The sequence below is a fragment of the Trichococcus alkaliphilus genome (assembly GCF_003008695.1).
Classification (GTDB): Bacteria; Bacillota; Bacilli; order Lactobacillales; family Aerococcaceae; genus Trichococcus; species Trichococcus alkaliphilus.
In genome coordinates this window covers 1-57,671 of record NZ_PXZT01000008.1, presented here as the reverse complement: position 1 = coordinate 57,671, position 57,671 = coordinate 1, and the positions used below count along the sequence as shown (strand labels likewise).

Annotated in this window: 50 protein-coding genes; 9 read left to right on the top strand and 41 right to left on the bottom strand. The window is 47.5% G+C overall.

What is annotated here, in order from left to right:
- Positions 1 to 237: 237 nt before the first annotated feature.
- From C7R73_RS13885 to C7R73_RS08070, 10 genes are all read right to left on the bottom strand, one after another.
- Complete coding sequence (locus tag C7R73_RS13885; RefSeq protein WP_255356057.1) at positions 238 to 369, bottom strand: hypothetical protein; 132 nt, start codon at positions 367 to 369, stop codon at positions 238 to 240.
- 492 nt (positions 370 to 861) lie between these two features.
- Positions 862 to 1,611: an oxygen-insensitive NADPH nitroreductase gene (gene nfsA, locus C7R73_RS08115; protein ID WP_106450024.1), complete on the bottom strand. Its 750-nt coding sequence runs from the start codon at positions 1,609 to 1,611 to the stop codon at positions 862 to 864.
- Between the two features lie 160 nt (positions 1,612 to 1,771).
- Positions 1,772 to 2,053: a DUF1232 domain-containing protein gene (locus tag C7R73_RS08110; RefSeq protein ID WP_106450023.1), complete on the bottom strand. Its 282-nt coding sequence runs from the start codon at positions 2,051 to 2,053 to the stop codon at positions 1,772 to 1,774.
- Between the two features lie 150 nt (positions 2,054 to 2,203).
- Positions 2,204 to 3,184, bottom strand: coding sequence for an aldo/keto reductase (locus C7R73_RS08105; protein ID WP_106450022.1), 981 nt, complete (start codon positions 3,182 to 3,184; stop codon positions 2,204 to 2,206).
- 41 nt (positions 3,185 to 3,225) lie between these two features.
- On the bottom strand, positions 3,226 to 3,795 hold the full coding sequence (locus C7R73_RS08100; protein ID WP_106450021.1) for a histidine phosphatase family protein: 570 nt from the start codon (positions 3,793 to 3,795) through the stop codon (positions 3,226 to 3,228).
- Positions 3,796 to 3,813: 18 nt separating this feature from the next.
- Positions 3,814 to 4,617 carry an MBL fold metallo-hydrolase gene (locus C7R73_RS08095; protein ID WP_106450020.1) on the bottom strand — a complete coding sequence of 268 codons (804 nt, stop codon included), beginning with the start codon at positions 4,615 to 4,617 and terminating at the stop codon, positions 3,814 to 3,816.
- A gap of 168 nt (positions 4,618 to 4,785) precedes the next feature.
- A complete protein-coding gene (locus C7R73_RS08090; RefSeq protein ID WP_161525903.1) occupies positions 4,786 to 5,982 on the bottom strand; it encodes an MFS transporter in 1,197 nt (398 codons plus the stop codon).
- A 112-nt stretch (positions 5,983 to 6,094) separates the two neighbouring features.
- The gene (locus tag C7R73_RS08085; RefSeq protein WP_106450018.1) at positions 6,095 to 6,976 is read right to left on the bottom strand and encodes a LysR family transcriptional regulator; all 882 of its coding nucleotides are present in this window, start codon (positions 6,974 to 6,976) and stop codon (positions 6,095 to 6,097) included.
- A 369-nt stretch (positions 6,977 to 7,345) separates the two neighbouring features.
- On the bottom strand, positions 7,346 to 8,521 hold the full coding sequence (locus C7R73_RS08075) for a MalY/PatB family protein (protein WP_106450016.1): 1,176 nt from the start codon (positions 8,519 to 8,521) through the stop codon (positions 7,346 to 7,348).
- Positions 8,505 to 9,368: a DUF3737 family protein gene (locus C7R73_RS08070; protein ID WP_106450082.1), complete on the bottom strand. Its 864-nt coding sequence runs from the start codon at positions 9,366 to 9,368 to the stop codon at positions 8,505 to 8,507. Before C7R73_RS08070 ends, C7R73_RS08075 begins: the two co-directional genes overlap by 17 nt.
- A 297-nt stretch (positions 9,369 to 9,665) precedes the next feature.
- On the opposite strand from C7R73_RS08070, the gene C7R73_RS08065 reads away from it, so the two are divergent.
- The 3 genes from C7R73_RS08065 to C7R73_RS08055 are packed head-to-tail and all read left to right on the top strand — an operon-like array spanning position 9,666 to position 12,403.
- Entirely contained in the window at positions 9,666 to 10,577 is a 912-nt protein-coding gene (locus tag C7R73_RS08065) for an ABC transporter ATP-binding protein (RefSeq protein ID WP_106450015.1), read from the top strand.
- A gap of 12 nt (positions 10,578 to 10,589) precedes the next feature.
- On the top strand, positions 10,590 to 11,591 hold the full coding sequence (locus C7R73_RS08060) for an ABC transporter permease (protein WP_106450014.1): 1,002 nt from the start codon (positions 10,590 to 10,592) through the stop codon (positions 11,589 to 11,591).
- A gap of 23 nt (positions 11,592 to 11,614) precedes the next feature.
- Positions 11,615 to 12,403 carry a GDSL-type esterase/lipase family protein gene (locus C7R73_RS08055; protein WP_106450013.1) on the top strand — a complete coding sequence of 263 codons (789 nt, stop codon included), beginning with the start codon at positions 11,615 to 11,617 and terminating at the stop codon, positions 12,401 to 12,403.
- A gap of 54 nt (positions 12,404 to 12,457) precedes the next feature.
- Here C7R73_RS08055 and C7R73_RS08050 read toward each other — a convergent pair whose 3' ends face one another.
- Positions 12,458 to 13,333 carry a DUF1295 domain-containing protein gene (locus C7R73_RS08050; protein WP_106450012.1) on the bottom strand — a complete coding sequence of 292 codons (876 nt, stop codon included), beginning with the start codon at positions 13,331 to 13,333 and terminating at the stop codon, positions 12,458 to 12,460.
- A 302-nt stretch (positions 13,334 to 13,635) separates the two neighbouring features.
- On the opposite strand from C7R73_RS08050, the gene C7R73_RS08045 reads away from it, so the two are divergent.
- Both C7R73_RS08045 and C7R73_RS08040 read left to right on the top strand, forming a co-directional pair.
- Positions 13,636 to 13,953, top strand: coding sequence for a carboxymuconolactone decarboxylase family protein (locus C7R73_RS08045; RefSeq protein ID WP_106450011.1), 318 nt, complete (start codon positions 13,636 to 13,638; stop codon positions 13,951 to 13,953).
- 19 nt (positions 13,954 to 13,972) lie between these two features.
- The gene (locus tag C7R73_RS08040; RefSeq protein ID WP_106450010.1) at positions 13,973 to 14,386 is read left to right on the top strand and encodes a cupin domain-containing protein; all 414 of its coding nucleotides are present in this window, start codon (positions 13,973 to 13,975) and stop codon (positions 14,384 to 14,386) included.
- A gap of 301 nt (positions 14,387 to 14,687) precedes the next feature.
- Here C7R73_RS08040 and C7R73_RS08035 read toward each other — a convergent pair whose 3' ends face one another.
- The 19 genes from C7R73_RS08035 to C7R73_RS07945 all read right to left on the bottom strand — a co-directional run bounded on the left by C7R73_RS08035 (position 14,688) and on the right by C7R73_RS07945 (position 38,898).
- Positions 14,688 to 15,719 carry a hypothetical protein gene (locus tag C7R73_RS08035; RefSeq protein ID WP_205076492.1) on the bottom strand — a complete coding sequence of 344 codons (1,032 nt, stop codon included), beginning with the start codon at positions 15,717 to 15,719 and terminating at the stop codon, positions 14,688 to 14,690.
- 48 nt (positions 15,720 to 15,767) lie between these two features.
- Entirely contained in the window at positions 15,768 to 17,780 is a 2,013-nt protein-coding gene (tkt, locus tag C7R73_RS08030) for a transketolase (RefSeq protein WP_106450008.1), read from the bottom strand.
- Between the two features lie 64 nt (positions 17,781 to 17,844).
- The gene (locus C7R73_RS08025; RefSeq protein ID WP_106450007.1) at positions 17,845 to 18,687 is read right to left on the bottom strand and encodes an L-ribulose-5-phosphate 3-epimerase; all 843 of its coding nucleotides are present in this window, start codon (positions 18,685 to 18,687) and stop codon (positions 17,845 to 17,847) included.
- Entirely contained in the window at positions 18,662 to 19,390 is a 729-nt protein-coding gene (locus C7R73_RS08020; RefSeq protein WP_106450006.1) for an L-ribulose-5-phosphate 4-epimerase, read from the bottom strand. The genes C7R73_RS08025 and C7R73_RS08020 overlap by 26 nt, the downstream gene beginning before the upstream one ends.
- A gap of 11 nt (positions 19,391 to 19,401) precedes the next feature.
- Positions 19,402 to 19,689: a PTS sugar transporter subunit IIB gene (locus tag C7R73_RS08015; protein WP_205076491.1), complete on the bottom strand. Its 288-nt coding sequence runs from the start codon at positions 19,687 to 19,689 to the stop codon at positions 19,402 to 19,404.
- 42 nt (positions 19,690 to 19,731) lie between these two features.
- Complete coding sequence (locus tag C7R73_RS08010) at positions 19,732 to 21,219, bottom strand: PTS ascorbate transporter subunit IIC (protein ID WP_239992604.1); 1,488 nt, start codon at positions 21,217 to 21,219, stop codon at positions 19,732 to 19,734.
- Entirely contained in the window at positions 21,200 to 21,667 is a 468-nt protein-coding gene (locus tag C7R73_RS08005) for a PTS sugar transporter subunit IIA (protein WP_106450005.1), read from the bottom strand. Before C7R73_RS08005 ends, C7R73_RS08010 begins: the two co-directional genes overlap by 20 nt.
- Positions 21,668 to 21,694: 27 nt before the next feature.
- Entirely contained in the window at positions 21,695 to 22,759 is a 1,065-nt protein-coding gene (ulaG, locus tag C7R73_RS08000) for an L-ascorbate 6-phosphate lactonase (RefSeq protein WP_106450004.1), read from the bottom strand.
- Between the two features lie 319 nt (positions 22,760 to 23,078).
- Positions 23,079 to 23,891, bottom strand: coding sequence for a DeoR/GlpR family DNA-binding transcription regulator (locus tag C7R73_RS07995; RefSeq protein WP_106450003.1), 813 nt, complete (start codon positions 23,889 to 23,891; stop codon positions 23,079 to 23,081).
- Positions 23,892 to 23,974: 83 nt separating this feature from the next.
- Entirely contained in the window at positions 23,975 to 24,715 is a 741-nt protein-coding gene (locus C7R73_RS07990; protein ID WP_106450002.1) for a hypothetical protein, read from the bottom strand.
- A gap of 103 nt (positions 24,716 to 24,818) precedes the next feature.
- Positions 24,819 to 25,574, bottom strand: a complete 756-nt coding sequence (locus C7R73_RS07985; RefSeq protein WP_106450001.1) for an amidohydrolase family protein — start codon at positions 25,572 to 25,574, stop codon at positions 24,819 to 24,821.
- Between the two features lie 169 nt (positions 25,575 to 25,743).
- Positions 25,744 to 26,748: a 2-hydroxyacid dehydrogenase gene (locus tag C7R73_RS07980; protein ID WP_106450000.1), complete on the bottom strand. Its 1,005-nt coding sequence runs from the start codon at positions 26,746 to 26,748 to the stop codon at positions 25,744 to 25,746.
- 319 nt (positions 26,749 to 27,067) lie between these two features.
- A complete protein-coding gene (locus tag C7R73_RS07975; RefSeq protein WP_106449999.1) occupies positions 27,068 to 29,932 on the bottom strand; it encodes an alpha-L-rhamnosidase in 2,865 nt (954 codons plus the stop codon).
- A gap of 55 nt (positions 29,933 to 29,987) precedes the next feature.
- Positions 29,988 to 31,364 (bottom strand): MFS transporter, encoded by a 1,377-nt coding sequence (locus tag C7R73_RS07970; RefSeq protein ID WP_106449998.1) that lies wholly within the window; start codon positions 31,362 to 31,364, stop codon positions 29,988 to 29,990.
- 96 nt (positions 31,365 to 31,460) lie between these two features.
- Positions 31,461 to 32,465, bottom strand: a complete 1,005-nt coding sequence (locus C7R73_RS07965) for an AraC family transcriptional regulator (RefSeq protein WP_161525902.1) — start codon at positions 32,463 to 32,465, stop codon at positions 31,461 to 31,463.
- Positions 32,466 to 32,548: 83 nt separating this feature from the next.
- Positions 32,549 to 34,228 carry a glycoside hydrolase family 3 protein gene (locus C7R73_RS07960; protein ID WP_106449996.1) on the bottom strand — a complete coding sequence of 560 codons (1,680 nt, stop codon included), beginning with the start codon at positions 34,226 to 34,228 and terminating at the stop codon, positions 32,549 to 32,551.
- Positions 34,225 to 34,908, bottom strand: a complete 684-nt coding sequence (gene pgmB, locus C7R73_RS07955) for a beta-phosphoglucomutase (RefSeq protein ID WP_106449995.1) — start codon at positions 34,906 to 34,908, stop codon at positions 34,225 to 34,227. Before pgmB ends, C7R73_RS07960 begins: the two co-directional genes overlap by 4 nt.
- A 161-nt stretch (positions 34,909 to 35,069) precedes the next feature.
- Positions 35,070 to 36,098, bottom strand: coding sequence for an AraC family transcriptional regulator (locus tag C7R73_RS07950; protein ID WP_106449994.1), 1,029 nt, complete (start codon positions 36,096 to 36,098; stop codon positions 35,070 to 35,072).
- A gap of 52 nt (positions 36,099 to 36,150) precedes the next feature.
- Positions 36,151 to 38,898 (bottom strand): alpha-L-rhamnosidase, encoded by a 2,748-nt coding sequence (locus tag C7R73_RS07945; RefSeq protein ID WP_106449993.1) that lies wholly within the window; start codon positions 38,896 to 38,898, stop codon positions 36,151 to 36,153.
- 211 nt (positions 38,899 to 39,109) lie between these two features.
- Between C7R73_RS07945 and C7R73_RS07940 the strand changes: the two genes are divergently transcribed.
- Positions 39,110 to 39,586: an RpiB/LacA/LacB family sugar-phosphate isomerase gene (locus C7R73_RS07940; RefSeq protein ID WP_106449992.1), complete on the top strand. Its 477-nt coding sequence runs from the start codon at positions 39,110 to 39,112 to the stop codon at positions 39,584 to 39,586.
- A gap of 130 nt (positions 39,587 to 39,716) precedes the next feature.
- Here C7R73_RS07940 and C7R73_RS07935 read toward each other — a convergent pair whose 3' ends face one another.
- From C7R73_RS07935 to C7R73_RS07920, 4 genes are all read right to left on the bottom strand, one after another.
- Positions 39,717 to 40,163 carry a heme-binding protein gene (locus C7R73_RS07935; RefSeq protein ID WP_106449991.1) on the bottom strand — a complete coding sequence of 149 codons (447 nt, stop codon included), beginning with the start codon at positions 40,161 to 40,163 and terminating at the stop codon, positions 39,717 to 39,719.
- A 71-nt stretch (positions 40,164 to 40,234) separates the two neighbouring features.
- On the bottom strand, positions 40,235 to 41,212 hold the full coding sequence (locus C7R73_RS07930; RefSeq protein WP_106449990.1) for a Gfo/Idh/MocA family protein: 978 nt from the start codon (positions 41,210 to 41,212) through the stop codon (positions 40,235 to 40,237).
- Between the two features lie 55 nt (positions 41,213 to 41,267).
- Positions 41,268 to 42,590, bottom strand: coding sequence for a PTS sugar transporter subunit IIC (locus C7R73_RS07925; RefSeq protein WP_106449989.1), 1,323 nt, complete (start codon positions 42,588 to 42,590; stop codon positions 41,268 to 41,270).
- Between the two features lie 19 nt (positions 42,591 to 42,609).
- Positions 42,610 to 43,626: a Gfo/Idh/MocA family oxidoreductase gene (locus tag C7R73_RS07920; protein WP_106449988.1), complete on the bottom strand. Its 1,017-nt coding sequence runs from the start codon at positions 43,624 to 43,626 to the stop codon at positions 42,610 to 42,612.
- A 274-nt stretch (positions 43,627 to 43,900) separates the two neighbouring features.
- Here C7R73_RS07920 and C7R73_RS07915 point away from each other — a divergent pair, with 274 nt between their 5' ends.
- A complete protein-coding gene (locus C7R73_RS07915; RefSeq protein ID WP_086628884.1) occupies positions 43,901 to 44,758 on the top strand; it encodes a MurR/RpiR family transcriptional regulator in 858 nt (285 codons plus the stop codon).
- Positions 44,759 to 45,072: 314 nt separating this feature from the next.
- A complete protein-coding gene (locus C7R73_RS07910) occupies positions 45,073 to 46,356 on the top strand; it encodes a DEAD/DEAH box helicase (RefSeq protein WP_106449987.1) in 1,284 nt (427 codons plus the stop codon).
- A gap of 267 nt (positions 46,357 to 46,623) precedes the next feature.
- On the opposite strand, the gene metF is transcribed toward C7R73_RS07910, so the two are convergent.
- The 7 genes from metF to rhaB form a co-directional block, all read right to left on the bottom strand.
- Complete coding sequence (gene metF, locus C7R73_RS07905; RefSeq protein WP_106449986.1) at positions 46,624 to 47,484, bottom strand: methylenetetrahydrofolate reductase [NAD(P)H]; 861 nt, start codon at positions 47,482 to 47,484, stop codon at positions 46,624 to 46,626.
- Between the two features lie 16 nt (positions 47,485 to 47,500).
- A complete protein-coding gene (gene metE / locus C7R73_RS07900; protein ID WP_106449985.1) occupies positions 47,501 to 49,777 on the bottom strand; it encodes a 5-methyltetrahydropteroyltriglutamate--homocysteine S-methyltransferase in 2,277 nt (758 codons plus the stop codon).
- Between the two features lie 539 nt (positions 49,778 to 50,316).
- Positions 50,317 to 51,474: an iron-containing alcohol dehydrogenase gene (locus tag C7R73_RS07895; protein ID WP_106449984.1), complete on the bottom strand. Its 1,158-nt coding sequence runs from the start codon at positions 51,472 to 51,474 to the stop codon at positions 50,317 to 50,319.
- 158 nt (positions 51,475 to 51,632) lie between these two features.
- Positions 51,633 to 52,733: an IS200/IS605 family element RNA-guided endonuclease TnpB gene (gene tnpB, locus C7R73_RS07890; protein ID WP_106449983.1), complete on the bottom strand. Its 1,101-nt coding sequence runs from the start codon at positions 52,731 to 52,733 to the stop codon at positions 51,633 to 51,635.
- A gap of 117 nt (positions 52,734 to 52,850) precedes the next feature.
- Positions 52,851 to 53,672 carry a rhamnulose-1-phosphate aldolase gene (gene rhaD / locus C7R73_RS07885; RefSeq protein ID WP_239992603.1) on the bottom strand — a complete coding sequence of 274 codons (822 nt, stop codon included), beginning with the start codon at positions 53,670 to 53,672 and terminating at the stop codon, positions 52,851 to 52,853.
- Between the two features lie 10 nt (positions 53,673 to 53,682).
- On the bottom strand, positions 53,683 to 54,939 hold the full coding sequence (locus tag C7R73_RS07880) for an L-rhamnose isomerase (protein ID WP_106449981.1): 1,257 nt from the start codon (positions 54,937 to 54,939) through the stop codon (positions 53,683 to 53,685).
- Positions 54,940 to 54,943: 4 nt separating this feature from the next.
- Positions 54,944 to 56,392: a rhamnulokinase gene (gene rhaB / locus C7R73_RS07875; protein ID WP_106449980.1), complete on the bottom strand. Its 1,449-nt coding sequence runs from the start codon at positions 56,390 to 56,392 to the stop codon at positions 54,944 to 54,946.
- A gap of 117 nt (positions 56,393 to 56,509) precedes the next feature.
- Here rhaB and C7R73_RS07870 point away from each other — a divergent pair, with 117 nt between their 5' ends.
- A complete protein-coding gene (locus C7R73_RS07870; RefSeq protein WP_106449979.1) occupies positions 56,510 to 57,481 on the top strand; it encodes a helix-turn-helix domain-containing protein in 972 nt (323 codons plus the stop codon).
- Positions 57,482 to 57,671: the final 190 nt, after the last annotated feature.

The window sequence follows — 57,671 nt, the reverse complement described above, 5'->3', positions numbered from 1 at the left end:
ATATTTTTCACTGCGCCTCTAGTAAGGCATCTTCCAATGATGATACCATGAAACCGATAGGAATAACTGGAAATTATTGTCCGAACCGCACGCAATATTAGGATACAGAAACCCGAATCCTTCAGGAAACGGAAACATGAAAAAAAAAGCCCGGAAGCCGCTGACTCATCAATTGTGAGTTAGGGATCCCGAACTTTTTGATTTGCAGCTCTCCGATCATGGAGAGCCGCTTAGACCTTATTTGCCGCTTGTCTGCGCTTGTTTTTTCTTCAAACGCTCTTGTTTGCGCATGTCGATCTCTTTGTAATACGCTTCCCATGATATTTCAATAGTCACGTTCTGCGAATTCGTATAGACGATGTTCTTCATATATTTCTTGCTCCTTCTTTAGCGTAACCATATGCGTACGCTACTATCTTTCAACCCCCTCATATATCCTTTTTTTCTGTATTCAGAGAAATCAAAAAGGCACTCAATTGAGTACCTTTCCGTCTCTACTTATTATCATAAGAAAGAAAAAGGTATTCCTGTACAGGAATCGCGGCTTTTTCACTATCAAATCTAAATCTTGGAAATTCATGTTGCGGGCACCACAGTGTGGCGCTACATATAAATTTAACTTCGCTTATTTTTGGTTCCGTTTGCCTGCAGCATCCGCTGCAGAATAGAGAAAAGCCATGGTTCCATACATATCAGTTGCATATGTTCTTGGACGTTGAAAGGTAACTATAACACGAATATCCGTTCGATGCAAGAGAAAAGATTAATTCATGATAAGCTAAGGTGAAATGTTATTTGAAAAACTAAATTCCAGTTGAGTGTTTCAAAATACGGAATTCACTTCTGCAAAGCTCAAAACAGTCAATGTTTGTTCATCCCTTGCTTTTTGACGAAATCATGCATGTACATGCGTTGCGGATGGGAGAGCATCTCTGCCATCTGTCCGGTCCACGTATCGCAGCGTTCGCCTTCAGTCCGCGACCGATAGTACTCTTGGATTTCTTCGTTGTACTTCTCCAGTTGTTCCTTATAGACTGCCTTATTCTGTTGATACTCATTTTCATGATAAATATGCTCGAAAGGCAAGCGCGGCTTCTGATCGTTGACGCTGGCTGGGTACCCAACAGCCAGTCCGAAGAGCGGGATCACTTTATCGGGAATCTTCAGGAGTTCGCTGACTTTTTCAAGGTCATTCCGCAAGCCTCCGACGTAACAGATCCCGAGACCCATCGCTTCAGCGGCCAGAGCGGCATTTTGGGCCGCAAGGGATGCATCAACCACACTGACCATGAATTTTTCAGTGCTCTCGAGCGAGGCTGCAACATCCTTCCCTTCCATTTTTCCGATCACATCGTGGCGATGCAAGTCGGCGCAAAATACGAAGAAATGGCCGTTCTCGGCAACAAAATGTTGGTTGCGTGCGATTTTCGCCAATTCGCGTTTTTTGTCAGGATCTGTTACTCCGATGATGGAATAAGCCTGCACAAAACTCGATGTGGAAGCCGCCTGGGCGCTGCGGACAATCGTTTCTATCTGTTCAGGGCTCAATGCCCTGTCTTCAAAATCCCTTACCGTGCGATGCGCCATGATGCGCTCGATTGTTTCATTCATTTATTGTTTTCCTCGCCTTCAGAATAGCTTATATTGAATCCATATGATTATTCTAAAGGAATGCAGAAGCCACGTCCAACCGGGTGCTCAAGGTACAAAACGCGAAAAAGCCCCGCTCCTTTGCCATTTAGGCGAGGAACGGGGCCAGAAAATCCATGAATTATATTTTTTTGGCTTCTTTGATTGGGCGTTCTTTTTCTTCAATCGCTCCGTCGCTCAATAATTTTTCAGCGACCAAAAACAGGATCGGCAACAGCACATCATCCGCATAACCGGCCATCGGGATAAAATCCGGGATAATGTCGATTGGACTGATGATATAAAGAATGATCCCCAACACCAGCCATTTTTTCTTGCCGTCGACTTTGGAATCGAACAGGGAAAGTATAAGTGACTTGACTTTACTAAAAGGTGTCAGACTGATTTTCTTTTTTACTTTCATTTTGCATTTTCCTTTGCTGATTGATTTGGACAACCATTCTATAGACACACATAGCTCTATGCCTCGTCCGGTTATCGTGAACAAAGTATACTGCTTATTTAAAGTATATGAATCAGTCTCAAGGATGATTTTTCCGCATGCCGAAATGCCTCAGTTATGCCCGACAATCAAATGCGGGACATACGGTTCTTCCAGAAAGGCGACTTCGGCATCGGTCAGCTTGAGAGATACGGCTTCCACCGGTTTTTCCAGATGTTCTAGTTTGGTCGCTCCGATGATCGGCGCTACGACCGGTTCCTTCTGCAGGAGCCAAGCCAAGGCGATTTCGACGCGGGAAACACCTCTGTCGGCGGCTACTTGCGCCAACCGTTCGACGATGATCCGGTCCTTATCGGCAGTGGCATCATACTTCGAACGCGCCACATTGTCCGTTTCCATCCGCTTGGACGTCTCCGACCAGTCGCGTGTCAATCGGCCTGATGCCATCGGACTGTACGGGGTCACAGCGATTTTTTCTTCCCTGCAAAGCGGCAGCATTTCCCGCTCCTCTTCACGGTAAAGCAGGTTCAGATGGTCCTGCATCGACACGAAGCGCGTCCAGCCGTTCTTTTCCGCTACGTGCAGCGCTTTTTGGAATTGCCATGCATACATCGCGGAAGCTCCGATGTAACGAGCCTTCCCGGATTTCACCACATCATGCAGGGCTTCCATCGTTTCCTCGATCGGTGTATTGTAGTCCCAACGGTGGATGATGTAGAGATCCACATAATCCATATCCAGGCGCTTCAGGCTGTTGTCGATTTCGCTCAGGATGGACTTGCGGGACAGCCCGGAACCGTTCGGGCCCTCATGCATCTGGCCGTGTACCTTCGTCGCGATGACCACCTCGTCACGCTTCGCAAAGTCTTTGATGGCACGTCCGAGGATTTCTTCGCTTTTTCCTAGCGAGTAGACATTCGCTGTATCAAAGAAATTGATGCCCAACTCCAAAGCGCGTTTGATGATTGGTCTGCTTTCTTCTTCATTCAACGCCCATTTGTGCAGCCATGTATCCGGATCCCCGAAGCTCATGCAGCCCAAACAGATTCGTGATACGTCCATCCCTGTGTTGCCGAATTTTACATACTCCATCTTTTTTCCTCCGTTCCTCTTAAACGTACAGTCTTATTGCGCTATAAAACCGGCCGGATTACTTCCTCCAATTGGAATACCTTCTCTTTGTATCCGTAAACGAAGATGCTCCCGTTCGGGAATCCCTTCGCCAACTCCTCCGCCGGGTCTTGCCAAAGCTTCAGAAAGTTGTAGCAGGCGCCACTGTGCGAAACTGCCAAAACGTTCGTATGATCATCCTGCTCCATCACTTCGGTCAGTGTCTGTGCCATCCGTTCCGCCACATCATTCGTATTTTCCCCGCCGAACGGCACAAAGAATGACACGATTTCCTGTGGTTCCTTCGGTTTGAGCATCTCCCGCTCCCCTTCGAAGAAGCCGTAATTGACCTCCTTCAAGCCTTTCAGACGGGCATAGGGCATGTCGGTAATCAGTTCCAACGTATCGCTCGCCCTTTCCGATGTCGAACTGTATGCATGATCGAAGCTGATGCCTTCCGATTCGAAATAATCCCGCACAGCCTGAGCCTGTTTGATGCCCCGTTGCGTCAAAGGTGAGTCGCTCCATCCCTGAATCTTTCCTTGAATATTGAACAAGGTTTCCCCGTGACGGACCAAATATAATCGTTTCATCCGCAAATCTCCCATCATTTAGGATTTTTTCAGGCTGAATGGCTGCCCTGGAGCATAAGCATGGATCCTTTCCGGATTAACCACCCGGTCGTACAAGGATTGCGGATCGGCGTTGAAAACGTTCAGATCAGGTGCATCCACCGTGCCCCAATGGCATAGGATCAGATGCGCTTCAGGATAAGTGTTCGCCATTTGGATCGCCCCTTCCAATCCGATATGCCACTCGTTGTCGGAAAAGTCAAAGAGGATCGCATCCGGCTGCGGCATCTCCAGGTGCTCCTTCATCAAACGGGAATCGCCCGGTGCCCAGATGATCCCATCCGGCGTCTCAATCCAAAAGCCGCAGTAATCCTCCAACCGGAATACCCGGTAATTGTATTTTGCTTTTTCATTCTGCCAAGCATGGTCCGCCGGCGTCAGCGTTATTTTTGCAGGGCCAACTTCGAACGTGTCCCCGATATCATGCCCGTTTGCCGGAAACCCTTCCGCCTGCATCAGTTCTGCCACATAATGCGGCCCGTGGAATGCCTTGGAGACATGCTCCATCGCGTGCAGTGATGGCACGCTGTAATGGTCATTGTCGCAGTGCGTAATCAGCACAGCATCCAGATGCGGGATATTTTCAGGCGCAATCGGCATGTCGATCAAAAGCGGCATATCGAAGTCCTTCAGCATCGGATCCATCATGATGCAGGTGCCGCGGGTGTTCACGAACATCCCGCCGCTGCCCAGCCAGCGGACTTCCGTGTGGTCGATCGGTTGAAAAGCTTCTTCTCCAAAAAATACGGTAGGTGGTGGAACGGCTTGTTTGTGTGTTGCCATTTTCTTTTCCTCCTTAAAATTGTCTAGCTTTTTCATGCAGTCTCAGTTTTTTTTTTCGCAAAATGAATACGTTCACATCTCCAAAATAACACAATTCGCTAAGCAGGACCAGCAAGGACCATGTTTCAGCGCTTCATTGAGATCAATGTTGCGCCGAAACTTAGCTGCTCACACTTCCTCCGCACTCGTTTCAGCATGCTTCGCCAGAAAATGATAGCCGCCACCGAGGATACCGCCGCCCAGCAGCAGTGCCCCTTCCAGGAAAAAAATCCCCCGTTCTGAAGCCAGCCGGAACAGGCGCTCCACCAGAACGATACCGTAAGGGGAAAAGGCTGCGCCGATATTGAATCCGACCAGCAGCAACGACGTGGCGGCATTCGCGTTCCCCGACGCCGAGCTGTTGACTTTGTTGAAGAGATAAGGGATGAAAGTACGGAAGGAGAAGCCGCAGAATGCAGCAGCCAAACCGGTCAGCCAGACAGTGTCCGAGAGCCCGATCGTCACAAGAGCCATTCCCATCCCGAACAAGGCAAGCGGCAAAGTATATTTCCCGACAGCCCCAAAAACTTTTCCGAACAAAAAACCGGCCGTCATTGCACCGATGCCAATCAGGGAAAGGATATAGCTTCCGTTCGTAGCATCGCCGTAACCGTTCGCCAGCATGAGCGGCGTGACCCGGACCGTGATTGTCATATAGAACATCACCGCCACAACGAGCAGGGTCAGGTAGGCGAAAACCGCCTTGTCCATCGCCTTGCTGCGTGTACTCAAAGGATCCGTTTGCTGTGGCTGACTGGAAACGTCAGCCGGTTCAGCCGGGATATCCGGAACCAAGGCCGCGAACAGAAGCATCGCCGGCAGAGCCGCTAAGTAGACCCAAAAGGAAGTTTGCCAGTCGATCTTCAGCAGCTGCCCCACAAGGAAGGAAATGGTCATCCCGCCGATGCCTTCGAAGGCGCTCTGCAGCCCGATCATCGTCGCCCTCTCGGCCCCCTCATAAGAATGCCGGATAAAACTGACCAGGAGCGAATTGAAAAGTCCGATCCCGAATCCGAAGAGTGCCCTGGAAAGAAAAATGATCCAGAAATGATGCACAAATACCGGAACCAAGCCTGAAACCAGAACCGTGGCCAGCCCGACAAGAACCGTCCTCTTATAGCCGACTTTCCTTGCGATGGCGTGGCTGAGCAGAACCGAAACGATCAAGAACAGGGAAGGCATCGTTGTCAAAGATTCCACCAACGGCAACGGGATTTCCGGAAAATCCCGGGCGATGGCGGGTACATTCACCGCGATGGCTCCACCGGAAACAACAACAAATGAGCTGGACAACAGCGCAAGCTTCTTGAGTGTCCTCATATCCATACTGATGATCTTCCTTTCTGAATATCCATGCCTATAATGCATACATCATTTTTCTTAATACCAGTTTAAAACGCAACCGTAGAAAAAGATAATAGTTTTTTCGCATGATTGATCATGCTCTGAAGGCATTCTTAAGAAGCTCGATGAATTTAGCCACTGCCGGCGGGAAAATCTGATTCTTTTTCCAGGCGATGACCACGCCTGTCTCCAAGGCAGGCGCCAAGGTCCGGAAGCAAAGCTCGGTTTCCTCACTGACCGGGACAAGTTTTTCCAGACATAACGCAAACCCGACACCCGCTTCCACCAGGATGGCCGCATTGTAGATCAGATTGTAGCGCCCGATGATATGCAAGGCCCCGTAGGCGTCGCCGAACCAATTGTCCAGTTCGTTCTGGACCAATGCTCTCCCCGGAATCAGGATCGGATAAGCCAACAGATCCTCAGGTGCAATGGAGCGCTTCTGCGCCAGCGGACTGTCCTTCCGCATGATGACACCCCAGCGTTCTTTCTGGGGAATCCGGATGAAATCATATTTATCGACATCAACCGGCTCCGTCAGCAGGCAGATGTCCAACAGCCCTTTATTGACCCGATCCTTGATGTCATCGGCATCGGCACTGTACAATTTGTACGTCACTTGCGGATATTCCGTGCTGAAAGCTTTGATGAAATCAGCCAAAACGCGCATGGACTGCGTTTCTCCACCACCGATGGCGATTTCGCCGTTCATGAGCGTTTTCTGCTCCTTCAGCTCCAGTTCGGTCCTGCTGGTCAGATCGAGGATTTCCTCCGCCCGTCTTTTCAGCAGCAATCCTTCGCTGGTCAACGTGATTTTCTTTTTGCCGCGCCGGAACAAAGAAACGCCTAATTCCTCTTCCAACTGCATCAGTTGGCGCGACAAGGTCGGCTGGGTGATGTGCAACTTTTCAGCGGCACTAGTGATGTTCTCTTCATAAACCACTGTCAAAAAATAATTCAGAACGCGCAACTCCATAGTCAATACTCTCCTATCCCTTGATTCGGCTTTAATCCTGCCGAGTCGTCTTCCGATTACAGAGCCGTTTTTTCAGCACAGCGGGGCTGCAATCGCTTCGGTTCAAGTATCTCACATCAAGCTCCGGCCGTAAAACCGAAACAGGACAAGGACGCACCCTGCATGGCGCCGCAGCTTGCGTCCCTTCCTCCGATGAGCGATCCGCTAGCCGGAGGACACCGGCAACACTTGACCTCAACTCCGATAAAGAAATTCTCGCAGGAGAACACACCCCAGAATGTGGGCCGAACTCCGGCGAAGCCTGTGTTCACCGGAGAAAAGCAGTGTGCTGACGATTGCGGGTTCAGGTGTCTATAGGAACAGTTGTCCTCAACGGCATCTGTCCTTTTGGTACAACGCTACTCCTTCAACAAACCGTTGGATGCCGTCACCCAAGAGTGCTTTCGGGCAGGCGTAATTCCAGCGAACAAAACGCGAACCGTTGCCGCCGAAGATATCCCCTGCGGAAAGATACAGTCCGGTTTTCTCCCTGATGAACGCGCACAACTCCTTCGTGTCCTCCGTTATCTCTGAGCAATCGATCCAGGCCAGATAGGTTGCCTCAGCCTCGATCACATGGACTTCGGGAACAAGTTCCTTCAAAGAACCGACCAAAAATTGTCTGTTCTGTTCCAAATATTCCCGCAGTTCTTCCAGCCATTCCTCCCCTTCGCCGAAAGCCGCTTCAGCCGCTTGGATTGCGAAGGTATTGGGCTCCGCCACTTCATCCGTGTTGATCCCTCTGTCCACCAGTTTTCTGATTTCAGGATTCGGGATGACGATCGCCGCAGTCTGCAGCCCGGCAAGATTGAATGCTTTTGTCGGCGCAATGCACGTGATTGTCCGGTCAGCAATTTCCTCGGAAACGGAGGCAAAGGGGATGTACGCGTGGTCGATATGCATCAGATCGCAATGGATTTCGTCGCTTACGACCAGCACATCATGCTTGATGCACAGTTCGGCGATCCGTTCCAGCGTCGGCCGATCCCAGACTTTTCCGATCGGATTGTGCGGATTGCAGAAAATGAACAGCGAAGTCGTACTGCGGGATAGTTTTTCTTCCAGAACCACGAAATCGATGGCATAGCTTCCGTCTTCATAGCGCAATTCGCTCGCCAAGACTTTCCGACCGTTGTTCAGTATGGAATTGTAAAAGATGTTGTAGACCGGCGAAAGAACGACAATGTCATCGCCTATTTCCGTCATTTTCCGAATGATCGAAGAGATGGCCGGGACGACGCCTATGCAATAGAGAATCCATTCTTTTTCCATCGTAAATTGATGCCGCCTCTGCCACCAACGGATGATGCTCTCCCGAAAACTGTCCGGAACGGTATTATAGCCGAAAACGCCTTGCCGCAGACGCTTTTCGATGGCGTCGATGACAGCAGGCGCCGTCCCGAAGTCCATGTCCGCCACCCACATCGGCAGCTCGTCCGCTTTGACGTCCCACTTATAAGAGTTGGTGTTCCGTCTGTCGATGATTTGATCAAAATCGAATGGCATATTCCCGGCCCTCCGCAAGCTGGTATTTGGTGTTCTCGGACGCGATTTCCGGATCATCCAGAATCAGTTCGCCGATTCCCGTAGCAGCTATCATACCGCTGATCGGATTCTTGACACTGTCGATGCGGCTGTTCGCTTGAACGTCGACCGTCGAATATTCGAACGCCAGATCCGTGTTGATGATCGTGCAATTCTCCATCTTCACGTTTTCCATATAGCACATGCCTTGGTTGCTCTCGATGATGCAGTCGATGAAGGTGATGTTTTTCGAATTCCAACCCAGATATTCGCCGATGATCGTCGAATCCCTTACGACCACATTCTCGCAGTTCCAGAAAGCATCTTTTGAAAGCAATTTGGCATGCGAAATCTCGATATTCTTGGCACCGTCAAAGGCGTAGTTGCCCGACAACGTAAAGTGCTCGATTTGGATGTTTTCGCTGTTCATCGCAAAATAGTCGCCTGCTGCGTTTACGTGTTTCAGCGTGATATCGTTGCAGTTCCACAACGTCTCTTGGGCATTTGGCAGTTCCACACGTTCCAGTGTGATATCGGTGGCTCTCCTGAATGTCTTGGGCGCTTGGATCATGCTGTTGGTGATGGTGATGCCCTGCGTATACCAAATCCCGGAACGCGCAGTTTCCACTAAAGTGATGTTGTTTGCCTGGATGTTCCGCGCATACCACAATGGATATTTCCAGCGGAAGATCGTGTTATCGAGTCCGATGTTGCTGCTTTCCTTCAACGGAGACTCTCCGTCCGCAAAAACTGAATGGCTGATCTGCAGGTCTTTTCCTTTGAATAGAGCCCGTTCCCCGGTGAATAGCTGTTGATTAAGATGTTCCATCATTCATTACCCCTCTCTGATACATACAGAGCGTACACCTTAACCTTGACGTTAAGTCAAGCGACAAAATCAATTTGAGTCAACCGATAGCTTGCAGAGGGGTATTTTTCCTCATATATTGTATACTTTATTCAGTAACAATCTACGCAATCAGCTTAGCGCCAGTAAAATCCGACAATACTTATCACTCAATCTTTTTGATTCACTGCTAGCTTGTGCTATTAGGAAAGATATAATAATCCATTCTTTTGGTAATTTCTTATGAGAAGTAAAACAATCTTTGAAAAGAGGTCTACTATGGATACATCGGTGCTGAAAGTTTCAAATGTAACCAAACGAATCAAGAAAAAGCTCATTATAAAAGATGTCAGTTTTGATATTAAAAAGGGAGAAATATTAGGTTTTCTAGGACCTAATGGATCTGGAAAAACAACAACTTTAAGGATGATCGTAGGCTTATCAAAGCCTACTTCCGGAGATATAAAAATCTGTGGGTATTCCATAAAAAAAGACTATGTAAAAGCTATGTCTAATGTAGGGTGCATCATTGAAGGTCCTGATCTTTATGATTATATGAGCGGGTATAGGAATCTTGAAATATTAGGTAGTATGTCAAAGGGTGTCACTAAAAAAGATATCGATGAAGCTGTAGAATTAGTCGGTATGGGAAATCGTATTCATGATAAAGTTGATGTTTATTCAATGGGGATGAAACAAAGAATCGGTTTAGCGCAAGCACTGATCCACAAACCAAAACTATTGATTTTAGATGAACCTACAAACGGACTGGATCCTCAAGGCATACATGAGTTTAGAGAAATCATAAAAACATTAGCTAAAGAAAAAGGCATTTCTGTGTTGATTTCTTCGCATATAATTAGTGAGGTTCAATTGATGTGCGACCGAGTCAGTATTATAGATAACGGAAGTATTATTAGAAATGCATCAATTGATGAGGTTTTAGCTACTGGTGAAGTTGTTTGGACAGTAAATGATCCCAAAAAGGCTCAATCCGTCCTTAAAAATAAGTTCACCCTCGATTCAACAATTGATGCAAAAAATGTAACCGCATTAGCTGACGTGGGAAGGCTCTCAGAAATAAATAAAGCTTTCATTTATTCGGGAATAGAGATCAAATATGTTGAAAATAAAAAGAGAACGTTAGAAGATTTATTTTTAACCCTTACAGATAAACATAAAATCGGATAAAGGTGGGATAGCATGATTTCGTTAACACAAAATGAGATAATAAAAATTTTATTAAAGAAAAAAATGCTCCTGATCGTTATGTTACTTTTAATTTTTGTGAGTTTGCTTTCATATGGACAAAAATATTCTTATGATAATAATATACAAAAATTTGAAGCGGAATCTGGCGGTGTAGCATACGATTGGAAAGGCCTTGCTACTCAACGGCTTGATGATCTTGAAGAACGGAGCAATAATGAATTCATACCAGAAGAAGTCAGAGCATCCATCGATAGAGAAATTCAGCAATTGAATTATTTTATTAAGAACGATATCAATCCTATAACGCCAACAGCTTCCAAATTTAATGTTCAATTTGTAGAACAAGGGATTACACTATTTATACCGCTTCTCATTGTAATTTTAGCTGCAGATTTAGTTTCAAATGAATTCTCTAAAAAAACGATTAAAATTTTACTCACGAGAGCAGTACCTAGATGGAAAATATTATTCAGTAAGTATTTGGCGCTCATACTTATGACTACAATTTTAGTGTTTATCATTGCTGTCTTATCTACTTTAGTATCCTATTTGTTTTTTCAACAATGGGGATTTAGTGAACCTATAGTAACTGGTTTTCGTTTGGTTGAGGGTAAATTAAATTCAGATTCAACGATATTGATTTCTCGGTTTCAATACACTTTATTGATATATTCGCTGTTGTGGTTCGTGTCTATCATAATAGCCTCGATAACCCTGATGATTTCAGTACTAGTTGATAATAGTTCGTCAGCTATAGGTATATTGATGGCATCTCTGATTGGCGGGCAATTTTTACAGTTTTTCTTATCTGAATGGAAATTAGTCAAATATTTTTTTGTGACCAATTTAGATCTTACTCGCTATTTAACTGGATCCTATCAGCCTATTGAAGGAATGAGTTTAAACTTTTCTATTCTTACATTAAGTGCTTGGGCTGTATTATCATTGATAATAAGTTTTGTAGTATTTAATCGTAAAGATGTCCTCGTTTAAATGGACTATTAAGGAGAATAACTATGTATAAAAAAGTAATATGGCCGCTATTATTATTTATTTCAATAGCTTTATCGATTGTATTTATATCAGGTTTTATTGCCTCTATAGTTTTAAGTAAGAGTGAAGAAAGCGTTCCTACAGAACAACAGCTAGAAAGCTCAACCAATAAACCAGAAGAAGGAGAGAGTATGTCAGCAGCATCTTCTGACATACTCATTCTTGGCGACTCAATAGGATTTGGAATAGGGGATGAAGAAAATTTAGGTATAGGAAAAAGATACCTCAATTTAATTGATGAAAAGGATGGAAACGAAAAAACCAGCATAAATATTTCAGTACCAAGCTATGAAAGTAATGAACTCGTAACGTTGATTAAAAGTGCAGAAAATAAAGCTAGTATTTCAAAGGCAAATTTGATTATTATTTCAATTGGAGGAAATGATTTAAATCGTTTAGACTATGAAGACAGGGTCTCTTTAACGCTTGCATTTGAAGAAGCGCTCAAAAACTACAAAGAAAATCTAGAACTTATCATAAAAGAAATCAGAGATATAAATCCAGATGTACAGTTAGCGTTGATCGGTTTATACGATCCATACAGCAAAGAGGATCCAGAAAAAACCAGATTTCTTTTAGACTGGAACTATGAAACGAGCCTAATTGTCGATTCAGATGTTAAATTTGCCTATGTACCGACTTATGATTTGTTTAAATACCATTTAACCGACTATCTCTCTCCAGATGAATTTCATCCAAATGGTTCAGGGTATCAAATGATAGCAGAAGAATTGGATCGGATATTAAACTAGAGAAAGAGAAAAATGGTTCCATCATCAGCTTTCTGATAAACGGAACCATTTTTCTTATTTTTTTATGAAAGGAAAAAGCATTGGAACTCTTTTGGTGTATTCTTCCCATCCATCGTATTTCTCCATATTTTTCTCCAGTAATGGAGTTGATACTTTGATTAATACGGTACTCATTAAAATAGGCGAGATGACTAATAACATATAATAATAAGGGTTGATGGAATCAGTGAAGAACAACGTAATACCACTAGCATATAATCCAATCCAAATCAGGATTTCACCAAAATAGTTTGGATGACGTGTGACTGACCATAATCCTGATTGCAGAAGTGAATGTGTTTTTTTATTGATGTGTCGTCTTAGTTGTTCATCACCAACTACTTCAAAGAACAGTCCTACCAGCGCAATGAATAATGCAGCATAAACGGAATAGCGGTGAGCTGAATCAAAACTAAATTCGTTGTATTTGATTACCACATAGCTTGCAGATCCAACAATAAAGTTAATGATACCCTGAACTACAAACACTCTAAAAAAGGCGGTGATGACTACTTTATCACCCCACTCTTCACGCCACTGTGCGTATCTGAAATCTTCGGGTTTTCCATAATTTCTTTTTAATAAACGGAGTGACAACCTAAGGCCCCACACACTAATGAATCCAACGATAGCATACGATAGAACTGTGGGATTTTCAGTCACAAGCAGTGTAAGCCAACTCCCCACAACAAACCCCATCCCCCAACCAATATCGACAATTGAATTGTTTTTGATTACTGTTGCGATAATAAAAATGATCGTAAAGTAAGCAAAGGTAAAAATTAACGGGACAAGCAGTCCGTCCAAACCTGTATTCGTGAATCCTTGTGTCGCTATTGCTAATGTTGCTATAAATAATAGCGTATAAATTACAATTCTTTTCTTATCCATAGGCCACCTCTTTCAAATTTCTATACATCCTGCCGTACCAAAAAAAAGTAATAGAATTCAGCTAGCTCTATCACTAAGATAGAATACTCTCATTGTACACTAATATATAACAAGCAATCGAATAGAAGCTCTTAAATCAAGCCCGAATTTTCTACCCTTTTCAGAGAATGCTCAAATTGAACAGGCCATGTGCTTCCCCGATTCTCTAAATGTAGAACAGCAAAAAAATGTTGCGTTCGCCCTTGACTTAAAGTGCACTCTAGGGAGTATGCTGAATTTAACATTCGTAAGGAGATGATTTTATGGCAAAAGTTACAGCAGGAAGAGATTTATTAGGCGATTTTGCGCCAAAATTTGCTGAATTGAATGACGATGTCCTGTTTGGGCAAGTCTGGTCGCGGGATAAGGAATTCGCGCCGCGCGATCGTTCCATCGTCACAGTCACAGCGTTGATCACAGGCGGAAACTTTGAACAGCTTCCGTTCCATTTAAGCAAAGCCAAGGAAAACAGCGTGACAAAAGATGAGATTGTGGAAATCATAACCCAGCTCGCGTTCTATGTCGGCTGGCCAAAAGCTTGGTCCGCTTTCAACATCGCCAAAGAAATATACAAAGATTAATTTATAGGAGGAATAATTTATGTCAAAAAACGAAGAAGTAAAAAAAGGCGTCATTTTCCCAATCGGTGATAAAAATACAGCTTACGCGCAGTACTTTGTCGGTCAAAGCTATTTTAATTCACTGGTTGCGGACCCAGAAGTGGCTGTTGGCGTCGGCAATGTGACCTTTGAACCGGGTTGCCGCAACAATTGGCATATCCATCACGACGGCTACCAAATCCTGTTGGTCACAGGCGGAGAGGGTTGGTATCAGGAAGACGGCAAGCCTGCCCAAGCATTGAAACCCGGGGATGTCATCGTTACCCATGACGGCGTGAAACATTGGCACGGTGCCGCCAAGGATAGTTGGTTCGAGCACATCGCCATCACCGCCGGAAAGCCCGAATGGCTGGAACCCGTTGCTGATGAGTTGTATGAGAGACTGCACCAATAATTGCACAAAAAAGAATGTCCGGCCTTGAAAATGGGGCCGAACATTCTTTTTTGGATTTTATTGTATTAGTGAAAAAAATTAGCGGTGGCCGTTAGTCGGAGGAAATCTAGATTGCCGGACATCAAGCTCCGGAGAGGCGGCTGCCCACGGGAGGACACTATTCAGAACCGGCCTCAGCTCCTGCGAAGCGGACCTCGCCGGAGATCACAACCAATAATGTTGGCCGAACTTCGGCGAAGCCTCCGTTCACCGGAGGAGAACACTACAGTCAGATGTCCGCCAGACGAAAATTCCCGTCGCATCAATCTTCCACTATATAAATCGCGGCTTCGTTGCCTGTATGGTTGGCGGCTACGATGATGTCCCGATCCGCCTCGTTCACAACCATGATATTGGATGGGCCGCAGCCCTTGTCGACGATTTCGGTTTTAAACTCCCCGTCCACATATTGAATGTAGAACAGGTCGCAGTTTTCGCGGCGGATGCCTCCGACAAAACTAGGAACGCCCCTTAGTGTCGTGCCCACCAATGTATGGGCGAAATCGATTTTATGCGGATATTCATAGACCGCTTCGTATCCGGATGCCGTCTTTTTGTAGATTTTGATGCTGTCGCCATGGAAAGGCTCGATCGTGATCATTTCTTTTTCCCCGTCCGAGTCGATATCAAATAATGCAACTTCGCCGATCGGAGTGTCCAAAATCTGCTCGATTTCCCATTCTTTATCAGCAAAAGGCGTCACTTTGATGATCCCTTGATTACTTGTAAAGTAGCCGACCGGTTTGTCGCCTTCATAGTCCTTGTAGTAACCATGGTTGCGGAAATAGCCTTTCCCTAAAACCTTCAGCTCGACGCCTTCGGTAGGGTCTTCCGGCAGGACACCATAATAGATGCTGCCTGATCTCGACCAATCGTCTTTGAAATCCTTGTCATCCGCTATCGTGGCGCCGACAAAGTAGTTCACGCCATCCACATCATAGATGTCGAAACGGTGCAGATAAGGCAGGTAAAGCACATCCTTGATTTCCCAGCCGGTCTCGGGATCATACTTGCCCCAGACGACTTTTGCTTTGCTTGGGCTGACCTTCAGGTAAAAATCGACGATGGCCAGAAATTCATTGCTTTTGTTCGGGATAGGGATGATGGACATGCAGCCACCGCCCTTTTCCCAAACGGTTTCTTTTTTTTCGAAATCCTTGCCTGAGTACATGTAGCAAGGGTAGCCTTCCTCTTCGCTCGCGATCAACGCGCACGTTTCGCCGCCAATCGTGATGTAACTGGCGCAATAACTGCGATACATATCATCCAATTTCTTCTTGGTTATTTTCATCATTTTTGCTCCCTTCATCATTAGCCTCGCTCAAGTGCGTCTATAATCAGCTTAATTTACGAACTTCGCTTGATAGGCCGCAACCACTTTTTCGGTCGTAAAGCCAAACTCAGCCATCACCGTGTTCCCGTTGCCGCTTGCGCCGTAAGTATCGATGCCGTAAGCCAGTCCGTCAAGACCGACATAGCGTTCCCAACCGAAGGTCGTGCCCGTTTCGATGGACATGCGGTTGCGGACTGCGCCAGGCAAGACAGTCTCTTTGTAGGCTGCATCCTGCGCTTCGAACAGATCGAAACTCGGCATGGAGACAACAGAGACGTCCACTCCGGCTTCACGCAATTGTTGCTGCGCTTCCACAGCCAAGTTCACTTCCGAACCGGTTGCGATCAGGATGCCGGCAGGCGTTTCGCCTTGTTGTGGAGAAAGCACGTAAGCACCCTTCTTCACGCCTTCGCGGGCCATTTCTTTTGTGCCTTCCAAAACAGGCAAGTTTTGGCGCGTCAGCACCAACATCGTTGGTTTGTCCGCTGAAGACACTGCGATTTCCCATGCTGCACTGACTTCGTTGCCGTCGGCCGGACGCAGAACCGTCAAGTTCGGCATGCCGCGGTAGCTGGACAAGTGTTCCACTGGCTCATGCGTCGGGCCGTCTTCGCCGACCGCGATTGAGTCATGCGTCATCACGTAAGTGCCTGGCAAGTGCGAAATGGCAGCCAAACGCATCGCTGGGCGCAAGTAGTCAGTGAAGACGAAGAATGTTCCTACATACGTTCTGGTTCCGCCATGCAGAATGATTCCGTTCATGATGGCGGCCATCGCGAATTCACGCACACCGTACCAGATGTTGCGTCCGGCATAGTTGCCCGGCTCAAAATCGGATGCTTCTTTGATCATTGTGTTGTTTGAGGACGATAAGTCCGCAGAACCACCCCAGAAGAAAGGTACGGCTTCACTCAATGCTTGAATCGCTTCAGCACTGGTTACACGGCTTGCTTTGGCTGCGCTGCCCACTTCATAAGTCGGCAATTTGCCTTGCCAGCCTTCAGGCAATTTGCCTGCCATCGCCGTTTCGAATGTGTGAGCCAATTCCGGATAAGCTGCTTTATAGTCATCGAACATCGCTGTCCAAGCCGCTTCAGCCTGCTGGCCTTCTGCAACCGTTGTTTCGTCGAAACGGGCTGCCACTTCAGTAGGCACACAGAAAGCTTCTTCCGAACAGCCATAAGCCGCTTTCGCGAAAGCAACGCCTTCCGCTCCCAGGGGAGCACCATGCACTTTGTGCGTTCCTGCGTCAGGAGCTCCAAAGCCAATGATGGTTTTGATTTCGATCAAAGTTGGTTTTTCGGTTTCAGCTTTCGCTTCTTCGATGGCTTTGGAGATGGCTTCCAGATCATTGCCGTCCTTCACCAAGATATGTTGCCAACCGTACGCTTCGAAACGGGCAGCCACATCTTCAGTGAATGATTTCGATGTCGGGCCGTCAAGGGAAATGTCGTTGGAGTCATACAAACCGATCAGTTTGCCCAATTTCAAGTGGCCAGCCAAGCTGGCTGCTTCGTGGGAGATGCCTTCCATCAGATCGCCGTCGCCGTTCAGGAAGTACGTATAGTGATCCACAACCGGGAAATTCTCTTTGTTGTAAGTAGCAGCCAAATGCGCTTCAGCCATCGCGAAACCGACTGCATTCGCGATCCCTTGGCCCAAAGGACCAGTCGTTGCTTCCACGCCGTCTGTGTCATGCACTTCCGGGTGTCCAGGTGTTTTGCTGCCGAATTGGCGGAAGTTCTTCACGTCATCCATGCTTATAGCGAAGCCAGCTAAATGCAATAAGCTGTACAACAAGGAGGACCCGTGTCCAGCAGATAGGACGAAACGGTCACGGTCTACCCATTTGCTGTTTTTTGGATTGACTTTTAAATGCTTTGTCCATAAAGCATAGGCCATTGGCGCTGCTCCCATCGGTAATCCGGGATGCCCTGAATTGGCTTTCTGTACTGCCTCAATGCTAAGTGTGCGTACGGTATTTACCGCCAACTCGTCGATTTGATCAAATGTATTTTGCATATTTCCATATATCCTCTCTTCCTAAAAAATGGTTGAAGGTCATTTGACCTTCAACCAAACTCAATTAATGGCCAACTTTTTGAAATTTCCCTCTTAAGAAGGTGTGGGCGAACTGGATGTCTTCCAGCCAATTTTCTTGACCGGTATACCAGAATTCGGCAACAAAGCGGCGGACGCCTTCTTTCCACATCGTTTTGATCGTTTCTTCGAAAGATACATGTCCCGTACCGAAGGGGATTTCACGGAAATGACCCGGGATTGTTTCCTTCAGATGTGCTGCAACCATATGTCCCCTGCCCGTTTGGATATCTTCACAGACGGAGTTCGTGCAGGACAAGGAAGCATTCTTCAAGTTCCCTGTGTCCGGGTAGACTTGCAGATACGGCGATTGGATGATGTCCACATATTCCATCGCCTTCTCAACGGTGTTCATGAACGGCGTTTCCATCGTCTCGAACCCCAACAGAATGCCTTTTTTGCTCGCCATATCGACGGCTTTCTGCAGATTTTCGATGAAGTATTCCTTGGTCTGCTGATCACCGTCTTCATAATAGACATCGTAGCCTGCCAATTGGATGATGCGTATTCCCAAATCATCCGCCAGATCGATGGCTTTTTCCATGATCTCCAAGCTTTTTTCACGGATGAGCGGGTCATGCGAACCTAGCGGATATTTCCGATGGCCGCTGAGACACATGGAGCGGATCGGCAGTCCGACTTCATACATGGCATCCAGAAGTTCTTTCCGCTCTTGTTTGCTCCATTCGATCCGTGCCAGTTTTTCGTCGGTTTCATCGACACTCATTTCCAAAAAATCATAGCCGGCATTTTTCGCAACCGACAGCTTTTCCTTCCAGCTCAGATTGCCCGGCATCGATTTTTCATAGATTCCTAACGTGTAAGTCATGTTGCTCCTCCTTGACCTGTCCGTAGTAGGCTCCCGGACCGTGTTTTCGAAGAAAATGTTTGTCCAACAGTTCTTGCTGCATACTTTCGATCCCTGGATTCATAACACGGTTGCGCCAAGACATCATGGCAACTTCTTCCATGACGACCATATTGTGGACCGCCTCAAAGGCATCCTTCCCCCAAGCGAAAGGGCCATGGCTGTGGACCAGCACGCCCGGAACTTGATTCTCATCGATGGCTGCAAATGTTTCTACTATCACCTTGCCTGTTTCCAGTTCGTAGGATCCCGCGATTTCTTCACTCGTCATCCGGCGGGTGCAAGGGATCGTTCCGTAGAAGTAATCCCCTTGCGTAGTTCCGTAGGCCGGAATCGCTGCTCCCCCTTGCGCCAAGGTGGTTGCCCAAGGAGAGTGCGTATGAACCACGCCACCGATATCCTTGAAGTTTCTGTAGAGTTCAAGATGCGTATCCAAATCCGAAGAGGGTTTCAGGCTGCCTTCCACTACAGTTCCGTCCATATCGACGATAACGATGTCTTCAAAAGTCATATCAGCATATTCAACCCCGGATGGTTTGATTGCTATGATTTGTTTTTCACGGTCTATTTCGGAAACATTGCCCCAGGTAAATTTCACCAGCCCGTATTCAGGCAACTGCAGGTTAGCTTCCAGCACTCTTTTTTTCAATTCAGTATATGTCATGGGAGCACCGCCTATTCGCCCAAGACGATTTCGCGGACTTTTTCTTCAATCTCTTTTTCGGATAAGAGATTTTTCAACCCGATGATTTTCGTTTTGCTTTGATCCACATTTTTGAATACGTCCAAGAGTGAGTTCGAGCAAACAACCACATCGTAGCTCGGTGCCAAAGTTTTTGCTTCGGAAACCGCACAATGGTGGATTTCCAAAGGGATGTTCAATTTTTTGAAGACATTCGTAATTTTCATTTTGATGATTTGGCTTGAACCCATTCCACTTCCACATGCAGCTAGTACTTTCATAATCAATTCCTCCTATTATATATCCTGATCTTGGTTTTTCATTTAAGCTATTTCTGCGCTGAATTCAGTTTGGTTTTCAGCTTCGATTTCTTCTTTGTATTGCTCATAATCTTCTGCGATCATGAAGTAGTGTTTTTTGTTTTTGCGGTATTGCAATTGCGGTATCAACAGCATCCCGATGACAAGTGCAGCGACACCGGCATATCCGCCGTATTTCATGATGACTCCGTATCCTAACCATAAAGTATCCCAGTCGAAGTTACCATGCCAGCCGCCGAATTGGGAAAGCTGGAAGATGTAGGCAGCCAAACCGCCACCGATTACTTGAATGACACCAGAAATGAATGGGATGATCATTGCGGCTTTCATGCCGCCTTTGTGGTTTGCGTATACAGCAAAGGTTGCATTGTCAAAGAATACAGGTACGAATCCGGTGATGACCAACACAGGGCTCTTGAATACCACCAAGCCGATGATCGCCAAGAATTGTCCCAAAGCTCCGAACAGGAAGCCGAATGTGACGGCGTTTCCTGGACCGAATCCATAAGTTGCCGCACAGTCGATTGCCGGCATGGAACCAGGCAACAGTTTGTTGGAGATCCCTTGGAAGGATTCCGTCAATTCTGATACGAACATGCGGACACCCAATTGTAAAATTTGCAGATAGACTGCGAAGTACAACGATTTTTCAAGGATGTAGAATATGTAGTTACGTTCGCCTGTATAAGTAGCATCGATGGTCATCATCAGATCTTTCCCGAGGATACCCATGATGATGCCGAAGAACAGGAACATCAGAATGCTTGTAGAAACGACGCTTTCTTTGAAGATGGAAAGGAACCCTGGCAGCGTGACGTCTTCTAATTTTTTGCTGTTTTTGCTGAATTTCCCTGCAAATTTATCGGTCAACCAGACACCGAACATTTGCTGATGACCGATGGCAAAGCCGCCGCCTTCAGTCAAATCTTGCGTTGCTTCTACAGTCAGATTAGAGAAGACTGACCAATACGTTCCCAACAAAAGGCCCAACATGATGATTACGCCCGCATCCTGCAATTCAGGAAAAGCGAACAAGACAAGCCATAAAGCAGTGGAGGACTGTTGCACCATGATATGGCCGGTGATGAACACGGTCCGGACTTTGGTATATTTACGGAAAATGACTAAAACAATATTCACCATGAAAGCGATAAGTAACACGATAACCATGAGGCTGAAGGAACGTCCGGCTCCTTCAATCGCTTGTTGCGCAGCCGTTTGTCCAAAATAAGGATCGATTACGACTGCCGATAAGTTGAAACGTTCTTTTAAACCTGCCAGGATCGGACGGAAATTTCCGACTAAACCGCCAGCCGCTACATTTAAGACTAAATATCCGACGGTTGCCTTGATGAATCCGGCAAGAGCGTCATATACGGGTCTGCCCAACAACAAATAGCCGACGAATACGATAATACCAAGGAAAAAAGCAGGTTGCGTTAAGATATTAACTTGAAAGAATGTCCATACACTAATTAGTAGTTCCAAGATATTCACCCTCGATTTCCATAATTTTTTCTAAATCAGCGACAGAGTTAGCTTGAATAAAGGCATCCACAACACTTTCATCAGACAGCAACGTCACAAGGGTGGATAGGTTCGCCAGATGTTTCTCATTGTCCGTCGATGCCAGGACGAAGAAGATGCTTGCCTCGTACTCGGCTGCCGGCCCGAAGTTCACAGGCACTTTCGTACGCATGAAGCAGATAGCGGTTTCATTTACGCCCTTACCTTCTTGTGCATGCGGGATGCAGATATCCGGCGCGATGACGATGTAAGGTCCGAATTCGTTGACGTTTTCGATGATGTACTCGGGATAAGCGCTCTCGATGGCGCCTTCTTCGATAAGAGGTTGACAAGCAGCACGGATGCTGTCTTGCCAACTATCGAATCCCTCGTGGAAAGAATACCTTTGATTTTTGATGACTTCATCTAACATATGATCTCTCCTCTTAGGTGCTTGTTCTTATAGGAATGAAGTGAAAGGCAAATCATTTTCGACGCTGAACACATCGTCAAATCCGCGGTTGAAATTGAACTCCATTTTGTCTTTGTCATTCGGATAGACGAATTTGCCGCCGACTTGCCAGATGTATGGCTTGAATCCGTATTGAAGACGGTCTTTTTTGAATTTCCACAGTTCAATCAGTTCTTTAGGATCCGCCTGGAAGTTCGACCAGATGTCATAGTGGACCGGGATAACTACTTTCGCGTTCAAAGATTCTGCCATTCTCAGCATGTCCACTGAAGTGACCTTGTCGGTGATTCCGCGTGGGTTTTCGCCGAATGCCCCTAAGCAGACATCCACTTGGTGATCGTTTCCGTGTTTTGCGAAATAGTTGCAGTAATGGGAATCGCCTGCGTGATACAAGTTTCCGCCTGAAGTTTTGAACAAGTAGTTCACTGCGATCAAATCCATGTCCTGCGGCATCTTCCCTCTTAAAATTTCTCCTTCAGAAGCCGTAACCAAAGCTGTGCGGTCGAATGCTTCCAGCGCGACAATCTCGATGTCTTTGATTTTGACGCTGTCTCCCGGTTTCACGACTACGCATTTCTCTTCAGGAACTCCCCAGCCGATCCAAGTATCCACAACCGCTTGCGGTCCTACGAATTTAACCGCGTCGCTCGAGTTTTTCAGAACAGCCGCTGCTGTGTTGATGTCCAAGTGATCGGAATGGATATGCGTAACGACCAATGCATCCACGTTCTTCACTGCGAAAGGATCAATGACAAAAGGCTGTGCTCTGAGGTTAGGCTGCATATTTTGAACGCCGCTCATGCGCTGCATTTGGTGGCCGTCCTTCATCTTGCCGCTGCCGTGGGATTGTTTGCCTGTGCCGCACCACAAATCACAAAGGATATTTGTCGATTCATGTGATTTCAACCAAATGCCTGTACAGCCTAGCCACCACATTGCGAATGTATTTTCTGCAACCACTGTGTCTTCGATTTCTTCATTAAGCCAAGTGCCCCATTCAGGAAAGGTACTCAATACCCAAGATTCTTTTGTAATCTCATTAACATTAGCCATTCGTCATTCTCCTTCTGCGTAATCGTTATGATCACTTTTTCTTATTTTATGTACACCGATCTTAAAACGTTCATACAATGAACATTTCTTTCGATGAAGTAATCATACAATAAAACGCTTTCAGTCGCAATAGGTCCTAAACAAACAATCTTTAGCTTATTTTTATGATCGTTTCATAGGTTATGAACGATTCGTACATCAGGATTCTTCTTTATGATCGCTTCCATAAAGGCGTGTATGCCGATTCCAATAAAAAAGCGACAAAACACTGACGAGGATCCCCGTCGTATTTTGTCGCTGTATTTGTATTCTATTATATTCACTCTTCGATGCTGATTTCGTTCTCACCGTTGACGTTGACTTCGGTAACATACAGTACCTTGACGCCCTTAGCTTCGATCTTCTGGATCTCCTCTTTATCCGCAGAGCGGTCAGTGACCAGATGTGTGATGAGGCTGATGCTGGCGGTGGAAAAATTTTGTTCCCGTCCCACTTTGCTGCCTTCCGCCACTACGATGCGCGGCCCGTTCGTCCGCTCCAAAATCAATCTGTTGACTGCCGTTTCCGGCAAGGCATAGGTCGTGATCCCTTTTTCGTTGATGCCACCCACACCCAGAAAACAGATATTTGCCGTCACCTTTGAGAAGGTGTACAAGGCGAAATCCCCAACGAGTGATTTTTTCTTTTCGTATATTTCTCCGCCCGACAGCACGATTTCCGCTTTCGAGGACGGATTTCTGAAGATTGCCCGGCCGTTGTTCGTTATGATGGTGACATTCCGGTCCGACAGATAGTTGAGCAAGAGGAATGCGGTCGATCCCGAATTGATGAAGATCATATCATGATCATGGACCAAGGTGGCAGCCAACTTAGCGATTTCCTGTTTTTTTGAACGATGTGGCTTGACTGCCGGGTACTCTTCTTTTTGAAAAGATCCCTCCAGCAAACGTGCGCCTCCATAAAAGCGTTCGATCAGATGCTGATCGTCAAAACTCTGCAGATCACGTCTGACGGTGATTTCCGAGACATCCAGTTCCTTCGCCAAATCTTCCACTAACACTACTTTCTTTTCTTGAAGAGCCTTCAAGATGTGCTGCCTTCTCTTGTATACGATCCCTTGACTTGACTTCATACTTTCACCCCAATCCTTTTCTTACATTGTACTCGAAACAATCGGAAAATCAAAATAAAAATCACCAAACGGACATAAAACGCTCATTTTTCACCTTGAAACTGCATCATCCGGTATTCATGGTTGATACTGAAGTTGTTGATCATCATGTTGATTGTGAACATCCCCATGATAATCTGGTCAACGATAACGGGAATATCCTTCAGGTGGAGCTGTGTGTTGTAAAGGACAACGAGCAGCAGCATGAACAGGAAGGTGGCGGTTATGATCATGATGAAGTAGCGTTCGAACAGGGCATCCAGTTTCCTCCTGAAAAGTCTGCTGAGGATAAACGAAAATACCGCTGTAATAGCTACCGCAAGATACAAATTTCGGGGTAGCGTTGACAAGATAGTCTCGTCAGTATACAGAGCCGGAATCGTTCTTATCACAAACATCGTTGCGATAAGGGAAGAGCCGTAATAGATCGTTTTCCCCAGACTGATGACCTGCTCCGGCAGTTGATAAAGGATGAATATGAAAACAAGGCTCAGGAACATTTGCATGATCGCGATCGAGAAGATGATGCTGGCTATCACCATATGAAAGCTCACCATCCGTATTCGGTCTTGATCAAGCGCCTCCGCTTCCATCCCGCTGATGTTCGAAAACAAAAAGGCTGTGAGCACCAGCCCAAAAAATCCGACAAAAAGGATGCTGATGACCTCGGATGCGTCCCTTTTCTCGTCCTCAAGAAGCAAGAAAATGCCGCTGAACACAAACCCGGCAAGTATCCCGGCAAAATTCGCATAGTTGCCGCTCATTGTGGCCCAATCGACTTGCATATCGCATCCCCCATCCGTTCAGAAAAAGCATTCCAGCGCGTCAGCAACGAATTTCTCTACAGTTCCATTATATCAGCACAAGGCTTTTGTTATGTTTTGACATTCAGTGATGAAGGTAAAGTTTTTCAGCAGTTTCCTTAAAAATCAGCTGGCTCTCTTTTTCTGTAAAATTGGATTCAATCAACTCAATATCCGAACGCAAAATAGGCCTTCTTGCCCGCGTTCCTGGAAGGTCGGTCCCAAAGATGACACTTCCCGGATTGATTGCAAGCATTTCTTTCATGACAGGAATAGGGTCCATATTGATTCTGCCAAAGCCGGTTGCCTTAAAAATTGTCCCGGTCTCGACCAGTAATCGAATTTTATCGCTTTCAACCTGGTTCATTCCTAGATGATCGATTACGAGCTTGGGAATTCTGCTTAGGAATGGGTAAAGGTCTTCAATATTTCTGGCATCCATATAAATTTCTGTATGCCAGCCAAAGTTCTCGAAAACCCGCTTCGAAAGCACCAACATTTCATCGAAGTTTTGACCCGCCATTCCTCTAAAGAGATTAAAGCGAACAGCACGCACTCTTTGTTCATTTAGATAATCCAGTTCCATGTCAGAAATGACTGCTGGGACTTGTGCAACGCCTACAAAGCTGTCTGGGATATTCTTCAGTGTCTCAATCAGATAGCTTTGATCATAGCCTTGGAAAGATCCGGAAACAATGGCGCCGCCTACGCAGTTGATGTCTAACGAAGTCAGGCTGGCTTCATAATCAGAAAAACGATAAGGATCCGGCAAAAAGCCTTCATTTGCAAATAATGGGAATCTAGGATCGATAATATGAAAATGCGCATCAAATATATCCATATATTTTTTTAGCCTCCTCTTTTGGTCGGCGCTAGCATTTAGTCAGTGCGTCCCCAACTTAATAGTATCCAATTCTTTAACCAGAATCAAATCACAAGATAGCTTTGAATTGCAAAAAAAGTTCTTTCCAAATCCTGCCGGAAAGAACTTTTTCCAAAATTTTACCGATTCAGCTGATGACGCTCGTCGGTTGATCCTCAAGGTAGTTGACCAGATTTTCCAAGGCAATCTCGATGGCACGCAAGTTGGTTTCCTGCGAACCCCATGCGATATGTTGGGTGATCTTGACGTTATCCAACTGGAACAGTTCGATATTTTTTGTGGGCGGTTCTTCCGAGAGGACATCCAAGCCGGCCGCATAGATTTTTCCTGATTTCAACGCTTCGGTCAACGCCAACTCGTCGATGATCTCTCCGCGGGCCGTGTTCAAAAGGATCACACCATGCTTCATCTGATCGATAGCCGCAGAATCGATCAAATGATAGGTTTGGCTTGTCAAAGGCGTGTTGATCGATATGATGTCCGACTCCTCCAACAACTGTTCCAGGGAAACTTGCTCAATGAACTGATACGCCAGACCTTCTTTATAAGTGCGGCTGTAGCCGAGGACATGCATCCCCAAAGCATCGGACTTGCGGGCCAACTGGAAGCCGATGTTCCCCAATCCGATAATGCCGATCGTTTTGCCGCTGATTTCCAGTTGCCTTGTGGCGGGAATGAACCAACTGCCGGGCTGCGGATCCGTCCAATCTGTATTTTTAACGATGTCGCTGTTCGTTTGAACATTTTTGCAGATATCGAACAATAGCCCTAACGTGAATTCGGCTATCGCTTCCGCACCATAGATGGTATTCGTCACGGTCACACCATACTTCTGCGTCAAAGCCTTATCCATCTCGGCATAGCCGTGGGACAACGTAGCCAAGTAGCGGATATTTGGATGGCGGACGAATAATTCCTCATTGAAATTCTCTTCGGTGATGAAAAAGCCGATGACGATTTCGGCATCGCCGATGGCCTGGTCATACGACTCGAAGGAAGAATCATGGACGATTTCGACCCGATAGCTGGTTATCTCCGGTATATCGGTTATCCCTTCCCACGCATTCAAAAGATTTTGGAAATTATAATTCGAAGAATCCGGACGCCAGTTTTGAAGTATGACTGCCTTCATTTGTTTTCCTCCTTTATTGATAAAGTTCCACACTTGAATAACTTTTTGTGAAAACTTCTAACATTAAATTTGCTATAAATGAATATTAGAGCAGTTTTTCCAGAAATTCAAACTTCTCCTATCCTTTTGAGTAAGGAAACCTCACACATGTTAATCACCTTTGTCTTCGATTGAATGTTCATGTCAGATTTACTCACGCTTATGTACGCGACAAAAGAGGCCACCTCGGTTTAATCAGATGGCCTCTTCTTTTCAATTAAACACCCTGCAAATCATCTATAATCAGTAAAAATTTTGTGCTTCCAAACTATCCGAGCATTCAGGCAAAAGACGCATTCATCCGTTCCAACGCTTGTTCGCTGACAAAATTGGAAAGGATCGGCAACTCCTTAAATGTCTCCAACGGCACATCCAGATACTGCAAGGCGATATCGTTGTTGCGCATCATCGGCAACTGTTCGAAGATCACTTTTCGGGCCGGTGTGTACTCCAGCAACTCGCGGAAAGACAACTCGGTTGTGACTTCAGGGCGATAGTTCCGGGTCGGCATGTACGTGACGCGGTATTCACCTGCTATGACAGTTACTGTTACCCCATCCTCAGCAGCGATCGCAGCTTCGAGCCACTTCGTTTTCTGCGCTTCTGCAAGCGACAGATCCGGCAGGGTGATGGTTGCGGTCGTCCCGAAAGGCACGCGGAATACGAAATCCAATTGTCCGTCCGCCAATAGTTCCCACGCGCTTTCGATACGGCCGGAAACGGAGTGGTAATAGCCTTCCGCTTTGCCCAACTGCGCACTTGGTTGCGGCGTCAGGAAGAAATGTTTGTATCCTGGCTGCTCGCTGTCTGCCTGGATGCCCAGGACGCAACGGTACAACCACTCCACAATCGATCCATAAGCATAGTGGTTCAATGAGTTCATATCCGTTCCGGAGATTTTCCCGTCCGGTAGAATCGAGTTCCAGCGTTCCCAGATGGTGGTCGCACCCATTTTAACCGCGAACAACCAGCTCGGATAGTCCTCATTCAGCAACAAACCATACGCCAATTCGTTCATCCCGTTCTTGCTCAAAGCTTCCGCAAAATACGGCGTCCCGACGAACCCGGTCTGCAGGTGTACACCGCTGGATATGACTTTATCATAGAAGTCTTTCGTCATCCGCTCTTTGAACGTCTCCGGGCAGAGATCGAAGTAGTGGAACAGGATGTAGGCAGTCTGGGTCGTTACCGCCAAGCGTCCCGTGGTGGTCAAGTATTCGTTTTGGATGGCTTTTTTCACTTCCCCAGCCAATTTGGTGTACGCCAACGCATCATGCGCATTTCCCAAAACCTCAGCGGCCCGCGCCAGCAAGGAAACCGAATGATAGTAGTACACGGATGCAACCAGCGACGTATCAGTGCCCCCCATCGGCGAGTGCGGATTGTCCCCGTCCAACGCCAACCAGTCGCCGAACTGGAAGCCGGTCGTCCAAAGGCGTTTGCCTCCGGATTTCATATCTTCGCGAACGATATAGTCCACCCAATCCTTCATGGTTTGATATTGTTCCTTCAGCAAGGAACGATCCCCGTACTGCTCATAGAGTACCCATGGAATGACCGTCGCCGCATCCGACCAGGCCGCGGCTCCGGCACCGGTCACAAAACCGGCATCATCTTTCGGTTTGATCTGCGGAACCACAAATGGAACGGATCCATTGAGCGCTTTTTGCTCTAGACGCAGATCGTGCATGAATTTTTTGTAGAAAGCCGGTGTATGCATATTATAGCTGGCTGTGCGGGCAAAAATCTGCGCATCGCCTGTCCAGCCCATGCGCTCATCCCGTTGCGGGCAATCCGTCGGCACATCCAGGAAATTGCCTTTTTGCCCCCAAAGCGCATTCTTCAGCAATTGGTTCACATCCGGATTGGCTGTGATCATGCCGCTCGTCTCTTCCAGTTCGCTCTGCAATACATACCCCTTGAAGCCGAAATCCTGGTTCAAAAGATCAACACCGGTTATTTTGGCGTAGCGGAAGCCGTAGAAAGTGAAGTACGGACGCACTTCTGCAGTCTTTCCGTTGCTGATGTAGGTGAATTTCGCTTCCGCCGTGCGCAGATTATCGCGGTAGAAGTTGTCTTCCTGCAGCACTTCGCCGACTTCATAGGTGATGATTGTTCCTTTTGGCACATCCGAGGTGAAGGTGACCCATCCGGTCATGTTCTGTTTGAAGTCCAGTACCTGTTCCCCTGCCGGCGTCAGGATCAATTCCGGAACGAAGGCATCCACGATTTTGACAGGAACACTCAATCGCGCTTGAAGTTTTTCCCTGTTTGCGTCGCTCAGTTGCATCGCTTCCCAACGGGCGTCTGCTTCTGCTTCACTGTATTCATTCCATCCATCGATTTCAAGGTTCGCGTCATAGAATTCCCCGTCGTAGATGCTGCTGGAGACAAGTGGTCCCTCCGCGACTTCCCACGAATCATCGCTGGCGATGATTTCTTCCGTTCCATCCTCATAGGTGACGATGCATTCCGCAATCAGACGGAACTGGTCCCCGTACAAGTCTTCGTATCCGCCGTCGAAACCGAAGCGGCCTTTGTACCATCCGTCCCCCAGCATGAAGCCGATGGCGTTGCCGTCCGCTTTAAGGGCAGCAGTCACATTGTACGTCTGGTATTGCTGCCAAAAATCATAGGAATGGAAACCGGGAGCCAAATATTCGTCGCCGATTTTTTCTCCGTTCAGGTACAGTTCATAAATGCCCAATCCTGTCGCATAAACGCGCGCCTTGCGGATCGGTTTTGAAGACAAAGTGAACTGTTTCCGCACAAGCGGCATCCGTTCCAACTGACGGGCAGGTTCGATCCATTTCCCGGTCCATTGTTCCTCTTCCTTCGCCGTCTCGAAGAACTGGACTGCAGAAGAATGTTCAGCTCCGCCAGCGTTCTTCACGGTCACTTTCCAGAAGTAGCGTGTGCGCGGCAGAAGATTGATTTTCGGTTGATAGCACAGCGGATCCAAATCGCTATGCATCCCGCTGTCGTGGATGACTTCTTCAAAGTTCTCATCCAGCGCGATGAGGACACGGGTCCCCTGCAGTTCTTCCTCAAACGGTGCGTCAATTATCCACGATAATGTCACTGTGTCCATCAAAAAGCCGATGGGATTCAGGATGTGATTGGTTTTCAGATTATATATATTCATTGTGTGTGCTCCTGTCTTAAAAAATAGGCTGCCTATGATACGGCAGCCTGTAACATTATCCGTTCACTCGTTTCGCTTTCAAGTCTTCCGCAATTTCAGGAAGTTTTTTGTCCAAGTCATAGAACAGGATCAACAAAATGCAGATTGCTGTGAACGCGATCGGTATGTATGCGAAGATCGCCTTGATTGCGAATAAAGCTTCCGCGGATTGCATTGCCCCTTGTGACACATAGCCGCCAAGTCCCAGAACGACACCCAGAATCAGACCGCCCACTCCGGAGCCGACTTTTTCGGCAAACGTTCCTGCCGAGAAAATCAAGCCTTCACTGCGGATGCCCGTTTTCCATTCGCCGTAATCGGCAACGTCACCCAGCATGGCGAAGCCTGCAACAGCTCCCGGCGCGATGCCGAGTCCGCGGATAATCAAACCAACCATGATCATCGTAAAGTTTTCCGGGAACGCCGCGATGATCAGTAAGCCAACCATCATCACGATGCCTCCGGCCAAAGTGATCGTCTTTTTGCTGAATTTGCTCAGCAGTATCGGCATGAATACTGCCCCTATCGCAATCGGCATGAAGGACAGAATTCCGATCACCGCCACCTTCGCAGGATCCCCCAAAATCCATTGGGCATAGAAAATGTTGATGCCTTGCAAACCGGAACTGATGAAACTGATCAGCATATACAAGATCATGATTATCCAGTATTTATTCTGCAACAACGCCTGGATGTTTGTTTTCAACGGCACCTTTTCGAAAGCTACAGTAGACTCGATGACGCGTTCCTTCGAATTTTTGAACAGGATCAGCAACAGCACTGTCGAGATCACACCGAAAACAGCTGCCATCCACGTCCAAGCCTGCTTATCACCACCAAAGAAGTTGACGACCGGAAGAACTACTGCAGTCACTCCCATCGCCCCCACAAATCCAGCCAGGGTCCGGGATGTCGATAGGTTGCCGCGATCGACAGGGTTCGAGGTCGTAGTACCGATCATTGCGTTATAGGGAACCATCGTCGCCGTGTAGACACCGGCCAAAGCAATCACATAAGTAACAAAAGCATAGATGGCTTTACCAGTCGATCCCAGGAAATCCGGAGAAGTGAATAAGAGTATCATTGCAAACGCATAAGGGATCGCCATCCATAAAATCCAAGGCCTGGCTTTTCCGTGTTTCGAACGCGTCTTGTCGACGATCGCACCCATCGCCAAATCAGAAGCGCCATCAAAAATTCGCGCCCACAAGAGGATGTTCCCGACGATGACTGCGCTCAGGCCGACCACATCGGTATAGTAATAAGTGATGAAGGAACTGGCCGTCGTAAGCATCAGATTGGCCGCCAGATTCCCAAAACCGAACGTCAGCTTCTCGCTCAGCGGCAGCTTATTTTCATCTGCTTGGTCCAAAATTCTTGTTTCAGTTGCCATAATTATTCTCTCCTTTGTTCTGCTTTGTTTACACTCTTATTAAACCGCTTTCTGCAAAGGCTTACAATGTCGCATGAACAGAACAAAGTGGTCAAACTACAGGTCCCGGTGCAACGCTTCCTCGCGGACCTGCCCCGGCGTCTTGCCGTGCGTTTTTTTGAAGGACCGGAAGAAATAGCTCGTGTCCAGGTAGCCGATTTCCTCGGATATTTCCTCCATCGAATAATTTGAAAAGACCAGCAGATGATGTGCGTGCAGCATGCGTTGGCGCTGCAGCAATTGCTTGAAAGTGTCCCCCGTCTCTTTTTTGATTAGATTCCCCAGATAATTTTTGTTGAATCCCAATTGTTGCGCCAGCATTTCCAAAGAAAGCGTGCGATAATCCTTTTCGATGATCGCCAGTGCTTCCGTTACAACCTGATTCTGGTGGCGTTGCTGCCCTTTTGTCTCTTCTTCGAACGTGCGCGCCAGTTCCATGAACAGCAACGGAAGATAGAGGTGGATCACTTCTATCTTCGGTTCAGCTCCGCCGTAGTATTCCTCCAGGATGTAATGCATGAAGGTTTGGACTTTTGTATTTTCTCCCGTCCGGAAGACCAAAAACTGATCCTCTTCATGGGTGCGTTGGCTTGCCAACACCAGAAACTCAGTCAATACACCGCGTTTACGCACGAGTTGCTGAAGGATTTTTGTATTGATCGTCTCCACTTTCAACAGGACATTGATGAGGATGTCGTTTTCTCCCAACGCTTGGAAGGAGTGCGAACTGCCCCGATCCAGCATGATGATGTCCCCTTCGTTGAGGACGATTTTTTCACCGCTGACTTCCTGGGTGCAAGATCCGGAATACATATAGTTCAATTCCAAGAACTGATGGTGGTGCAAGGGCATATCGGAATAGCGATTATGCTTACGGATATTGACGTCGCCTTTTTTGAAGAACATTTCCTCACTCAGAAGGAAATCGCCATTCAAGCGGAACTTACTCCCACTCAAAATCAGTTCGTCGAGGATATCCGGATCGGTCACATTGAACCCGGACTTCCGCTGCTCTTTTTCGACTTTGGTTTCTTCCCTTAAAAAACGGTCCAGTTCAAACATTTTGTCGCTCCTCTCTAATATTATCTCACCCACCATTATACAGAAAAACCCAACCGGACTCATCTGGTTGGGCGCTAAAAAATCTATCTGCGGGCATCCATCAGCCCGCAATAAGGATCGATCGGACTCACACCCTTGAAATCGCTCTTGCCCAGAAGCTTGGCTACGAGCGCTTCGATGACCACCTGGTGATTGTCGTAGGCATTGATGTAGGTCTTCACCATCGGCACATCCATCAGATGGTAGGGATTGGCCAGGCTAGCGAATATGGTCGGTACTTCATCGACAAACCACGGGATATTGTTTCCCAGACCGAAGAAGGTGTACCAGTTGATTCTTGTCGTTGTGGCGTTGCTGCGGTTTTCGACATTGGCCAGATAGAGGACAGCATCATATTTTGAACGGAACTGGGAAACGGTCTCGAATCCGGTCGTGAAATCTTCCGGCTGATAAAGCGTCACAATGAAGCCTTCTTTTTCCAAAAGTGGCAGCACTTTTAAAAAGATCTGGCGGTTCGACTCTTCATATGGACCGATCAGTTGCAGCAACAGACGCGGTGTCGCTTCTGGGCGCAATGGCAGGTTGCCGGCTGTATCCTTAACTAGGGTGATGCCTTTGTCGGCGGATTCTGTAGCCCACTGGACGTGTTGTTCCGCTTGCAGGACAGCCAGTTCCTCTTTTTCCGGAACCAACCTTGCTTCCGCTTGTTTTTCTGGCAAGCGCAAGGCTGCCTTCATCGCCAGAATGCGGGTGACGGCTTCATCGATGCGTTCTGATGTCAGGATGCCGTTCGCAATCCCTTCCTTCATGAAACGGATATCCTCCTCCAAGTCTTTGTTGAATAAGAAGATATCGCACCCGGCAGCAATCGCCGTCGGGACGGCCAAACTCCGCTCCATCGCCGCGCAAAATCCGACCATCGGCGTCGCATCGCTTGTGATGACGCCGTTGAATCCTAGTTCCTTGCGCAATAGTTCCTGCATAATGGCTGGAGATAAGGTAGCCGGCAGAAAAGCATCTTCTTCTGATTTCTGTACAGCAGGCAAGGCGATATGGCCGATCATAACCGAAAGCGCACCTGCTTCAATCAGGCCCGAGTAGACTTTCCCGTATGTATTTCGCCATTCCTTAAGCGGCAAAGAGTTGACAGTAGTCACCAGATGCTGATCGCGGAAGTCGATGCCGTCACCGGGGAAGTGCTTGATTGAAGCCGCCACCCCGTTTTTCTGCACGCCTTCAACGAATCCTTGCGCATAGTTCAGGACGGTATCGGGATCGCTGCCGTACGTGCGTATATTCGTGATCGGGTTGTGGAAATTGTAATCGATGTCCACGACCGGCGCGAAGGCCCAGTTCACGCCCACCGCCGAACCTTCCTTGGCGCAGACTTCACCGAGATGGTGCCCAAATTCGGCATCCTGACCAGCCGCCAACAACATCGGATTGCCGATGCGCGTACCGTCAACGGCGCTTCCTGTACCCCCCGCTTCCAAGTTGGCTGCAATCAGCAAAGGAATCTTGGCCTGTTGTTGCAGATAGCGGTGCGCTTCCTGCACTTCTTCGCCTTTTCCAGGACGGAACAGCAAGCCGCCGATTTTTTTGTTCACAGCCAAGTCAAACAGCGCCTTTTCATCCGTGAACATGCCGATTGGGCAGAACAGCTGCCCCACTTTTTCATCCAACGTCAAGCTTGCCAACGTCCGGTTTACCCATGCTATTTGTTCATCCTTCAGATAAAAAGGATTCCCCTTCAAATCGATCATCCTTCAACACGCTCCTTCATCGTCACTTCGCGCACAATTTCTTTCAGGTTTAATTCTTTTGTAGCCGTCACTTCAATGTCGGGGAGCCACTCGCCAAAAGCTGGGATGCCGATGGCGACGGCAGGCATACCGGACCGTTTGATCCCTTCGATGCCCGCCAACGAATCTTCGAAGCCGATGCATGCGTGTGTTTCCAGACTCAAAGCCTGAGCCGCCCTTTCAAAGATCTCCGGATGCGGCTTGTTGTAGGTCAAAGCTTCCGGGTCGAAGATGGCATCGAAGGCAGCCGAGAGACCCAGCCTTTCCAGAATGAGCGGCGCATTTTTGCTGGCGGAGGCGATCGCCATGCGGTAGCCTATGCTTTTGGCCTCTTCCAGAAGTTCCGGAATCCCGGGCAGGATGTCCGCTGCTGTGATTTCCGCAATCAACTCCAGATAATGCGCATTTTTTTCTTCCAACAGCTGTTCTTTTTCTTCCCCATCAAGGAGAAGGGTCGGATCCTCGGCCAATATCAGTTCCAAGGATTCCGTTCTGCTGATGCCTTTGAGGCGCTCGTTCCATTCGCGGTCGATCGCGATCCCCAATCGATCCGCTATCCCTTTCCATGCCAGATAATGCCGTTCCGCTGTATCGGTGATGACACCGTCCAAATCAAATACCAATCCTTTTATTTCGCTCATTTGTCTGCTCCATTCGAAGAATCCTAGTTTACACCTTCATCCTACCGAATCAGAGCATCCCGAACAATGGCAGAACCAAAGCGGCTACTGTCCAAATCACAGGTCGTTCTTGTTTGACTGAAAGTTTTCGAATAATCCAATCAAAAAAGCCATGAAATTTCTCATAGCTTTTTGTTTCGGTGCATTTTTTTCCTTATATGATTTGGTGTCTCTCCGTACTCATTCTTGAATATCTTGAAGAAATAACTCGGGCTGGTGATGCCAAGCTCTGCAACGATTTTTTCGATAGGTTTGTCGGTCCCGATCAGCAGATCGTAGGACTTTTGCAGTCTTCGTTTCGTGACCCACTCTTTGAAGGTCAGACCCGTTTCTTGCTTCAGCAGATTGCTGAGGTAATTTTTGTTGAAATTCAACTTTTTCCCCAGGCCTTCCAGCGTGATGCTGGCATATTCACTGTCGATGATCTCCAGGGCATCGATCACCTTCTTGTTGAAAGGGAGTTCCCCGGCTTCGCTTGACATGATATCCTCCAGTTCAGCCAGGATAACCAATAACCAAAGCTCCACTTTCTCGAATTTAGGCGTTTCCCCTCCAAAATAATCGGTAAGCAAATAGGACAGGCAATTGCTGATCCGCTGATTATCGGCCGTGCTGAAATGCAGATAGGGCCGGTGACGGCTATTTTTTTTGCCTACTGTCAACAAAAAATCAGTGATCAAACTGTGCCGCTGGGCCATCCTTTGGAGTACCTTCGTGTTGATGGCGTCCGATTTGATCAAGATGTTGATCAGGATGTCCTGTTCACCGAGTTTATCGATGGAATGGCCGGTTCCCGGATCGATCATCAGCAAATCGCCCTGCTTCATCTGGATTTTTTCCTGACCGATCCACTGGGTGCATTGCCCTTGCAGAAGGTAATTCAGCTCGAGAAATGCATGCGAATGGGTGGGCATGGCAAAATAGCGGGCATGCCGGTTCATGAAGATTTGATGGTCCACAAAAAAATCCTCATCAGACAAATGGAAATCAAGCAGATAGCCGGCTGTTGCCGCTTGATTTTGGAATTTAGCGGTTATTTGTTCCGCCGTCATGGTTTTCATTTCAACTTCAAGCGGTGTTTCTTCCAGCAAGTTTTCCAGAACATCTTGTGCTGCGGACATTTTTTTCACTCCTCTGTTCTTCATGCCCATTTTATCAACTCCCTCCAAAAAAGCAAAGGCTTTTGGGCCTTTGCTTTTTGTGTCAGATGCGATTTGATTTTTTCATTATACCTTCGGCCTCGGCTACCATCTCTGCAGTTATGCCAGTGTAAAATAATTTTGAAAGTTGCTTCAATGAGAGGTTCTGCTGTTCTTCATCGGCAAATGCCATGAAGCCTCTGATGCGTTCATGGATGCCCAAAATTTCTTCGAACAGCTCCTTGTTCTCGTTCTTGATGGTCGAAAGGCGTGTATCCGAATCATAAAGCACGCTCAGATCCTTTGTCGGTTGGTAAGTGTACTCGTAAATGCCTGACGCCACTTTGATCGGTTCCTGATCGGAGTATGGCAACACGATTTCAGCCTGCGCGCCAAAAGGCACTTCGAAATAGCAGCTCAGTTCGCCATTTTTAAGTATCTTCCATTCGCTGACGAATCTGCCGGCAGCTGACTGATAGCTTCCGCGGGCATATCCCAATTTTACATTTGGATTGGGCGCTAATCTTGCGGTACGGAAACCGGCTTCCAACGGTTGGATGCCCACCACGTATTTATAGACAAACTCGATGACAGATCCGTAACTGTAGTGGTTCAGGGAATTCATGCCTGCAGGATTCATGGTGCCATCAGGCATTACGCTGTTCCAGCGCTCCCAGATTGTCGTCGCGCCAAGATTCACCGCATACAACCAGCCCGGAAAGCCTTCATTGAGCAGGAACTCATAGGCCAGATCGACCATGCCATTCTCCGACAGCACTTGGCAAAAAATCGGAGTCCCCACGAAACCGGATTTGATTTTATACAGATCTTTTTTCAACCGGGTTTTCAGCTGCTCAATGACCACTCCGCGCTCACGGAATAGTTTGAACTTCAAAGCAATGATGTACCCCGATTGGGTGTCGATGGACAAGCGTCCGGATGGGGTCACATACTCGAACAAGATCCGCTCCCGGACTTGTTCGCTGAGGCCGCGATAATAAGCCGCGTCAGACTCATTCCCAATCAAAGCTGCGACGTCCGCGACGATGCACAGACTTTCATAATAATAAGCTGAAGCAATAAACGTATCGTCAGTGCTTCCTTTGAATGATGAAGGAGTCGCACCATCCAAAGCCAGCCAATCCCCGAACTGGAATCCACCGGCATTGAGCTCCGTTTTCGAACCATGCGCTTTTTCGATTTTAGAACCGGTCCAATCCACCCAGTCTTTCATCAGCGGGTAGTACTGCCCGACTTCTTCCTTGTTCCCATAGGCAGTCCATAAAGCTTTAGGAATGAACGTCGCTGCATCTCCCCAGACAGCTGCGCCACCTTGAGTAGCCATCGCCGGCATATAATTTGGGATGCTTCCCGACAGCTTTTCCTGTTCCGTACGCATATCGATCAGATATTTACGGTAAAAAGCGCGCGTGTCCATATGATAACTTGCTGTCGGGGCAAATACTTGCGCGTCCCCGGTCCAGCCCAAACGCTCAGCCCTTTGCGGACAATCGGTCGGCATATCGAGGAAGTTTGATTTGAGCCCCCAAAGCGAGTTTGAATACAGTTGATTCACTTTAGCATTGCCCGTTTCGATGATGCCTGTTCGCGTCATATCGGAATAGATGGCCAACCCGCGCACGGCTATTTGCTTGTCTGCCGGCCAGCCCGTCACACGCGCATATCGGAAGCCAAAGTAAGTGAAATGCGGGTGAACCGTTTCGGCTGTTCCATTGGAAATGTAACGGAAGCCTGCTGTGGCAGTGCCGTAATTCTCATTATAAAAATTGCCTTGCTGCAGTATTTCCCCGAATTCAAAGTGCACCTCGGTCCCTTCCGGAAAATCGGCATCAAACGCTAGCCAGCCGGCAAAGTTCTGCCCGAAATCAAGGACCGTCTCGCCATTCGGGGTCTTGATGACTTCCTTCAAAGGCACTACTTCATGAATGCTCAACCCCGGGCTTACGCGGTCCTTCAATTTTTCTTTTGGAATGCCGACGATCGCCACCTCATCACTGCGCCCCGCTTTATCAAGTGTCCGGTCGATCGTTTCGCCATCATAGATACCGCTGTTCGTGATATCGCTCAACGTCGCTTTCCAGCTGAGATCCGTCGCGATCCGCTCTTCCGTCCCGTTTTCGTAACTCACAACCAGTTCAGCGATTGCCGCAAATTTGTCCCCGAAATAAGCATTCTCGCCGCTTAGGCCGAATCTCCCTTTGTACCAGCCGTTTCCCAACATGATCGCCAGCTGATTGCTTTGCTCCAAGGCTTCTGTTACGTCATACGTTTGGATTTGGATGAAAGCTTCGTAGTTGTTGACGAACGGCGCCAGCACATCATTTCCGATCTTCTTTCCGTTCAGGCTTGCTTCGTAAAGCCCAACCCCACTGATATACAGGCGGGCTTCCTTCACTTGATGGCTCAGCTCGAAATCCTTGAACAGAATCGGATGGATTTCTTCCTGCACCTTCGGCCCGATCCACTCAGCGTCCCAGGCTTCATCCATTTTTCCTGTCTCAAAAAAGCTTGTCGATTCAGCCAATTCACCATCTTCAGCAGTTACACGAATCTGCACATAATAGCGTGTTCTGGGCTTCAACCGAAGCGTCAACGTTTCCCCTGAACTGTCCAAATCACCATTTTTCTCAAGCACAATATCCTTGAATTCGTGATCGGCAGCTACCTGGAGACTTGCCTCTTTTTGCATTTTCCCTAACCCGTTGTCGATCGCCCAACTGACAATCAATGGCTCAAAATGATACCCGATAGGTTCCACAATGCCATTAAATTTTATATCCATGATTTCCATGCGTTTCCCCGCCTTGTTTTTTAGTATACGCTTACTATAATCAAAATAAATCTGTAAAACTACATCAAAAACATATACAAAAATGCTCTAAATGCATATTATGTATTTATTCAAAATTTGGAGGTGCCTTGATCTGTAAACTCAGTCTGTACTACTCCCGCCATTTGGCTTATACTTTGGTTGAATGATGACAGATAATGGAGGGATTTAAATGAAAATTGCCGTTTCCAGCGACCATGCCGGCTTCGCATTGAAAGAAGAAGTCAAAGCTTTACTCGAAAAGGAAGGCCATGAAGTGCTCGACTTCGGACCTTACAACGAAGAACCTTGTGACCTGTCCGATTTTGTTTACCCTGCCTCCCTGGCTGTGGCGGAAGGAAAAGCCGACCGCGGCATCTTTGTGGATGGCGTCGGTTACGGCAGCGCCATGATCGCCAACAAAATCTACGGCGTCTATGCAGCGGTCTGCCAGGATCCTTTCTGCGCGAAACTGGCGCGTTCCCACTCCGACACGAATGTCCTCTGCCTTGGCGGAAAGATCATTGGTTCGGCGCTGGCACTTGAAATCGTGACGGCTTGGATGACGACCGATTACCTCAGCGATATCGAAAAATACACGAACCGCGTTGACAAAGTGAAAAAGATTGCCGAAAAGCATCTGAAAAGATTGGATGAAATCCAGGACTAGTCATTGACGAGTTGAATTCCCGCTGTTCAAAGAAAAAATGTTTGATTAAAAATAGACCGCACCGAAATGGAGTTCATTCTCCATTTCAGTGCGGTCTTATTGATTATTCTCATATCCGTCAACAACAGCCTTAATATTGCGCGGCCAACACTTCTTCCATCGATTCGACGATCAATCTGTGGTCCTCCAGATGTTCCAATCCGGAAACGCAGATGACACCTGTGACTTGTCCATCTTCGATGATCGGAAAGCCGCCGCCGCAGATGGCGTATTCTTCGCTTCTCTCCCACTCTTTGTATTCAGGTACTTCATCCATAAAAAGGAAGGTATAGAGCGAACTGTGCCCGCTATCCAATACAGTCTTTTCCTTCCGGTTCAACCAAGGGCTCTCTTTTCTGCCGTCCATCAAGTAATGCAGGATCAATAAGTCATTGTGTACGATTCTTATGCCTACAGACTTTGGTGCTTGGTCCTTGACCTTGTTTATGACGCGCAGCGCGATTTCCAAACCCATTTCATGCGTAAAGGCTTCAAATTGCAGTGTCTTTTCCTGTTCCAATACCTCGACTTTGTCCATTATGCATTTACCTTTCCATAAAAAACTGCCGGAAGAACCCCGGCAGTTTCCTTTTTTTATTTAATTTTTTATCATCCTAAAACGATCCCGGCTCCTGCTAGCGCTTCTTCGGCGATTTCCATCACGACTTGGCTTTGTTCAAGCATATCCTTGGCTTTCGCAAGATCCATTTCGTCGATCATCCGCGCAAATTCGCGGAATTCCTCATACATCCGGTGCGGGTGGACTTTCTTGTCCATCGATTGACTCCCCTGCCCGTTCATGTTTACATCAAAGGAGTTGCAGAGATTCGGCGGGCCATTCAGCACAACGGACCCTTTATCGCCCTGAATCATGGATCTTATCGGTGCAGCTGAATCCTTCGCCCCGATGCAGACCACTTTGCAGCCTGGGTAATCCAACAGCAGAATTCCGGATGTATCGATCCCTCGCTCGACATTCGCAAGGTACTTCACCGAGTCAGGTTTACCCAGAATCCCGACGACAAAATGGATATTGTAGATATTGATGTCCATCAAGGCTCCGCCGCCCGCTTTCGGACTGAAGGCAGGCAGTACTTCCCCTTTCTTGAAGGCATCGTATCTGGATGAATACTGCGAGTAGTTGCATTCGATGATCTTCAGATCCCCCAATTGCGGGATTTGCTCCTTGATCGCCAAGTAGTTGGACAGATATCTTGTCGTGATCGCTTCAACCAGGATCAGTTTTTTGCTTTCTGCTAGTTCTTTCAGTTCGATCAATTCAGCCGACTTGATCGTGAATGGTTTTTCGCAGATCACATGTTTACCGTTCTCTAAAGCTTTCTTCGTAAATGTGTAGTGCAGATGATTGGGCAGTCCCACATAGATGGTGTCGCACTCCGGATCATTCAGGACCTCTTCGTAGTCCGTAAACACTTTCCCGATGCCGTATGTGTTTGCCAGGCCCTCCATTTTCACGCGTTCCGCTTCGATGCCGAACATGCTGACCAATTCCGTATCCGGCAAGTCCTTCGCCATCGTCAGAAAATCCATGACGATTTGTCCTGATCCTAGTATTGCAAGCTTCATAATGTATGACCCCTTTTTCGATTCTTTGTATTCCAATTAATATTTTATTGAATTTCTATGCTTCAACAGCTTCCATTTGATGCTGTTGCTCTTCTTCATTTTCCAGTTCCTGTTTGACAGCCAAATTATCAGCTATTTTGAAGAATGGGAAGTAGATGGCAGCTGAAAGTGCGATCTGCACGATGTTCAGCACAGCCCCTCTCCAGCCCGAAACCAGGAAGCCTGAAATGACTGGTGGAGTGGTCCAGGGGATATTCACTCCATTTGTATATGGCACGAGGCCAGTGCTCATGGAGAAATAAGCAACGGTACTCAAGACAAGCGGTGCCAAAAGGAATGGCACGATCATGATCGGATTCAGGACAATCGGCATACCGAAAATGATCGATTCATTGATCGTAAAGATTTCCGGACCAATCGACAATTTGCCCAATGCTCTGAATTGCTTCGATTTGGCTGCGAATAAGAGCAACAAGCAGAGACCGAATGTGGCACCAGAGCCGCCGACTTTGACGAAATTGCTGTAGAATTGATAGTTCACGATATTCGGTATTACCTGTCCTGCGGCCACCGCTGCAGCATTTTCGGCAGTCAGCGTCAACCAGATCGGTTGCATCACACTGCCGACGATATTCGCACCATGCAAACCAAATGACCAGAGGACACCTTCAATAATGAGCACAACGATAGTCGCCGGCAAAGTGCTGCCCAGTGCAGTCAATGGTGTCTGCAAGTTGTTAAAAATGAACGTCTGTACGTCGCCGTAGCTGGTCTGCTCAAAGCCTATGCGCACGAAGTTGAAGAAAATGATGACCAGAGCAACCGGAATCAAGGATGAGAAGGACTTCGATACGTTTTGTGGAACCGAATCGGGCATTTTGATTTTCCAACCCATTTTGTCGGTAAATCGCATGATTTCGACTGCAACGATTGCAACCAGGATGCCAACAAATAATCCGGCAGCTCCCAAGTTCCCTAATGGAATCCCGATTCCCAAGCCTTCCTCTGCAAAAGCGTGCATCGGTGTGACTACGAAAAAGGATGCCATTGCCGCAAAGATGCCGGCCATACTGTCCAATCCGTACGATTTAGCTAATTCATTACCTATCCCGACTACAACGTAAATGGTCATCATGCTCATGGAAATGTTGTTGGGGATTGTGAACATCCGTTGCCAATCGGCTCCGAACGTGTTCAGCATGAATTCGGTATAAGCGTTAATCGGCAAGTAAGCTAATAGGATAAAGAAAGACCCGATGATCAAAAGCGGCATCGCTGACATAAAGCTGTTCTTTACAGCGCTCAAATAGCGGTTTTGTTCCAATTTCACGGCTATGGGAGTCAATTTTTCCTCAAGGACATTTAATAAGTTCTCCATTTTTTATAACCTCCTAATATTATTCCTTAATCGTGTTGATGCCTTCTTCAAGAATTTCAATCTGGCGGATGGTCTCTTCATCTTTGACGATCTTTTCTTTTCCGTTCACAATCGACTCATAGACACCGGCATAGATCCGGCCGTAATCTCCAACTTCGGAAACGACTTTTTCTTCGTGGTAACGGCCCGCATCATCCATATAAGTTAGGATGCCGTAATGTTCCGGCAAATCGATCCCGAAATCAGCATTCGAAGGCATATGGAATACTTTCAAGTGCTCCTCTTGACGATCCTTGGTCTGCTTGACGAATGAGCCCTTTTTCCCGGTGACGATAAAACTTGGACGTTCTTTCAGGTGGAAATAGCTGGATTTGACGGAAATTTTCTTCGTATCATAGAAGAAGTCCAAATCGAAGTAATCGTTGAAGCGGCCTTTGCCCAAAAGCTGTCTGACATCATACGTGATGCTTTCCGGATTGCCGAAGTAGGACAAGACCTGATCGATTGTATGGCAGCCATGCCCATACAGGTAGCTGTTGATCTTAGAGAAGCTTGTGATGGACTCCGGAATTTCCGGTCTGAAGTAGTCGTAGTGCATTTCGACTTCCAAGATATCCCCCAACACGCCGCTCTCGATAACTTTTTGGACAGTCAGGAAGTCAGAGTCGAATCTGCGGTTTTGGTAGCACTGGATAAAGAGATTTTTTTCTTTCGCCAAGGCAAACAGTTCTTTGGCTTCTGCGGATGTGTTCGTGAAAGGTTTTTCAACCAGCGCGTTTTTGCCTTTTTCCAGGGCCATTTTCCCATATTGATAATGGAAGTCGGATGGCGTGGACACCACGACCAATTGGACTTCATCATCGTTCCAGATGTCTTCAATATTGTCTGTGTAAAGAACTCCTGGCACTTTTTCCCAAGCATCATTTTGTACTGGAGAAAAGATTGTCTTGACGCGGATGTTTTCGTTTTTCAGGGAGAAGGGCATGTGATAACGGTGGGCGCTTTTCCCGCCGCCGATATAAGCGATTGTTAACATAAGATAATTCCTCCATTTCTCTTGCATGGCCTCATTATAGGGAATAATAACTTCAACGAAAACGCTTTTACACCAGATAGGACCTGCTGTTCAATGCAAGTCCGAATTGTTTGTAAAACACTGAACATAATGTTCAGCGCGCATGTGAATACCCTTTGCCATTCACTGTTCGCAGTTGCCTTTTCCGGGTTTATTGCTTATATTGAAGGAAATGCCGGATCGGACAAGCGGATCGAATCGTTGCTGGATACATTACATATATGGAGGGAACAGGATGAGTTTGCTGAAAAAATTGAAATTGAAAGAAAGTTTTACGGACACCGAGCATAGAATCGCTGATTACATTTTGACAAACTTGGATGATGTGCCCGATATGGTGATCCAACAGCTTGCAGAAAATACATTCACTTCCCATTCAGCGATCATCCGACTGAGCCAGAAACTGGGTTTTTCAGGCTATCGGAGCTTCAAGGTGGCGCTGATCCATGAAATCCAAAGCAGCAAACACACGCCCACAAACGTCGATCCCAACTTCCCGTTCCTGCCGATGGACGGCTCGATGGACATCGCCAAAAAAATGGCCGACCTCACGATCGAAACGATCAGAAAAACCTTGGTGAAACTGGAAAAGGACAAACTGAACAAAGCGGCTGATTTGCTGCAAAAGGCGGATAAGATCTTTCTTTTCGCGACAGGCGATTCCCAGATCCGCGCCCGCAGCTACCAGAATAAATTCATCAAGATCAACAAGCATTTGGTCATCGCCGACGAATACGGCGAAGCGGCCTGGAATACATTAAGCATGGGTAAGAATGATTGTGCCCTGTTCATCAGCTACGGCGGCAATTCAGCGACCCACAGAAAAATCATCAAATATTTGAATTCCATGAAGATACCTTGCATCCTGCTGACCGCAAATACGGAGCAACCAACAAGCAAGCTGTGCGACCTTGTGATCGAGGTGCCTTATGATGAGTTCGACTTCTTCAAAGTCGGCACCTTCTCATCGCAGATATCCTTCGAATACATCCTGGATACGCTGTTCTCGATTCTCTACGCGCGCGAATACACAAAAAACCTCAACAGCCTCAAGCGCAAATCAGAAGCGGCGAAGAAATGGGAACTGCTCTAGGACCTGTCGAGGGATTCTGACGAAAATTCTATATGCTAGCCCGCCAAATTGATTTTGGCGGGCTTTTTTCGGGTTTGACTACTCTTTCGTGCCTTGTTTGCACCCTTATTATTCCACCCAAAAGCGGAATGCTATGACTTTTGCTTCCATTTGTGATATAGTAGGCCAGTCACGCTGTTGCTCAGAGAACCTATATAACGTTTCGCGGTGAGGAATTTGGCAAACGAGAGTCCCACTCTCTTTCCCAAACTGGCCTGACCCGAAACATACCCACTAAAATCAAATGCATGTAGAACATGCTGAAGGAGAACCATTTGTTATTTAAAGAACTAGAATTAAACCAGCACCTATTGCGCGCACTGAAAGAAGCTGGCTACACGAAAGCTACGCCCATCCAAGAAGATGCCATTCCGCATCTGATGAACAACAAGGATTTGTTGGGGTGTGCCCAAACTGGTACCGGTAAGACCGCTGCCTTTGCCCTACCGATTCTTCAGAACCTGACGGAACAAGAAACCGCTGGAAAAGGCGCCATCAAAGCGCTGATCCTTGCTCCTACCCGTGAACTTGCCCTGCAAATCGGGGAAAGCTTCCAAATTTACGCTAAATACCTTCCATTGAAGATTCAAGTCATTTTCGGTGGTGTTTCCCAGAATCCTCAGACAGCCGCGCTGAAACGCGGAACGGATATCCTGGTCGCGACACCAGGCAGACTGTTGGATCTTATCGGACAAGGATACATCAAACTGAATCAAGTAGATTTCTTTGTTTTGGATGAAGCGGATATGATGTTGGACATGGGGATGCTGCATGATGTACGCCGCATTATCCGCGAATTGCCTAAGAAACGTCAGAGCATGTTCTTCTCGGCCACTATGCCGAATGAGATCGAAAAACTTGCCGGCACTATTTTGTCAAATCCGGTGAAAGTCGAAGTCACTCCGGTTTCCTCGACTGTGGAAATCATCCACCAGAGCGTTTACCCTGTAGCCAAGACCGACAAAACCGACCTGCTTATCCACCTGTTGAAGGAAGATTCAATGGAGCGATCCCTTGTCTTCTCAAGAACGAAGCATGGCGCCAACAAGATCGTCAAAAAGCTTTTGCAAGCAGGCCTTTCAGCCGAAGCGATCCACGGAAACAAATCCCAGACCGCGCGTCAACGAGCTTTGGAAAACTTCAAGACCAAAAAAACCAGCGTTCTTGTAGCGACAGATATTGCAGCCCGTGGTATCGATGTGCCTGAACTTTCGCATGTTATTCTGTTTGATTTGCCTGAAGTTCCGGAAACCTATGTTCACCGTATCGGCCGTACAGGACGCGCAGGACGCGGCGGAAAAGCCATCTCATTCTGTGATGAAACCGAAGCATCTTTGTTGCGTGACATAGAAAAACTTATCCAGAGAAAAGTTCCGGTCGTAACAGATCAGCCTTTCCTGTTGAAAGAAGGCACGAAGGCAGCTGCACCGCAACCGAAAAAACCGGTTGCCGCGCGCAGTAACGGAACCCGCGTCAAAAACCAGCAAGGTCCAAGAGGCGGCCAAAAAGCCGCACAAAGACCGCGTTTCCAGACCAAAAAAAATACACAAAGTAACTAAGAAAAAAAGAGAGCTCCCGCCGGAAATGGCGGGAGCTCTCTTTTTTCTGAAAAAATCTGATAAATGCGGCGGGATGAGATGCCTCCTCCGGCGAACGGAGGCTTCGCCGGAGGTCGGCCCACATTTAAGATCTGTCCTCCGATAAGACGGTGCTCGTCGGAGGTGAGCCTGCAAGTCACCGTCGTCCTCCGGGGAGCGATCCCTCGCCGGAACAGGACGACGCGCAGGCCGCCCTACTCCGATAAGCGGCGCCCGACGAATTCGCATTCAGATCAAATTTTTGATCCCGTCGCAGATCCTTTTTGCGACGATTGGATTGTTCATCGTGTAGATATGGATGCCATCCACATCATGCGCCAACAAATCGACAATCTGATTGATCGCATAGGCCATGCCGGCATCGAAAAGGGCCTCTTTGTTGTCTTCGTATTTGTGCATCACTCGGGAAAATTTTTCCGGCAAGGAGGCCCCGCAGAGCGTCACCATCCTTTCGATCTGCGCTTTATTGATGACAGGCATGATGCCCGCCTCGACCGGCACCTGCATGCCGGCAATCTGGATATGCTCCTGGAAGGAGTAGAAGACATTGTTGTCGAAGAAAAGCTGGGAAATCAGATGTTGCACCCCGCTATCCACTTTCTCCTTCAGATGGGCGATATCCTCGACTTTGTTCTTCGATTCCGTATGGCATTCCGGATAACAGGCGCCGCTGATGGAAAAGTCGCCGTATTGCCTGATGAATTTCACCAAATCGCTGGCATATCGGAAATCCTTCTTTGCTTCCACCTCCGGATTGACATCCCCGCGCAAGGCCAGGATGCTGTCGATATCCGCGTCCTTCAGTTCTTCCAACAGCTCGCAGATTTCGAATTTCGAGGAATTCAGACAAGTCAGATGCACGAGCGGATCGATACCGAATTGATGCTTGATCCGTTTTGCCAAGGCGACGGTCTGGTTATTCGTATGGCTTCCGCCGGCGCCGAAAGTGACGCTGATGAAATCAGGGTTCAGTTCGCTCAGGATCGCCAGTGTCTCGTCGATGTTCTGGATCGCTTTATCGCGCTTCGGCGGAAAAATTTCGAAGGAAAGCACCGGTTTTTTCTTTTGGAATTTGGATTCTATTTTCATCAGCCTTCACCTCTTTTCAGACCAAAACTGCGTCTTTGATGATTTTCGCCGCCGCCACAAGATTGGCCAGACTTTCTTTCGTTTCTTTGATGCCTCTGGTTTTCAGTCCGCAATCCGGATTGATCCATAGGTTTTCTTCATCTATCTTCGTCAGCGCGTTCTTCAATACCGCCACCATTTCTTCGACACTAGGCACGCGCGGCGAGTGGATGTCATATACGCCCGGTCCGACTTCCGTTTCGAATTTGTTAGCCTTCAAGGCATCGATGATCGTCAGTTTGGAACGGGAGGCTTCGAAGGAAATGACATCCGCATCCATGTTGTCGATATCCTTTACGATCTCCTCGAATTCGCTGTAGCACATATGCGTATGCACCTGCGTCTCCGGCCTCACACCACTGTGGCAAAGGCGGAATGCCGGAATCGCCCAATCAAGGTACTCGCTCGCCCATTCTTCTCTGCGGATTGGTAACTTCTCCTTCAGAGCCGCTTCATCGATCTGGATGATTTTGATGCCCGCTTCCTCCAAATCGAGAACCTCTTCGCGGATCGCCAGACCGATCTGGAAAGCCATCTCCCTCAGCGAAATGTCCTCACGTGGGAACGACCAGTTCAGGATCGTCACCGGACCTGTCAGCATCCCTTTGACCGGTTTGTCGGAAAGACTCTGCGCATATTTCGAATAGAACACGGTAATCGGGTTTTCGCGTCGGATATCACCGAAGATGATCGGTGGCTTGACGCATCTTGTTCCGTAGGACTGTACCCAGGCTTTTTCGGTAAATACGTATCCTGCCAGGTTTTCACCGAAGAATTCAACCATGTCATTGCGCTCGGATTCGCCGTGGACCAGCACATCCAGCCCCAGTTCCTCCTGCAGATCGATGCATTCTTTGATGAATCCTTTGATGTTTTCATCATATTCGGCTTTTGAGATCGCGCCTTTGCGGTACTTGCTGCGGTTCTGCTTGACTTCCCTCGTCTGCGGGAAGGAACCAATCGTCGTTGTCGGCAACAGACCCAGTTGCAGTTTCTCCTTTTGGATCGCTCTCCGTTTTTTTCTCGGAACGTTTCTGACAAAATCTCTTTCTGTCAAGCTTGCTACGGACGCTTGCACGTGCTTGTCTTCATAGACCCGGTCCGCTGAAAAGACTTGCTGATTCGCAAGATAGGCTTCCAGCTCTTCATATCCGGAAGTTCCGATCAATTCCGTCAGTTCCTTGATTTCCTGCAGTCTTTCCTTCGCGAACGCGAAATACTGGGATACTTCATCAGGCAAGCTCGTCTCATTTTCCAGCGTGTAGGGAACATGCAGCAATGAACACGAAGTGCTGATGACGATGTCGTTGCTGTACTTTTCCAGCCCATTGACCAAGTCGATGACCTTTTTGTAGTCGCTCTTCCAGATGTTTTTCCCGTTCAGGACGCCGGCAAACAAAGTTTTATCAGCCGGAAAGCCATGTCTTTCCAAAAGTTCCACCGTTTGCTTGCCTTCGATGAAGTCAAGGCCGATGCCATCGAAGTCCAGCCCGATCACTTCTTCGTAGCTGTCCCTGATATCCCCGAAGTATGTCTGCAACAATACTTTTACGTTGCCCTTATGTGCCAGCACCTTTTCGTACAGGGAAGCAAACAACGCCACATCTTCATCGGACAGATCGGTGACCAAGCTCGGTTCATCGAACTGCACCCACGCCACGCCTTGCTCATTGAACCGGTCGAGTATTGCGATGTAGGCATTTGCCACTTGGTCGGCAAAATCATTTATTGTTTTGGAACCTTTATATTTGGCCAGTTTCAGGAAAGTGAATCCGCCGATGATGACCGGTTTGGTCAGCACGCCGATTTCTTTTGCTTCTTCATACTCGGCGAAAGGCTTGTCGCCCGCCAATTTGATTTCGGTGTCGTCGGACAGCTCAGGAACCAAATAATGATAATTGGTGTTGAACCATTTCTTCATCGCCAACGCTTTGACGTCGCCGGCTTCGCCCTGGTAGCCGCGCGCAGCCGCGAAATAAGTGTCGCGCTCGTTCAAGCCCAGCTGTCTGTAGCTGTTGGGCAGCGCATTCAACAAGACAGTCACATCCAGCAAGTTGTCGTAATATGAAAAATCATTCGAAGGGATATGGGTGATGCCGGCAGCCTGCTGCAGATTCCAGTGCATTATCTTAAGACCCTTTGCGACTTTCTCCAACTCTTCTACTGAAATTTCTTTTCTGAAATATTTTTCGGATGCGAACTTCAACTCGCGCCCTTTGCCTACTCTTGGAAAACCGATTAGTGAACTGTTCATTTTGAATTCCTCCATTTCATTTTTTTGGTTCCTGCTATTTCAAGTCCCTTCCCAGTCATCAGGGAAAACTGCGAACATGATGTCTTACCGCTGTCCCGATAGTTGCTGATCAGCTTCTATCAGAAGGTTGCTCCAGTATGCCATGGAAAATGGATATAGGATAACACTTAATAAATATACGCAGTTATAGATTTATGCTATATGAGTAAGTGGGCCAATCCAGATTAGCCGGAGTTGAGCCAGGTTTTGTCGGCTGTTTCGAGCGTTTCACTTCGCGAAATGTTGAGAGATCCGACTTTTGTCGACTGTTCCGAGCGCTTCGTGGTACGAACAGCCTAGAGTTCGAGCTTCTGTCGGCTGTTTGCTATTCATGGCATCCTCAACAACCGACATCCAGTTCTATAACCGTCTTTTGGCACAGCAAAGAAGAGCCGCCTCAAAAATCGAGATGGCTCTTCTTTAGTATGGATAACCTTATTTTGGACAAATTCGGATTATCTGAAATTTTTGAAAAAGTTGTTTTTTAGCTCAGGTTTGGATTATTGGAACAATTTTTTGTACATCGCAATCGTTTCTTCTAATGTCGGAGTGAATGGGTTTCCTGGTGCGCAGGCATCGATCATGGCATTTTTGGACAGGTAGTCATAATCGAATTCCTCTTCCTTGATGCCCAGCTCATTCAATGATGTTGGAATACCGACAACTTTGGACAAACGTTTGATTTCTTCGACCGTGTAGTCTGCGCAGGCTTGATCGGATACGTCAGCTGTCACTGCCAATCCTAATGCTTTCGCTACTTTGCGGAAACGTTCAGGTGCAAATTTAGCATTTTCAGCTTCCACGATCGGCAACAGCATCGCACAGCAGACACCGTGCGGCAAGTGGTAGACGGCACCCAATTGGTGAGCCATCGAATGCACATAACCAAGGCCGGCATTGTTGAATGCCATTCCGCCCAAGAAGATGGCGTTGACCATTTTGTCGCGCGCATCCAAGTCAGTTCCGTTTTCTACAGCTTTCGGCAAGTATTCGCGGATCAATTCGATCGCTCCGGAAGCCAAGACTTCGGTCACAGGGTAAGCGCCAGGCGTTACCATCGATTCGATCGCATGCGTCAAAGCATCCATCCCGGTCGCCGCAGTCAATGATTTCGGCATCGTCAGCATCAATTCAGGGTCGTTCACGGAAATCTTCGCCAAGCTGTTTTTGTCGACCATAACCATCTTCACTTTGCGATCTTCGTCGGTGATGACGTAGTTGATCGTGATTTCAGCGGATGTTCCGGCAGTCGTGTTGATTGCCACAACCGGTAAGCCGGCCTTTGCCGATTTATGCAAACCTTCGTAATCCTGCGGTTTGCCGCCGTTCGTCAGGATGATGCTGATAGCGCTCGCTGCATCCTGCGGAGAACCGCCGCCGAAGGAAATGATGAAGTCGCAGTTTTCCGCTTGCGCCATAGCCACGCCTTCATTCACGTTTTTGCAGGTCGGGTTCGGATCGACATCCACATAAATCACATAATCGATAGCGGCTTTGTCCAATTCTGCCAAGACAACGTCAATCATTTCGCTTTTGGCCAAGAAGTTATCCGTAACGAACAAAGCTTTCTTGTAGCCAAGATCCTTCACATTGCTGCCTAATTCCTTGATGCAGCCTATTCCGATAAGGTTTGTTGCTGGTACATAAAAAGTTGCCATTTTGCGTTATCCCCTTTTGATAAGATTAGATGGTGAACTACTTACGACTCAAGTCGCGAGCTTCCTACGACCTCCTTCCTTGCCTGCGGATGTCTTTACAGACAGCGGGAATGGATATGGAGTAGGCTCAAAAGGCAGTCCCTGCCTCAGTGGTTTTTTTACTTGGCCAAAGCCAAGAGGTTCTTGCTGGCATTGATGTCCCGGTCATGGGTTGTGCCGCAGTTCGGACAGGTCCAATCACGGATATGCAAAGCCTTCTTGCCGTCGCGGTGTCCACAAGCGGAACAAATTTGGCTGGACGGATAGAACCTGTCCGCCTTGATGAGCGTTCGGCCTTTCCATTCCGCTTTGTACGCCAACTGTCGGCTGAATTCGAACCAACTGACATCCCCGATTGCTTTCGCAAGTCTGTGGTTCTTCATCAGATTGGAGCTCCGCAACGTCTCGATCACGATGACTTGGTTTTCGTCTGTGATCCGGTTGGAGAGTTTGTGCAGGAAGTCCTTGCGTTGGTTCGCAATCTTTTCGTGTTTTTTGGCAAGTACTAAGCGTGCCTTTTCACGGTTCTTGCTGCCTTTTTGCTTGCGGGACAAGGCGCGTTGGGCTTTCTTGACTTTCTTTTCGGATTTCCGCAAACACTTTGGATTCGGGTGTTTTTCGATGTTGCCCGCATCATTTGTGGTGACGGCAAAATCGGAAAGGCCAAGATCGATGCCGATCTTATGTTCCGCCGGTAGCCATTCAGGCGTTTCTTGTTCCACCAAAATAGAAATGAAGTAGTTGCCGGCCTTGTTCATCGAAATCGTGCAGGATTTGATTAGCCCATCAAAATCCCGGTGCTGTTTGATTGTGACGAAACCAATCTTCGGCAGTCTGATTTTTCCGTTTTCGATGCGGATGGTTCCGCCCTGGTTGTTGGTGGTGTAGGATGCTTTTGATTTGTGCTTGGCTTTGAATTTCGGAAAACCGACAGACTTGTCGCGGAAGAAATTCTGGTAGGCCTTATTCAGGTTTTGGCCGGCATTCGCCAAAGCCAGGTTGTCCACTTCTTTCAGGAACGGAAATTCTTCTTTGAAGGAAGTATAGGTCCTCGGATTGATGGCTTTCAGCAGTTCTCTGTCATCTTTATAGGTTTCGTAAATTTCTTTTCGGTTAGCCAACATCTGATTGAAGATGAACCGTGCGGAGCCAAAACAATTGGCGAAATAAATTTTCTGTTCCTGATTGGGATACAAGCGGAACTGATAGGCTTTTAGCATGATACGCACCTCTTTGGCTTCATTATACACCTACGAACATGCGTTCACAAAACAAAAAGAATGAAACCAGACCGTGCTGCCTAACTCATGACTGAAGTCACGAAATTGCGGCAGCACTTATTTCAAGTAACCCGCTCTTGGGGTTACAGAGAAACGTTTGCCCAGATTGCTTAATTGCTCATCAGTGATTTCCTGTCTGATGCCGCCTTGTGATTGTACAAGCGTGTATACTGTAGCTGATTTTTCAGCAGTTTCGACCAAACCGAAGCACTCTTCCAAATCTTTTCCGGCTGCATACAAACCATGGTGCGGCCATACGATCAGACGGTACTCCTTCATTTTCTCAGCAGTTGCTTCGCCAATTTCGTTCGTTCCAGGCATCAACCAAGGCAGGATGCCCACGCCTTCAGGGAACACGACCAATGACTCAGTACACATTTTCCAAAGGATGCGCGTGAAGCTTCTTTCATCCAACTCGCAAGAGAATGACATCGCCAACAGGTTAGTGGCGTGGCAGTGGTAAACGACACGGTTTTCAGGATCGACCGACAAGCGCGAAATGTGTGACATCAAATGAGCAGGCAATTCGCTTGTAGGAGCCGCTCCATTTTCGTATCCCCATAACAGGTCTACACTGTTGCCTTCCGCAGTCACTTTCAGGATTCCCAAGACATCAGCCGGGTCATGGATGACGTTTTTGAAGAATTTACCTGTTCCGGTGACCAAGAAATATTTCCCGGCCAAAGCTTTTCCGTCGAAAGCGATCGGAATGTTGCGTTTCACTTCGTTAAGATCCAGATATTCCGTGATTTCCTCTTCTTTCAGCAAGTAGGACAAGTTGCCGCTGTTTCTTTCGTGCCAGCCGAATTTGTACATGACGTCCGTCAACAGCATGACTTCTTTGATGAATGGTGCTTCTAAAATGTTTTTCATTTTGATGGTTTCCCCCTTATTTACGTTCCGTCAGAATTTTTTGTTCGTAGTTTTTTACTTCAGTCAGCCATTCCGTACCAGCCGGAACATTTTGTTGTTGGCAATAGAATTCCCAGACAGCGCCGAATGGATAAGATTTCATTTCTTCCGTGACAGCCAAACGTGTTGTGAAGTCGCCAGTGCTTTCGGCATCCTTCAATGTTTCGATCGGGCTCAACATACCCAACAACAAGGATTTCAAGGTGCTGCGCGCGCCGATGACCATGGCTGCGACACGGTTGATTGTTGCATCGAAGAAGTCCATGCCGATGAACGTTTTGTCCAACAAGTCGTTGCGCACCAATGTTTCGCCGATGCGGGTAGTCGCTTCATCCAAGATGACCACGTGATCGGAATCCCAACGAATCGGACGGCTCACGTGCAGCATCAAACCTTTGCCGAAAGGCAGGAAGGCCGTGAATTTATCGGAAACATCCTCGGTTGGGTGGAAATGTCCCGCATCAATTGTCCACAAGATGTCCCTTGTTAATGCGTAAGACAGGTAGAAATCGTTGGAACCGGTCGTGAAGCTTTCAGCACCGATGCCGAAGAGTTTTCCTTCGACTGCGTCCAACATGTGCGCATCATCGAATTTCTCTTCCAAACATTGATCCAACGCATCGCGCAGGCGTACACGCGGAGACATTTTGTCGATTGGATTGTCTTTGTAGCCATCCGGGATCCAGATGTTGTTTACGCAAGTTTGGTTCAGTTCTTCGCCGAAGTAAGCGGCCACTTTACGACTGCGTTTCACGTGCTCGATCCAGAATGCTTGTGTTTCAGGGTCGCTGCTGGACAACGTGCCGTCTGTCGATTTTGGATGTGAGAAGCAGGTAGGGTTGAAATCCAATCCAAGACCTTTTTCTTTTGCCCATTGCACCCATTTTCCGTAGTGCTTCGGTTCGATCTGATCCAAGTCGATTTTTTCGTCTGTATCCACATAGATGGCATGCAGATTCACTTTATGGTTACCGGGGATCAGGCTCAAAGCTTTATCCAAATCGGCACGCAGTTGTGCTGGTGTCGTTGCTTTGCCTGGGTAGTTGCCGCTGACGGAAATCCCGCCGGTCAAGGCTTGATCAGGGAACATGAATCCCAATACATCGTCCCCTTGCCAGCATTGCAATGAAACCTTGATTTGGCTCAGTTTTTCAAGTACTGCATCTGTATCCACACCGATGGCGGCGTATTTTTGTTTTGCTAAAGTGTATGCTTCTTCAATAGGTTTTGTCATCTGTCTATACTCCAATCTTTTCTTCGTATTTTTTTAAGTGCTCCCGGTCTGCGATCGGGTTTGGTGGATATTCTTCAACGTGGATCTGACTTCTCAGCCAAGTTCTGGCTTCCGCCAGGTCAGCAAATTCTCCAGCTGCGATCATCTGCACGATCAGGTTTCCGATTGCGGTGCCTTCGGTAGGTCCGGCAACGACCAACTTCCCGGTGACATCGGCTGTCAGCTGATTCAGGAGTTTGACGTTCGCTCCGCCGCCGACGATGTGCAACACATCAATCGTTTCCTTCGTTAATGCTTCGACTTTCTTCAGTTCATGCGCATAGGCCAAGGCCAGATTGCTGTACACGCACATCACCAATTCACCGGTTGTTTCCGGAACGATTTCGCCCCGTTCGCGGCAGTAGGCTTGGATTTCCTCAATCATGTTTGCCGGATTGAGGAAGCGCGGATCGTTCAGATCGACATACTGCAGGAACGGTTCAACCGCGTAAGCCATCTGCGCCATTTCACCGTAGGAGTGGCGGTAATCCAGGTTGCGCGCGATTTCCTGCACGAACCACATGCCGGTGATGTTCTTCAGGAAACGATAGGTCCCGTAAGCGCCCCACTCATTCGTGAAGTTCGCTTCGTAGGCGGGACGGCCGTTGATCGGTGCGTCGTTTTCGACACCGATCAATGACCAGGTTCCGCTGCTGAGGTAGGCCCATTTCCCGCCCAGCGCCGGCACGCCGACGATGGCGGATGCCGTATCATGCGTCGCCGCAGCGATCACTTCGATTTTGGGCAAATCATAGCTTTCCATCAGATCAGCCTTCACATCGCCGATTTTCGTTCCTGGCACAACCAGTTCCGGAAACTTCGCTCTCGGGATGCCGACAAGTTCAAGCAAGTCGTTATCGAACTCGCCGGTTTCGAGATTCAGCATCTGCGAAGAGGACACGTTCGTCACTTCTCCGACCATCTCACCGGTCAACCGATATGCCAGATAATCCGGTATCATCAGTATTTTGTCCGTCCTGGCCAACAAGTCCTTGTCCTCTTCATACAGTTGATACAATGTATTGAAGTTCAGGAACTGGATGCCCGTTTTGGCGTAGATCGTCTCTTTGCCGATCACTTGTGCCACTTTTTCCATCGTATTTTTCGTGCGTTCGTCCCGGTAACTGATCGGCAGCTGCAGCAATTGGCCGTCCGTTCCGATCAGGCAGTAGTCGACCGCCCATGTATCGATCCCGAGATGGCATTCCGTCACGCCGAGTGCCTTCAGTTTGGATAGTCCCGTCAGGATTTCCTGGAAAATGGTTTCGATATCCCATCTGTCCGATCCGTCGATGCGGCTGAAGCCATTTTTGAAACGGTGCACTTCCTGCAACGCCAATTGTTTATTATCTATTTCCGCCAGCATGATCCGCCCGCTGGAGGCGCCGATATCTATCATCGTATAGTACTTCATATACTTGTTTCACACCTCCACCTTGTAATTGTTTACATTACTATTAAACAACTTCTGGATTTATGCTACAATGTCACTGAATGAGTTGTGAGTACCAAATATACAGGAGGTGTCCAAATGGATCTGATTGCGCTGTTATCGCAGGAATCTGTCATCGAAAAGGAACAGAAAAAGCGGCATAAATTTGTGCCCGATCTGCCGGAGCTGGAGGGGGAAGTGATCCGGGTGCCAAAGATCAAGGAGCATCTGTTTTTCGAAAACAAGGATATCTACATCAGCAAACACAACCGCTATGCCGCCTATCCGGAGCACTCGCACCAATTCCTCGAGCTCAACTACATCGTCAAGGGCGAATGCCGCCAGATCATCAACGGAGTCCCTTACCTGTTGAGGGAAGGCGATATCCTGCTTATGGACACCGGCAGCGAGCATTCCATCGAGGCGCTCGGCAAGAACGACCTGCTTTTGAACATCCTTTTCAACAACAAAAGCATCTCGATCAACTGGCTGATGAACATGAACCACAACGACAGCATCCTCTACAAAATCCTGCTGACGAACAACCCGCTGGACACGAACGCCGCGAATTTTATTTTGTTCCGCAATGAACAGAATGAGCACATCAAGCAGATCATCAACAATATGGCCGACGAATATTTCTTCCCGAAGGTCTTTTCCGGAAAGATCATCAGCAGCTACCTGCCGATCCTGCTTTACGAATTAGCGCGCTCGCTTCCGCACGAGTACAGCGAAACGTTCAGCAAAAAGGACCCCTTTTACGAGGTCCTCCAGCTGATTGATTCCGAGTTCACGACGCTGACCCTGGATGCTGCCTCCAAACGGCTGAACTTCAACAAGAATTACTTGAGCAACATGATCAAAAAGCGCAGCGGCCAGACATTCACGGAACTGTTGAACGAAAAGCGGCTGCTGAAGGCCAACCTGCTCATCGAATCCACCGAAATCCCGATCCAGACGATCCTGACCGAAGTCGGCTTCTCGAACAAGACCTATTTCTATACGTGCTATAAAAACAGATTCCATTGTTTGCCCTCAGAAGTGCGAAAAAACGGAGCTGCCTCGAAATGAGACTGCTCCGTTTCTTTTGTTTAATGGTATTGTTATCTGTTTGTCTCTGGGATTCGAGTTCGTGGCGAGATTCCCCGTCAAAGTGGTTTCGGCGGGTTTTATGACTGTTGTTTGGACTGAAATAGCCCGCCAAAGTACTTTGAGGCTGCTGAAAAAGTAGCTTAGATAACATAAAAGGATTAACAAAAAT

Bases quoted from the DNA above. Each gene is read 5' to 3' on its own strand.
- ulaG (WP_106450004.1), bottom strand. From the start codon at position 22,759: ATGGCTAATGTTAATGAGATTACAAAAGAATCTTGGGTATTGAGTACC.
- C7R73_RS08100 (WP_106450021.1), bottom strand. From the start codon at position 3,795: ATGAAACGATTATATTTGGTCCGTCACGGGGAAACCTTGTTCAATATT.
- C7R73_RS08055 (WP_106450013.1), top strand. From the start codon at position 11,615: ATGTATAAAAAAGTAATATGGCCGCTATTATTATTTATTTCAATAGCT.
- C7R73_RS08090 (WP_161525903.1), bottom strand. From the start codon at position 5,982: ATGGATATGAGGACACTCAAGAAGCTTGCGCTGTTGTCCAGCTCATTT.
- C7R73_RS07945 (WP_106449993.1), bottom strand. From the start codon at position 38,898: ATGGAAATCATGGATATAAAATTTAATGGCATTGTGGAACCTATCGGG.
- C7R73_RS07980 (WP_106450000.1), bottom strand. From the start codon at position 26,748: ATGAAGGCAGTCATACTTCAAAACTGGCGTCCGGATTCTTCGAATTAT.
- C7R73_RS07935 (WP_106449991.1), bottom strand. From the start codon at position 40,163: ATGGACAAAGTCGAGGTATTGGAACAGGAAAAGACACTGCAATTTGAA.
- nfsA (WP_106450024.1), bottom strand. From the start codon at position 1,611: ATGAATGAAACAATCGAGCGCATCATGGCGCATCGCACGGTAAGGGAT.
- C7R73_RS08070 (WP_106450082.1), bottom strand. From the start codon at position 9,368: ATGGAACATCTTAATCAACAGCTATTCACCGGGGAACGGGCTCTATTC.
- C7R73_RS13885 (WP_255356057.1), bottom strand. From the start codon at position 369: ATGAAGAACATCGTCTATACGAATTCGCAGAACGTGACTATTGAAATA.
- rhaB (WP_106449980.1), bottom strand. From the start codon at position 56,392: ATGAAGTACTATACGATGATAGATATCGGCGCCTCCAGCGGGCGGATC.
- C7R73_RS07930 (WP_106449990.1), bottom strand. From the start codon at position 41,212: ATGAAGCTTGCAATACTAGGATCAGGACAAATCGTCATGGATTTTCTG.
- C7R73_RS07925 (WP_106449989.1), bottom strand. From the start codon at position 42,590: ATGGAGAACTTATTAAATGTCCTTGAGGAAAAATTGACTCCCATAGCC.
- C7R73_RS07940 (WP_106449992.1), top strand. From the start codon at position 39,110: ATGAAAATTGCCGTTTCCAGCGACCATGCCGGCTTCGCATTGAAAGAA.
- C7R73_RS08005 (WP_106450005.1), bottom strand. From the start codon at position 21,667: ATGTTAGATGAAGTCATCAAAAATCAAAGGTATTCTTTCCACGAGGGA.
- C7R73_RS07985 (WP_106450001.1), bottom strand. From the start codon at position 25,574: ATGGATATATTTGATGCGCATTTTCATATTATCGATCCTAGATTCCCA.
- C7R73_RS07895 (WP_106449984.1), bottom strand. From the start codon at position 51,474: ATGGCAACTTTTTATGTACCAGCAACAAACCTTATCGGAATAGGCTGC.
- tkt (WP_106450008.1), bottom strand. From the start codon at position 17,780: ATGCAAAATACATTTGATCAAATCGACGAGTTGGCGGTAAATACCGTA.
- C7R73_RS07870 (WP_106449979.1), top strand. From the start codon at position 56,510: ATGGATCTGATTGCGCTGTTATCGCAGGAATCTGTCATCGAAAAGGAA.
- C7R73_RS08065 (WP_106450015.1), top strand. From the start codon at position 9,666: ATGGATACATCGGTGCTGAAAGTTTCAAATGTAACCAAACGAATCAAG.
- C7R73_RS07975 (WP_106449999.1), bottom strand. From the start codon at position 29,932: ATGAATATATATAATCTGAAAACCAATCACATCCTGAATCCCATCGGC.
- C7R73_RS07965 (WP_161525902.1), bottom strand. From the start codon at position 32,465: ATGTTTGAACTGGACCGTTTTTTAAGGGAAGAAACCAAAGTCGAAAAA.
- C7R73_RS08025 (WP_106450007.1), bottom strand. From the start codon at position 18,687: ATGACTTACACGTTAGGAATCTATGAAAAATCGATGCCGGGCAATCTG.
- C7R73_RS08075 (WP_106450016.1), bottom strand. From the start codon at position 8,521: ATGCCATTCGATTTTGATCAAATCATCGACAGACGGAACACCAACTCT.
- pgmB (WP_106449995.1), bottom strand. From the start codon at position 34,908: ATGAGCGAAATAAAAGGATTGGTATTTGATTTGGACGGTGTCATCACC.
- C7R73_RS07920 (WP_106449988.1), bottom strand. From the start codon at position 43,626: ATGTTAACAATCGCTTATATCGGCGGCGGGAAAAGCGCCCACCGTTAT.
- C7R73_RS07990 (WP_106450002.1), bottom strand. From the start codon at position 24,715: ATGCAAGTCGATTGGGCCACAATGAGCGGCAACTATGCGAATTTTGCC.
- C7R73_RS08040 (WP_106450010.1), top strand. From the start codon at position 13,973: ATGTCAAAAAACGAAGAAGTAAAAAAAGGCGTCATTTTCCCAATCGGT.
- C7R73_RS07970 (WP_106449998.1), bottom strand. From the start codon at position 31,364: ATGGCAACTGAAACAAGAATTTTGGACCAAGCAGATGAAAATAAGCTG.
- C7R73_RS07915 (WP_086628884.1), top strand. From the start codon at position 43,901: ATGAGTTTGCTGAAAAAATTGAAATTGAAAGAAAGTTTTACGGACACC.
- C7R73_RS08085 (WP_106450018.1), bottom strand. From the start codon at position 6,976: ATGGAGTTGCGCGTTCTGAATTATTTTTTGACAGTGGTTTATGAAGAG.
- metF (WP_106449986.1), bottom strand. From the start codon at position 47,484: ATGAAAATAGAATCCAAATTCCAAAAGAAAAAACCGGTGCTTTCCTTC.
- C7R73_RS07950 (WP_106449994.1), bottom strand. From the start codon at position 36,098: ATGGGCATGAAGAACAGAGGAGTGAAAAAAATGTCCGCAGCACAAGAT.
- C7R73_RS07960 (WP_106449996.1), bottom strand. From the start codon at position 34,228: ATGATCGATTTGAAGGGGAATCCTTTTTATCTGAAGGATGAACAAATA.
- C7R73_RS08045 (WP_106450011.1), top strand. From the start codon at position 13,636: ATGGCAAAAGTTACAGCAGGAAGAGATTTATTAGGCGATTTTGCGCCA.
- C7R73_RS07995 (WP_106450003.1), bottom strand. From the start codon at position 23,891: ATGAAGTCAAGTCAAGGGATCGTATACAAGAGAAGGCAGCACATCTTG.
- C7R73_RS08035 (WP_205076492.1), bottom strand. From the start codon at position 15,719: ATGATGAAAATAACCAAGAAGAAATTGGATGATATGTATCGCAGTTAT.
- metE (WP_106449985.1), bottom strand. From the start codon at position 49,777: ATGAACAGTTCACTAATCGGTTTTCCAAGAGTAGGCAAAGGGCGCGAG.
- tnpB (WP_106449983.1), bottom strand. From the start codon at position 52,733: ATGCTAAAAGCCTATCAGTTCCGCTTGTATCCCAATCAGGAACAGAAA.
- C7R73_RS07880 (WP_106449981.1), bottom strand. From the start codon at position 54,939: ATGACAAAACCTATTGAAGAAGCATACACTTTAGCAAAACAAAAATAC.
- C7R73_RS08020 (WP_106450006.1), bottom strand. From the start codon at position 19,390: ATGACATATACTGAATTGAAAAAAAGAGTGCTGGAAGCTAACCTGCAG.
- C7R73_RS08095 (WP_106450020.1), bottom strand. From the start codon at position 4,617: ATGGCAACACACAAACAAGCCGTTCCACCACCTACCGTATTTTTTGGA.
- C7R73_RS08015 (WP_205076491.1), bottom strand. From the start codon at position 19,689: ATGAAAGTACTAGCTGCATGTGGAAGTGGAATGGGTTCAAGCCAAATC.
- C7R73_RS08060 (WP_106450014.1), top strand. From the start codon at position 10,590: ATGATTTCGTTAACACAAAATGAGATAATAAAAATTTTATTAAAGAAA.
- C7R73_RS08105 (WP_106450022.1), bottom strand. From the start codon at position 3,184: ATGGAGTATGTAAAATTCGGCAACACAGGGATGGACGTATCACGAATC.
- C7R73_RS08050 (WP_106450012.1), bottom strand. From the start codon at position 13,333: ATGGATAAGAAAAGAATTGTAATTTATACGCTATTATTTATAGCAACA.
- C7R73_RS08110 (WP_106450023.1), bottom strand. From the start codon at position 2,053: ATGAAAGTAAAAAAGAAAATCAGTCTGACACCTTTTAGTAAAGTCAAG.